Source organism: Streptomyces incarnatus, assembly GCF_001027185.1.
GTDB lineage: Bacteria > Actinomycetota > Actinomycetes > Streptomycetales > Streptomycetaceae > Streptomyces > Streptomyces puniciscabiei.
This window is the reverse complement of the sequence record NZ_CP011497.1, coordinates 6,285,172-6,341,834: the sequence shown is the minus strand read 5'-3', so window position 1 is coordinate 6,341,834 and position 56,663 is coordinate 6,285,172. Positions and strand designations below refer to the sequence as shown.

Sequence of the window (56,663 nt, the reverse complement as noted above, 5' to 3'; positions counted from 1 at the left end):
GTCGGGGCGGAGAGGGAGGGCCGGTCGTGAAACCCCGCCGAATCGAGGGGCTGTTGCTCGGCCTCGCCGCAGGCGACGCCGCCGGCTGGCCCGCCGCCCGCCACCGAGCCGCCCGCATGCCGGAGTGGACCCGCCGGCTGACCCGGGAACTGGACACGTTCGCCGAGCACAACGCGACCACCACACTCCCCGTGCCGATCGCCCTCAACCAACCCCCCGAACCCCTCCGCCTCGGCCCCTCCGACGACGCCGAGTGGGCGGCCTTCGCCGCGGAGGCGGTGCTGCGGGCCGGCGACGACGCCGCCCTCGGCGACCTCAGCCGAGAGCGCCGTACCCGCGCCGCCATCGACCTCACCTGGACCGCCGTGGCCGCGGAAGTCGCCGCCGCTGCGGACCGGGCCCCGGAGGTCGAGTCCGCCGTACTGCCCCTGCGCGCCCGCATCTCCGTCCGCGCCGGCCTCGGCAACCTCGCCGCCGGCCTGCGCCCGCCCGCCACCGGCCACGACAACCCGCACTACTTCGACGACGCCGCCTGCGTACGCGCCTGTGTGCTCGCCGTCGCCCACCCCGGCGACCCCGAACGCGCCGCCGCCCTCGCCGAGTTCGACGCCCGCTACACCCAGGACGGCGACGGCGTGCACGGCGCCCGGGCCATGGCCGCCGCCCTCTCGCTCGCCCTCGCCGACGCCGGCCCGGACACCTGCGTGACCGCCGCGCTCGCCGAACTCCCGCCCGACACCGAGATCGGCCGCAACGCCCGCCACGCGCTCGCCCTCGCCGAGGACAGCGACTCCGCCTTCGCCCTGGTCCCGCTCCTCGAGCACCAGATCGTCGACCACGTCTACAGCTACGGCATCGCCGCCGCCGAGACCGTGCCGGTCGCCCTCGCCCTGGCCACCGCGGCCGGAGGCCGTATCGCCGAGGCCGTACCCGCCGCCGCGTGCCTGTCCCGGGTCGCCGACTCCGCCCCCGCCCTCGCCGGCGCCCTCACCGGAGCCCTCGGCGGCGGCGCGGCCGTCCCGCGGACCTGGCGGGACGCCTGCCGCACCCTGTCCGGCTGCGCCCTGCCCCGCCTCACCGGCACCGACCTGGTGGAACTCGCCGGACTCCTGGAAGCCGCGCAACCGGCCCGCCCAGGAGGATGATTCGGGGCATGACGCCCAAGGAGCCCAAAGGGCTCGAAGAAGAAGAAAGCGGCCGGCCATCCCTGCTCGGTCTCGAGGAGAGGATCACCGGTGCCCTCGTCGGAGCCGCCGTCGGCGACGCCCTCGGCGGCCCGGTCGAGGGGTACTCCCCCGACCAGATCGCCGAGCGCCACGGCGGCCGCGTCCACGGCGTCGTCGGCCCCTGGCACGGCGACGCCTGGCGCACCGCCCGCCCCCTCGCCCCGTACCACAAGGGCGACGGCCACGTCACCGACGACACCCTGATGACCCACGCGCTGATCCGCGTGTACGACCGCGTCCGCGACCACCTCGACGCCTACGCGATCGCCGACCACCTGGTCCCGGACCTGATGACGAACCCGCGCTGGATCCCGGAACTGGAGGCCGAGGCGCTGCCGCTGCACCGGCTGTTCCTCGCCGAGAAGTGGCTCGTGGCCCGGCTGGCCCACGGCCACGCCGACCCCCGGGAGGCGGGCGTCGGCAACATCGTCAACTGCGGCGCGGCCATGTACATGGCCCCCGTCGGCCTGGTCAACGCGGCCGACCCGGCCGCCGCCTACGCCGAGGCGCTGGACATCGCCGGCGCGCACCAGTCGTCGTACGGCCGAGAGGCGGCCGGTGTCCTCGCCGGGGCCGTCGCCGCCGCCGCGACCCCGGGCGCGACCCCGGACTCGGTCGTCACCGCGTGCCTGTCCCTGGCGAAGGACGGCACGCGCGAGGCGATCGAGAAGGTCTGCGAAGTGGCCGTACGGCACCGGGACTTCGAGTCGGCGCTGCGGCCCCTGCGCGCGGCGGTGGCCCCGTACGACACGGTCGGCCCGGACTACCGCGCGCCCTCTCTCGGCGCCCGCCGCCCGTCCCGGCTGCACGCGATCGAGGAGCTGCCCATCGCGTTCGGCATGCTGCTGGTGGCGGGCGGTGACTACCGGCACGCCGTGCTCGGCGCGGTCAACTACGGCCGCGACTGCGACTCGATCGCGACGATGGCCGGCGCGATCGCGGGCGCGCTCGGCTCGCCCGTCCCGGAGGACTGGGCGAAGACGGTGGCGGAGGCCAGCCGGCTGGACCTGTGGGCGCCGGCCCGCACCCTCACCGAGGTGGCGCGGGAGGTCTTCGGGCGGGACGTGCGCCGGCGGCGGGCCCACGAGCGGGCGTTCGCGGCCCTCGGAGGCACCGCATGCTCCGACTGACCTGGGTCCAGCCGGAGGACCTGCTCGGCCACGAACTCCGCCAGGCCCGCCTGGACGGGCGGGAGCCGTCGCGGATCGAGGCGCGATGGCGAGCGGCGGGCGGACTGGAAGCGCCGTCCCGCGCGGGCGCGTCCACCCATCGGGCGTCCCGCTATCTGCGTCTCCTCGCCGAAGACCTCCTGGACGAACTGGCCGACCTGCCCAGCGCGTTCTCCGAGGACGAGCCGACGGACCTGGCCCGCATCAAGACGCTGTGCCCGGACTGGCCGGACCCGCCGGCGCGGGCAGGCGAATCCCCCACCACGTCAACACCGACCCAGGAAGCCCTCGAAGCCGCCTGGCTCGGCCGGGCCATCGGCTGTCTGCTCGGCAAACCGGTCGAAAAGCTCCCCCTCGACGGCATCCGCGCCCTCGCTCGGGCAACCGGCAACTGGCCCCTGACCTCGTACTTCACGGCCCGCGGGGTTCCGGAGGAGCTGCTCGCCGAGCATCCCTGGAACCGCCGCTCCGGGCCCACCTCCCTCGCCGAGAACATCGACGGCATGCCGGAGGACGACGACCTCGACTACCCGATCCTCAACCTGGTCCTCCTGCGCCGGCACGGAAGAACGTTCAGCACCGCGGACGTGGCCCGGCTCTGGCTGGAAGAGCTCCCGGCCGGCCGCACGTTCACCGCCGAACGCGTCGCCTACCGCAACCTCCTCACCGGCATCGAACCCCCGCACACGGCCCGTCACCGCAACCCCTTCCGCGAGTGGATCGGCGCCCGGATCCGCGCCGACGTGCACGGCTGGACCAACCCCGGCGACCCGGCCGCCGCCGCCGGACAGGCGCACCGCGACGCGGTCCTCACCCACACCGCCAACGGCGTCTACGCGGCGATGTTCACGGCCGCCGTCATCGCCACCGCCGCCACCGGCACCGCGGACGTGCATTCCTGTCTGCGCACCGGCCGGAGGGTGATCCCGCCCCGCTCCCGGCTCGCGCGGGCGATCGACCACGCCCTCCGGCTGGCCGAGGCCCACGAGGACTTCGACGACGTCGTGGACGAGCTCCACGCCCGCTACTCCCCCGCCCACCACTGGGTGCACGCCATCCCCAACACCGCCCTGCTCGCCGCCGCCCTCACGCACGCGGACGGCGACTTCACCGGCTCCATCTGCCGTGCGGTGTCCGGCGGCCTGGACACCGACTCCAACGGCGCCACGGCCGGCAGCATCGCCGGACTGCTCGCCGGCGACCCCGCGGCCCTGCCCGACCGCTGGCGTGCCCCGCTGAAGAACCGGCTCGCCACCACCGTCGCCGACTTCGACGGCACCGGCTTCGACACCCTCGCCCATCTCACCCACCTGGAGGCGACCCGCCCATGACCCACATCGTCGTCCTCGGCAGCACGAACATGGACCTCGTCACCTATGTCGCCAAGGCCCCGCAGCGCGGCGAGACGGTGACGGGACGGGAGTTCCACACGATCCCCGGCGGCAAGGGGGCCAACCAGGCGATCGCCGCGGCCCGCGCGGGCGCCACCGTCTCGATGATCGGCGCGGTCGGCAACGACGCCTTCGGCCTGCGGCTGCGCGACACCCTGGAACACTCGGGTGTCGACACCGACTTCCTGCGGACGGTCGAGGGCCCGTCCGGCACCGCGCACATCGTGGTGGACGACGAGGGCGCCAACTCCATCGTCGTCATCCCCGGCGCGAACGGCACCGTCGACCACCTCTCCCCCGGCGACGAGGGGGTGATCGCCTCCGCCGACGCCCTGCTGCTGCAACTGGAGATCCCGCTGCGCGCGGTCGTGCTGGGCGCTCAGGCGGCGCGCCGGCACGGGATCCGTACGGTCCTCACCCCGTCGCCCGCCCAGCCGCTGCCGCCCGAACTCCTCGACACCACCGACCTGTTGGTGGCCAACGAGTACGAGGCGATCACCCTCACCGGCCGCGCCGACCCGCGGGAGGCCGCCGCCGCCCTGCTGGAGGCGGTGCCGGAGGTCGTCGTCACCCTGGGCGCCACGGGCTGCCTCTGTCTGACCCGCGGCACCGAGCCGCTGGTGATCCCGGCGCCGAAGGTGACCGCCGTCGACTCCACGGGCGCCGGTGACACCTTCGTCGGCACGCTCGCGGTGGCCCTCGCCGAGGAGAAACCGGTGCGGGAGGCCCTGTCCTGGGCGGCGGCCGCCGCGGCGATCTCCGTCCAGCGGGCGGGGGCGTCGGCGTCGATGCCGTACCGCCCGGAGATCGACGCGCAGTTCACCGCATGAGGTACGCCATGACGTACTCCGTGAGGTACTCCGCATGAGTACGACGACCGCGCCCCTGACCGGTCTGCGGGTGCTGGACCTCGCGACCCTCTTCGCCGGCCCGCTGGCCGCCACCCTGCTCGGCGACTTCGGCGCCGAGGTGATCAAGGTCGAGCATCCGCAGCGGCCCGACCCCTGTCGTGGGCACGGCCCGGCCAAGGACGGTGTCGGCCTGTGGTGGAAGGTGCTCGGCCGCAACAAACGGACCGTCACCCTGGACCTGTCCAGGCCCGGCGGCCGGGCCGTCCTGCTCCGGCTCGCCGCCACCGCCGACGTCGTGATCGAGAACTTCCGCCCGGGCACCCTGGAGCGGTGGGAGCTGGGCTGGGCGGAACTGGCGGCCGCCAACCCCCGGCTGGTCCTCGCCCGGGTGACGGCCTTCGGGCAGTTCGGGCCGTACGCGCAACGCCCCGGCTTCGGCACCCTCGCCGAGGCGATGAGCGGCTTCGCCGCGATCACCGGCGAACCGGACGCGCCGCCCACGCTCCCGCCCTTCGGGCTCGCCGACTCGGTCGCGGGCCTGGCGACCGCCTACGCCGTGCTCACCGCGCTGGCCGCGCGGGCGCGCACCGGCGCCGGGCAGGTCGTCGACATGGCGATCATCGAGCCGATCCTGGCGGTCCTCGGCCCGCATCCCACCTGGTACGACCAGCTCGGCCACGTGCAGGAACGCACCGGCAACCGCTCCTCGAACAACGCCCCGCGCAACACCTACCGCACCGCCGACGGCCACTGGGTCGCGGTCTCCACTTCCGCGCAGTCGGTCGCGGAGCGGGTGCTGCGCCTGGTGGGCCGCCCGGAGCTGACCGAGGAGCCGTGGTTCGCGACCGGCGCGGACCGCGCCGCCCACGCCGACGTCCTGGACGAGGCGGTCGGCTCGTGGATCGCCGCCCGCACCCGCGCCGAGGTCCTCGCGGCCTTCGAGAAGGCGGAGGCGGCGGTGGCCCCGGTCCAGGACGTCCGGGACGTGCTGGCCGACCCGCAGTACCAGGCGCTGCACACGGTCACCACCGTCGACGACCCGGAGCTGGGCCCGCTGCGCATGCAGAACGTCCTCTTCCGGCTCTCCGCGACGCCCGGCGCGATCCGCTGGGCCGGGCGCCCGCACGGCGCCGACACCGAGGCCGTGCTCACCGAGCTGGGCCTCACCCCCGCCGAACTGCGCGTCCTGCGCGAGGAGGGCGCCCTGTGACCCCGTACCCGCTCACCTGGCTCTACGTCCCCGGCGACCGGCCGCCCGTGGTGGCCAAGGCGCTCGCCGCGGGCGCCGACGTGGTGGTGATCGACCTGGAGGACGCCGTCGCCCCGGACCGCAAGGAGTACGCCCGCGCGGCCACGGCCGAGCTCCTCACCGACCCCCCGCCGGTCCCGGTCCACGTCCGCGTCAACGCGCTGGACAGCCCCTGGTCCGCCGGGGACCTGGCCGCCCTGGCGGCACGCCCCGGCCTGGCCGGCCTGCGGCTGCCCAAGGTGACCGCCCCGGGCGAGATCAGGCAGGTCGCCACGGCCACCCCCGTGCCGCTGTACGCCCTGCTGGAGACGGCCCTCGGCATCGAGCAGGCCTACGCCGTCGCCACCGCCCACCCGGCCCTGCGGGGCATCGCCCTCGGCGAGGCGGACCTGCGGGCCGACCTGGGGGTACGGGCCGACGCGGGCCTGGACTGGGCGCGGTCCCGGGTGATCGTCGCCGCCCGCGCGGCCGGCCTCGCGCCACCGCCCCAGTCGGTCCATCCCGACATCCGCGACCTGGACGGCCTCGCCGCCTCCTGCGCCCACGGCCGCTCCCTGGGCTTCCTCGGCCGCGCCGCCCTCCACCCCCGGCAGCTGCCGGTGATCGAACGCGCCTACCTGCCCACCCCGGCGGAGCTCGAACACGCGGAGACGGTCCTGAAGGCAGCGGCCGCACAAGAGGGCGCCCAGGCCCTCCCCGACGGCCGCTTCATCGACGCGGCAGCGGTGACGCTGGCCCGGCGCACCATGTCGCTGGCACGCAGGAACTAGTGCCCCGACAGGCAACCCACATACGCCGAGGGCGCCCGGAACCGATTCCGGGCGCCCTCGGGGCCGTAAAACTGCCGTCAGCTCTTCTTGGTCGCCGACCCGGCCTCGTCCTTGGCCTCCGCGGCCTCCGTGACCTCGACGGCTTCCGCGGCCTCCGGCTCAGCCCTGCCCTCAGCCTTGCCCTCGACCTCGTCGGCGCCTTCGGTACCGTCGGCCGAACCGTCGGAGACACCCGGCTCGACCACGGCTTCCCTGCCGGGCCGCTTCTTGGCCGACACCACGATGTACGTCACCGCCAGCAGGAAGACGATCAGCGCGGTCCAGTCGTTCAGGCGGAGGCCCAGGATGTGGTGCGCGTCGTCCACGCGCATGTACTCGATCCACCCGCGGCCCACGCAGTACGCGGCGACGTACAGGGCGAACGCCCGGCCGTGGCCCAGCGTGAAGCGGCGGTCGGCCCAGATGACCAGGAAGGCCACGCCCACGCACCACAGCGACTCGTACAGGAAGGTCGGGTGGTAGTAGCCCGGCACCCGGCCGCCCTCGGAGGAGGTGATGTGCAGCGCCCAGGGAACATGCGTCTCACGGCCGTACAGCTCCTGGTTGAACCAGTTGCCCCAGCGGCCGATGGCCTGAGCGAGCGCGATGCCGGGCGCGACGGCGTCGGCGTACGCCGGCATCGGGACGCCCCGGCGGCGCGCGCCGATCCACGCGCCGAGCGCGCCGAGCGCGATCGCGCCCCAGATGCCCAGGCCGCCCTGCCACACCTTGAAGGCGTCCACCCAGTCACGGCCCGGACTGAAGTACAGCTCGTAGTCCGTGATCACGTGGTACAGCCGGCCGCCGACCAGACCGAACGGCACCGCCCAGACCGCGATGTCGGCGACCGTGCCGGCCCGCCCGCCACGGGCGATCCAGCGCTTGTTGCCGAGCCAGACGGCGACGAAGACGCCGATGATGATGCAGAAGGCGTAGCCGCGCAGCGGGATCGGGCCGAGATACAGCACCCCGCGCGACGGGCTGGGAATGTAGGCAAGTTCCATGGCAAGTCCGACGCTACCCTGCCGGGCCGTGGTGACGGCAAGCAGCCCGGCTACGGGTGCATAACGGGGGCGTGAGAAAAACGGACGGCGGGGGAAGCTCCTTACCCGTGGCCGGCCGCCTCCACCATCTGCTTGAGCTTGGCCGGGGTCAGGGTCTGGTCCTGGTAGATGTTCTTCCCGCCGAGCAGGACCGTGGGTGTGGAGCTGAAGCCGCCGGTCTGGAAGGCCTTGTTGGACTTGTTCACCCAGCTGTCGTGGGTGCCGTCCTTGACGCACTTCTGGAAGGCGGGGGTGTCGAGGCCCTTCACCTTGCCGGCCAGCTGGATCAGCTTGTCGTTGTTCGCGAAGGCGTCGTCGGTCTCCTTGGGCTGGTTCGCGTACAGCACGTCGTGGTAGTCGCGGAACTTTCCGGCGTCCTGGGCGCAGGCGCCGGCGTTGCCCGCGCGCAGGGAGCCGGTGCCGCCGAGGTTGCCGTCGATCAGCCGGACCAGGTGGTACTCAATTCTGAGCTTGCCGGCGTCGGTCAGCTGATGCAGCGTGGGCCGGTACACCGTCTCGAACATCTGGCAGGCCGGGCAGCGGAAGTCCTCCCAGATGGTGAGCGTCGACCTGGCGCCGTCCTTGCCGACCGGGACCGCCAGACTGTCCTTGCCCTGCGCGCCCGAGGGCGCCACGACCGGGCCCGAGCTGCTTGCCTTCTTGCCCGAGTTCGCGGCGACCACGCCGATCACCGCCGCCAGGCCCAGGACACAGACGACGCTCGCACTCACGATCAGCGTGCGCCGTCGCCTGTCAGCGGCCTTCTGCTTCTCGCGCTCGACCGCCAGCCGCTCCCGTGCGGTGCGCTTTCCGTCATGGTTCTTCTCGCTCACACCCCCAGAACGAACCGGGGAGGCGCAGCGCGCCTCCCCGGCCGGAGGTCCACTCGTTCGAGTGACCGAATACTCTGAGCGAATTGTCTGACAGGGCGCGTGACCTGCGGTTACGCCTGCCCGCGCACGCCCTTCGCCAGCTCCTCGGCGAGCTCGCGGACCGCCGCCACGCCGGCCGTGTGGTCCGGGGCGTCCAGCATCCGCTTCACGAAGGCCGAGCCGACGATGACGCCGTCGGCGAAGCCGGCGACCTCGGCGGCCTGAGCGCCGTTGGAGACCCCGAGACCGACGCAGACGGGCAGCTCGGTGCCGGTGGCGCGGGTGCGCTCGACCAGGTCCTGGGCCTGCGCGCCGACGGATTCGCGGGTGCCGGTGACGCCCATCAGCGAGGCCGCGTAGACGAAGCCGCTGCCCGCCGCGGTGATCTTCGCGAGCCGCTCGTCCTTGCTGCTCGGCGCCACCACGAAGACGGTCGCGAGGCCGTGCTTCTCGGCGTGCTCCCGCCACAGCGCCGACTCCTGGACGGGCAGGTCGGGCAGGATGCAGCCCGCGCCGCCCGCCTCGGCCAGTTCGGCGGTGAACCGCTCGACCCCGTAGCGGTCGATGGGGTTCCAGTACGTCATGACGAGCACGGGCTTGCCGGTCGCGGCACAGGCCTCGCGGACCGTGCGCATCACATCGGCGATCCGGACGCCGCCGCGCAGGGCGATGTCATCGGCGGTCTGGATGACCGGGCCGTCGAGGACCGGGTCGCTGTGCGGCAGGCCCACCTCGACGACGTCGGCCCCGCCGTCGAAGGCGGCCTTGATCGCCTCGATGCCGCCGTCCACGGTCGGGAACCCGGCCGGGAGGTAGGCAATGAGCGCGGACCGGCCCTCGGCCTTGGCGGCGGCGAGGGTGTCCGACAGCAGCCGAATGTTCCCGCTCACTTGGCGTCCCCCTCGATCTCGGCGGTGTCGGCTTCGTCGGCGGCCACCTCGGCGTCGGTGTCGTACAGGCCGAAGTAGCGGGCGGCGGTGTCCATGTCCTTGTCGCCGCGGCCGGACAGGTTGACGACGATCAGGCCGTCCCTACCCAGCTCCTTGCCGACCTCCAGGGCGCCGGCGAGGGCGTGGGCGCTCTCGATGGCCGGGATGATGCCCTCGGTGCGGGACAGCAGGCGCAGTGCCTGCATGGCCGCGTCGTCGGTGACCGCGCGGTACTCACCGCGGCCGGAGTCCTTCAGGTAGGAGTGCTCGGGGCCGATGCCCGGGTAGTCCAGACCCGCCGAGATCGAGTACGGCTCGGTGATCTGGCCCTCGTCGTCCTGCAGGACGTAGGAGCGGGAGCCGTGCAGGATGCCGGGCTCGCCCGCGGTCAGGGTGGCCGCGTGCTCTCCCGTCTCGATGCCGTGTCCGGCCGGCTCGCAGCCGATCAGGCGGACGCCCTCGTCGGGGATGAAGGCGTGGAAGAGGCCGATGGCGTTGGAGCCGCCGCCGACGCAGGCGATCGCCGCGTCCGGGAGCCGTCCGGCGCGTTCCAGCAGCTGGCGGCGGGCCTCGACGCCGATGACCCGGTGGAAGTCGCGGACCATGGCCGGGAAGGGGTGCGGGCCGGCGACCGTACCGAACAGGTAGTGGGTGTGGTCGACGTTCGCGACCCAGTCGCGGAACGCCTCGTTGATGGCGTCCTTCAGGGTGCGGCTGCCGGACTTCACGGCGACGACCTCGGCGCCGAGCATGCGCATGCGGGCCACGTTCAGGGCCTGGCGCTTGGTGTCGACCTCGCCCATGTAGATGGTGCAGTCGAGGCCGAACAGGGCGCAGGCGGTCGCGGTCGCGACGCCGTGCTGGCCGGCGCCGGTCTCCGCGATCACCCGCGTCTTGCCCATCCGCTTGGTGAGCAGCGCCTGGCCGAGGACGTTGTTGATCTTGTGGGAGCCGGTGTGGTTGAGGTCTTCCCGCTTCAGGAACACGCGAGCGCCTCCGGCGTGTTCGGCGAAACGGGGTACCTCGGTGAGCGCCGACGGGCGGCCGGTGTAGTTGACCATCAGGTCGTCGAGCTCCCGGGCGAACTCGGGGTCCTGCTTGGCCTTGTCGTACTCGACGGCGACCTCGTCCACGGCGGCGACGAGGGCCTCCGGGATGAACTTGCCGCCGAACACCCCGAAGTAGCCTTCGGGGCTTGGGACTTGACCCTCCGGGTCGGGGTAGAAGAAGTTGCTGGGCATGCCGAAACCTCACGGTGAGTGCGTGTGAAAAGACACTATTCGCCGTGGGGGCGGAGTTCGTCGTACGACCTCAGGCCGTATGTGGCTGGTCGCGCAGTTCCCCGCGCCCCTTTGGGGCGCGCTGCCATCGACGTCCGTTTACCTGCCCGGGCTCGTCACCGATGACGTACCGCACCCGGCGGCCGTGGACACGCCTCGCCGGGGCGCGGCAGCCCCTCGGGCGGCAGCCGCGGGCGAGGCGGGCGTACCGGTCCACGGTCGTCATGGTGGGAGTCATCGGGGTCAGCTTAGCGGGTGATCAGCTCCGGCCGTGGCGCAGAGCGGGGTGTTCGCCCGCGGCGACCAGGTCGGCGACGGCGGTCTTGGGGTCGCGCCCGGTGACCAGGGACTCGCCGACCAGGACCGCGTCGGCGCCGGCGTTGGCGTAGGCGATCAGGTCGTGCGGGCCACGGACGCCGGACTCGGCGACCTTGACGATGTGGTCCGGGATCTCCGGCGCGACCCGCTCGAACGTGCCGCGGTCGACCTCCAGCGTCTTCAGGTTGCGCGCGTTGACGCCGATGACCTTGGCACCCGCGTCCACGGCCCGCTCGACCTCGTCCTCGTCGTGCACCTCGACGAGCGGGGTGAGCCCGATCGACACCGCGCGCTCGATCAGCGACTCCAGGGCCGGCTGGTCCAGGGCGGCCACGATCAGCAGCGCGAGGTCGGCGCCGTACGCCCGGGCCTCCCACAGCTGGTACGACGTGACGATGAAGTCCTTGCGGAGCACCGGGATGTCCACGCGCGCGCGGACGGCCTCCAGGTCGGCCAGCGAGCCGCCGAAGCGGCGCTGTTCGGTGAGGACGGAGATGACGGCCGCACCGCCCGCCTCGTAGTCCGCGGCGAGCCCGGCCGGGTCGGCGATCGCCGCCAGCGCGCCCTTGGAGGGGCTGGAGCGCTTGACCTCGCAGATCACCTTCACGCCGTCGCCCTTGAGCGCGGCCACCCCGTCCTTGGCGGCGGGGGCCTTGGCCGCGCGCTCCTTGAGCTCGTCGAGGCTGACGCGTGCCTGCCGCTCCGCGAGGTCGGCACGGACTCCGTCGATGATCTCGTCGAGCACACTCACGCGAGCGGCCCCCTTTCAGACGGTGGTTCCTTCAGGTTTTGAAAACCCAGGTTTTGAAAACCCGTGGTCACTGCGATGGTATCCGCAGGAGCCCGGAGCCCTCGCATCCGGTGGACGCCGGTCCCATCAGCTGGACGTTCACGAAGTGATCACGGGTGCAGCCAGCCTCCTGACGGAAGGTTGCGGACAACGGTGAACACCAGCAGCACCGCGCCGATGCCCCACAGGTACGCCGGCCGCGGCTCCAGCCGCATCGGCCGGCCGCGTACGACCTGGACCGTCCACGCGGTCCACAGCACCGCGAAGCCCAGGTAGAGGGCCACGCCCAGCGCGTTGTCCCGCAGCGCGGTGAGCAGGTCGCCGTGGACGAAGGCGTGCGCGCTGCGCAGTCCGCCGCAGCCGGGGCAGTACAGACCGGTGAGCCGGTACAGCGGGCAGGCGGGGTAGTGACCGGGCTGGTTCGGGTCGACGGCGCCCACGTACGCGAAGGCCCCGGCGACGGCCGCGAACAGCCCGGCGGGGACGGCGAGCCGCCGCCAGGCCGGGCCGGACGGAACGGCCGGGTAGGGGACCGATGGCACGGCCGGGTACGGGACCGACTGCACGGCCGGGTACGGGACGGTCGGCGCGGCCGTGCGGCTCTCTGCGTTCACCCGACCATTGTCCCCGGCGCGTCGGCGCCCCGCGCGCCCAGGGCCACCGGGATCCTCCCCCGGACGCGCCGAGGGGCGGCCCGGACCCTCCGCGGGTGCCGGGCCGCCCCTCGGGGAAGCGGTGGGTGCGCTCAGCTCTCGACGCCGGCCGGCTCGCGGGTCGCGGCGGCGGGCGCGCCGGCCACCTTGAGCGGCTTGGGGTCCTGGCCGAGGCCCATGGCGCGCATGATGCCGCCGACCACGGCACCGCCGAGGATCAGCACCATGCCGGCCCAGAAGCCGACCGGCTGGGCCATCACCATGAAGGCGCCCGCGACGCAGAAACCGATGAAGGAAATGATGACACCGGTCCAGGCGGCCGGGGTGTGACCGTGGCCGTGGCTGCTGCCCGCCATGTCTGTGCTCCTCGTTGCTGTGTACGTGTCCCAGGAGAGCGGCGTACGTGTCGTACGGCTCCGAGCCCGCCCGTCACTGTCCGAGCCGGACGCTCGTCGTCCATTGTCCCGTACCGGCGCACGTGCCGGACGCGGGGGTGGCGTCTGTTTCGCCACACCTGCGGGGGCCGTCAGGCTCCCGTCGGGTCCTCGCCCCGGTCCAGGGCCTTCCAGATCTCCTCGGGCCGCTCCGGGTCGACCGGCCGGGCCGTGCGGCGCGGCCGTTCGGTGCCGCGCTCGTAGCGGCCGGACATGGCGGGCCAGCGGCTGCCGTAGCGCAGGGCGAGCAGGCCGGCCAGCAGGATCAGCAGGCCGCCGGCGGCCGCGACATAGGGCCAGCCGGTGTGGCTGAGCGCGGCGACGGTGGCGGAGGTGTCGCCGCTCGCCTGGGCGGCCTTCTCGTCCAGCGCGGAGCTGTCGGAGGCGGCCACGAGCGCGGCGGCCATGATGCCGGCGCCGGAGAGCGCGAGCAGACCGGCGACGACGAGCCGGCCGGCCCTGCGGACGGCGAAGACGGCGACGAGCGCGGCGAGGCCCACTATGGCGAGGGCCGCGGGGACGCCCGTGACGTCGCTGCCCTTGACGGTGAGCGGGAACGCGCCGCCGGCCACCGTCGCGGTGCCCTCCGCCCAGCGCTGCCGGGTCGCGAGCAGCGCCACGGCCGCGCCGAGCGCACCGCACAGGAGAGCCACGGCGAGGCTCCGCCGGCCGGAGCGGGCGGGTCCGGTCGCCTCCGGGCGGGGGTGAGGTACAGCAGCAGTCATGCACCCCACTATCGCCTGAACCCCGGGCGAACCGACACCCGGGTGTCCGTCAACCCAAGGGGGTCTCAGATTTCCGCCACGCCGTGTCCAGGAACGGCACATGGATCACCCAGGAAAGGCAAAGCAACGTTCCGCCTTCAACATCCATCTTGTTGACGTGGTCCCGCCATCCGTACGTTCTGCGCGACCCCGGCGCGTCACCCCGCGCCGTGGTGGCACCGCGCACCCCCCACAGCCCTTCCCGGTTCACCCACCTCGTGGAGGACGTACGTTGCGCAGAACCGTTTCCCTCACCGCCGTGGCCACGCTCGCCACGGCCGCCCTCGCCCTGGCCGCCCCGGTCGGCCAGGCCGCCTCCTCGTCCCACGGCGTCTCCGTCGCCCACGCCTGCGCCACCCCGACGAAGAAGGACCAGATGGCCTGCAACGCCCTGCAGGTCACCGCCGGCACCCCGGCCTCGGCGCACGCCGAGAGCGCCCTGACGGCCGCCGCCGCCCCCTCCGGCTACGGCCCCGCCTCGCTGCAGGCGGCGTACAACCTGCCCTCCGCGAGCGGCGGTTCGGGCCAGACGGTGGCGATCGTCGACGCCTACGACGACCCGAACGCGGAGTCCGACCTCGCCGCCTACCGCGCCCAGTACGGCCTGTCCGCCTGCACCACGGCGAGCGGCTGCTTCAAGAAGGTCGACCAGAACGGGGGCACCAAGTACCCGCGCGGCAACTCCGGCTGGGCCGAGGAGATCTCCCTCGACCTCGACATGGTCAGCGCGGCCTGCCCCAACTGCAAGATCCTGCTGGTGGAGGCCAGTTCGGCGAGCATGACCAACCTGGGCACGGCCGTGAACACCGCCGTGAACCTCGGCGCGAAGTTCGTCTCCAACAGCTACGGCGGCTCCGAGTCCGCCAGCGACGCGACGTACGACTCCACCTACTTCAACCACCCGGGCGTCGCCATCACCGTCTCCTCCGGTGACAACGGCTACGGCGTCGAGTACCCGGCGGCGTCGAAGTACGTGACGGCGGTGGGCGGTACGTCCCTGAAGACGGCCTCCAACTCCCGCGGCTGGACCGACACGGTGTGGAGCGGGGCCGGCTCCGGCTGCTCCGCCTACGACGCCAAGCCCAGCTGGCAGAAGGACTCCGGCTGTGCGAAGCGCACGGTCGCGGACGTCTCGGCGGTGGCCGACCCGAACACCGGTGTCGCGGTGTACGACACCTACGGCCAGGGCAGCGGCTGGATGGTCTTCGGCGGCACCAGCGCCTCCTCGCCGCTGATCGCGGCGACCTACGCGCTGGCCGGCGCCCCGTCCGCCGGCTCCTACCCGGCGTCCTTCCCCTACGCGCACACCTCGTCGCTGAACGACGTCACCAGCGGCTCCAACGGCAGCTGCTCCGGCTCGTACCTGTGCACCGGCACCACCGGGTACGACGGGCCGTCCGGGCTCGGCACCCCGAACGGCACCGCCGCGTTCACCGGCTGAACCCGCCTATGAGCTGAGCCTGTTGGCCGTGTGCACCGCGCGGAGGACCGCCGCCGCCTTGTTGCGGCACTCCTGGTCCTCCGCGACCGGGTCGGAGTCGGCGACGATGCCGGCTCCGGCCTGCACATAGGCCGTGCCGTCCCGGAGCAGGGCCGTACGGATGGCGATCGCGGTGTCGGAGTCGCCCGCGAAGTCCAGGTAGCCGACACAGCCGCCGTACAGGCCGCGCCGGGACGGCTCCAGCTCGTCGATGATCTGCATCGCGCGGGGCTTGGGCGCGCCGGAGAGGGTGCCCGCCGGGAAGCAGGCGGTGAGCACGTCGAAGGCGGTGCGGCCCTCGGCGACCCGGCCGGTGACGGTCGAGACGATGTGCATCACGTGCGAGTAGCGCTCGATGGACATGAAGTCGACCACCTCGACCGAGCCGGGCTCGCAGACCCGTCCCAGGTCGTTGCGGCCGAGGTCGACCAGCATGAGGTGCTCGGCGCGCTCCTTGGGGTCGGCCATCAGCTCCTCGGCGAGGGCCTGGTCCTCCTGCGGGGTGGTCCCGCGGGGCCGGGTGCCGGCGATCGGGTGGACCATCGCGCGGCCGTCCTCCACCTTCACCAGGGCCTCGGGGGACGAGCCGACGACGTCGAAGCCGTCGAAGCGGAACAGGTACATGTACGGGGACGGGTTCGTGGCCCGCAGCACCCGGTAGACGTCCAGCGCGCTCGCCGTGCACGGGGTCTCGAAGCGCTGCGAGGGCACGACCTGGAAGGCCTCGCCCGCGCGGATGCGCTCCTTGATGTCCTCGACGGCCACCTGGAAGTCGGGGCCGCCCCACAGCGCCGTGTACTCGGGCAGCTCGGACGGCGGCAGCACGGCCGGGGGCTGGGCCACCGCGCGCGTGAGGTCGGCCTCCATGGCGTCGAGGCGGGACACGGCGTCGGCGTAGGCCTCGTCCACACCCGTGTCGAGGTCGTTGTGGTTGATCGCGTTGGCGATCAGCAGGACCGAGCCCTCCCAGTGGTCCATCACGGCGAGGTCGCTGGTCAGGAGCATGGTCAGCTCGGGGAGCCGCAGGTCGTCGCGCTCGCCGGGGCCGATCTTCTCCAGGCGGCGGACGATGTCGTAGCCCAGATAGCCGACCATGCCGCCGGTGAAGGGCGGCAGGCCGTCCTGGTGGTGGGGGGTGTGCAGGGCCTGGATGGTGGCGCGCAGGGCCGCGAGGGGGTCGCCGTCCACGGGGACGCCGACCGGCGGGGTGCCGAGCCAGTGGGCCTGTCCGTCGCGTTCCGTCAGCGTCCCGGCGGAGCGGACGCCGACGAAGGAGTACCGGGACCAGGAGCGGCCGTTCTCCGCGGACTCCAGCAGGAAGGTGCCGGGGCGCTCGGCGGCCAGTTTGCGGTACAGCGCGACCGGGGTGTCGCCGTCGGCGAGGAGCTTGCGGGTCACCGGGATGACGCGCCGGTCGGTGGCGAGCTTGCGGAAGGTCTCGAGGTCCATGGCGGCCGACCTTACTGATCAGATGCCGGAGCGGCGGAATCGGCGTGCTGGGCGGCGTCCGCGAGGAGCACGTCCTCGTCGAAGCAGGTGCGCGCGCCGGTGTGGCAGGCGGCGCCCACCTGGTCGACCTTGACCAGGACGGTGTCGGCGTCGCAGTCCAGCGCGACCGACCTCACCCGCTGGACGTGGCCCGAGGTGTCGCCCTTGACCCAGTACTCCTGGCGGCTGCGCGACCAGTAGGTGCAGCGGCCGGTGGTCAGCGTGCGGTGCAGCGCCTCGTCGTCCATCCAGCCGAGCATGAGCACCTCACCGGTGTCGTACTGCTGGGCGATGGCGGGCAGGAGACCGTCCGCGCTGCGCTTGAGGCGGGCGGCGATCTCCGGGTCGAGGCCGCTGGGCCTCCCGGTCGTACTGGTCATGGGTGCCATTGTGCCGCGCGGGTACGACAACGCCGGTGCCGTGTCCACTGCGCGGACTCGGCGCGGGGTCGTAGGCTGACTGCATGTCGACCTTCGCCAAGCGTGAACGGCTGCTGCTCGCCGACCTCTTGGAAACCGTCGGTCCGGACGCCGACACCCTCTGCGAGGGCTGGCGGACCCGGGACCTGGCCGCGCACGTGATCGTGCGCGAACGCCGCCCGGACGCGGCCGGGGGCACGCTCATCAAGCAGCTCGTGCCGCGCCTGGAGAAGGTGATGGCCGAGTACACCGCGAAGCCGTACGAGGAGCTCATCCAGCTGATCCGTACCGGCCCGCCGCGCTTCTCGCCGTTCCAGCTCAAGCAGATCGACGAGGCGGCCAACATCGTCGAGTTCTACGTCCACACCGAGGACGTCCGCCGCGCCCAGCCGGACTGGAGCCCGCGCGAACTGGACTCCGTCTTCCAGGACGCCCTGTGGTCCCGCCTGGAGCGCACCGCGCGGCTGGTGGCCCGGGGTGTGCCGACCGGGCTGGTGCTGCGCCGCCCGGACGGGCAGACGGCGGTGGCACACCGGGGCGCGCCGGTGGTGACGGTGACCGGCGAACCGTCGGAGCTGCTGATGTTCGCGTTCGGGCGGCAGAACGCGGCCCAGGTGGAGGTCGAGGGCGAGGCCGACGCGATCGCCAAGTTGCACGAGTCAAGGCAGCTGGGGATCTGAGCCGGGAACCCGGCAGCCGAGGGGCGCGGTGAAGGGCGCGGAGTCGGTTCCCGGAACCGCTGCCGGAGCCCCGGAGTCGGTTCCGGGAACCGCTGCCGGAGCCCGGCCACAGCCCCGTCACCGAGCCGGATCGCCGGGCCCTGATCCACGGCCGCGTGGCAGACGGCAGAAGTACGAGCGGCTGAGGGGCCCGGTGTCCGGTTCACGCACGAGCCGCAGGGTCCGTGCCGGCTGGGTCCGTGCCAGCTGGGTCCGTGCCGGCTGGGTCCGTGTCGGCTGGGTGTTCGACCGGCATCCGCGGCAACCCGGTGCGGCCGGTCCCGCCGAAGGCGGCCACCCGCGCTCAGCCCGGGAGTTCCGCGCGCCGCAGGGCCGGTACGGCGAGGGCGACGACCCCGCCGAGGCCGCAGACGGCGGCGCTGACGGCGTAGACCGGCCCGGGTCCGAAGGCCCCGATCGCGGCGGCCGCCAGCGGCATGCTGAGCGGGGTCAGACCGAGGCTGACCAGGCTGGAGACGGCGGTGACACGGCCCAGGTACGCGGGGTCGGACCGGGTCTGCAGCAGGGCCCCGCACAGTGCGCCGCTGAGCCCGGTGAGCAGGCCCACGGCCAGGGCCGTGCCGACGGCCGCCGGAAGGGTGGGGACGTAGGCGAGGGCACCGACCGCCACCGAGCCGGCGAGGATCGTCCACCCGGCGACGAGCCCGGCGCGGGGCAACCGCCCCCGCACGGCCAGCAGCAGCGAGGCGGCGCCCGCCCCGGCCCCGAACCCTGCGAGCACCCAGCCCATGCCGGAGGCGCCCCAGCCGCGCCGGTCCGCCAGCAGGGTCAGCCCGACGTTCAGCGGGCCGACGAAGCCCAGGTCGCCGAGGGCGATGACCAGCATCAGCGGGGCGAGGACGCGGTGGCGGCGGATGTGGCGCAGTCCGGCGCCGAGGTCGCTCCAGGCGGTGCTGCCGTTCGCCGGTCCGGGCAGTTCCCGGACCCGCACCGAGAGCAGCAGCGGCACCGAGACGGCGATGAGCAGTCCGGCGAGCGCGAACGCCGCGGCCGCGCCGTCGAGGGCCACGGCCAGCCCGCCCAGCGGGGCGCCGACCACGCTGGAGAACCGGATGGCGAGTCCGCGCATCCCCTGGACCCTGGCGAGCTGGTCCTTCTCGGTGAGGCGGGCCGGAAGAGCCCCCACGGCGGGCATGAACACGGCGTCCACCGTCCCGAAGACCAGCGCCAGCAGGGCCAGCGGCCACAGCCCCGGGCTGGTGAGGAACAGCACGGCGGCCACGGCGAGGACGGCGGCACAGCGCACCGCGTCGCTGCAGATGACGACCCGGCGGGGCCCGAAGCGGTCGGCGATCACTCCGCCGCCCAGCATCAGCACCGCTCTGGGCAATGCGCTGGCCGACATCACCAGACCGGCCTGAGCCGGGGTGCCGGCCCGGACGGCGGCCCAGGACAGGGCGAGGTAGTAGACGCTGTCGCCGAGCATCGAGGAGGTGTAGGCGGCGAGCCAGCGCCGGACGTTGGGGTCGCGGTGGGCCTGCGGCGCGGTCGCCGGCGGTATGAGCGTGGCGGTCACGAAAGGGGTGTCCTCTCAGGTCCGGAACGGGAAGCCGTACGTGTGCACCGCGACGTTCTCGCGGCCCTCGGTGTCACCGGCGGCGTCGGCGGCCCGGCCCTGCTCCTCGTACCTGCGCACGAGGGCGAGCAACTCCTGGTTCAGCTCGGCCAGTTCGCCCGCCGTCAGCCGCAGTACCGACTCGGCGGACCCGGCGGCGTCGTTCCACTCCTCGCCCCAGTGGGTCCGCTCGTCGAGGAAGCGCCGGTACATGTCGGCCCGCTGCTCGAAGAACAGCCGGCTGGCCGCGGTGTGCGCGGCCGCCTTCTCCGGAGCGTCCCGGAAGTCCTCGTCGCGGATGCTGACGCCGTCGGAGGCGGGCTGCCACCAGCGCTCCCGGCCGTCCCCGCTGCGCGGCTCGGCCTCCTCGATCAGCCCGTGCTCGGCCAGCTTGCGCACGTGGTAGCTGACCAGCGAGACGGCCTCGTCCACCTGCTCGGCGAGCTGTGACGCGGTTGCGGCACGGTTGATGACGAGCAGGCGGTAGAGCTGCGCCCGCAGCGGATGCGCGAGCGCCTTCAGCGTGCCCACGTCCTTGATCCGGCGGTCTCTCTCCCTGTCTGCCATGCCCCCACGCTAGATACGAAAGAAAAGTTGCACAACAGATTTTGCGCAACGTCTCTTTCGCATCCGCCCATGAGAAAGCCCCGGCTGCCCGCAGAGGCGACCGGGGCCCAGCGCGGCGTCAGCGCGGCGTCAGCGCACGGGATGCCCCGCCGCCCGCAGCGTCTCCTTCACCTCGCCGATCCGCAGATCCCCGAAGTGGAACACCGACGCGGCCAGCACGGCGTCCGCGCCCGCCTCGATCGCCGGCGGGAAGTCGGCCAGCTTGCCGGCACCGCCCGAGGCGATCACCGGCACGGTGACGTGCTTGCGGACGGCGGCGATCATCTCCAGGTCGTAGCCGTCCTTGGTGCCGTCCGCGTCCATGGAGTTCAGCAGGATCTCGCCGGCGCCCAGCTCGGCCGCCCGGTGGGCCCACTCGACCGCGTCGATCCCGGTGCCGCGCCGGCCGCCGTGCGTCGTGACCTCGAAGGAGCCCGACTCGGTGCGGCGCGCGTCCACCGACAGCACCAGCACCTGCCGGCCGAAGCGCTCGGCGATCTCGCGGATCAGGTCGGGGCGGGCGATCGCGGCGGTGTTCACGCCCACCTTGTCGGCGCCCGCCCGCAGCAGCTTGTCCACGTCCTCGGCCGTACGGACGCCACCACCGACCGTCAGCGGGATGAACACCTGCTCCGCGGTGCGCCGCACCACGTCGTACGTCGTCTCCCGGTTGCCCGAGGACGCGGTGATGTCCAGGAACGTCAGCTCGTCGGCGCCCTCGGCGTCGTACACCTTGGCCATCTCGACGGGGTCGCCCGCGTCGCGCAGGTTCTGGAAGTTGACGCCCTTGACGACCCGGCCGTTGTCCACGTCCAGGCAGGGGATGACTCGGACCGCCAGGGTCATGACTGCTCAGGCTCCTCTGAATGCTTCGAGTTCTACTTCGACCAGGATGCGGGGATCGACGAACCCCTCCACGACCAGCAGGGTCGAGACCGGGCGTACGGAGTCGAAGATCTCCTTGTGCGCCCGGCCGACGGCGTCCACGTCCCGCACATGGGTCAGGAACATCCGCGTACGGATGACGGAGTCGATGCCGAGTCCGAACTCGCCGATCGCCTCGAGGGCGCTGGTGAAGGCCACCTTGGCCTGTTCGTACGGGTCGCCCTCGCCGTACAGCACATCGCCCCGGAAGGACGTCGTGCCCGCCACCAGCACCCGGTCCCCCGCCGCGACGGCGCGTGCGAAACCGAAACTCTCTTCCCAGGGACTTCCGCTCTGCACCCGCCGCACGGCTTCGGACGTCATGACGACACAGCCTCCAAGGCCTCTTCCAGGGTGAACGCCTTCGCGTACAGGGCCTTCCCGACGATGGAGCCCTCGACACCGAGGGGTACCAGCTCGGCGATGGCGCGCAGGTCGTTCAGGGACGACACGCCGCCGGAGGCCACGACCGGGCGGTCGGTGGCCGCGCAGACGTTCCTCAGCAGCTCCAGGTTCGGGCCCTGCAGCGTGCCGTCCTTGGCGATGTCCGTCACCACGTACCGCGCGCAGCCCTCCTTGTTGAGGCGCTCCAGCGTCTCGTAGAGGTCGCCGCCGTCCCGGGTCCAGCCGCGGCCGCGCAGGGTCGTGCCGCGCACGTCCAGGCCGACCGCGATCTTGTCACCGTGCTCGGCGATCACCTTGGCGACCCACTCCGGGGTCTCCAGGGCCGCCGTACCGAGGTTCACGCGGGTGCAGCCGGTGGCCAGGGCGGCGGCCAGCGAGGCGTCGTCGCGGATGCCGCCGGACAGCTCCACCTTGATGTCCATCGCCCTGGCGACCTCGGCGATCAGCTCACGGTTGTCGCCGGTGCCGAAGGCCGCGTCCAGGTCGACCAGGTGCAGCCACTCGGCGCCGGAGCGCTGCCAGGCGAGGGCGGCCTCCAGCGGGGAGCCGTAGGAGGTCTCCGTGCCGGACTCGCCGTGCACGAGGCGGACGGCCTGGCCGTCGCGGACGTCGACGGCGGGGAGGAGTTCGAGCTTGGCCATGTCTCTACAGGGTTCCGATCCAGTTGGTGAGGAGCTGGGCGCCGGCGTCGCCGGACTTCTCGGGGTGGAACTGGGTGGCCCACAGGGCGCCGTTCTCCACGGCGGCCACGAACGGCTTGCCGTGCGTCGACCAGGTCACCCTGGGGGCCGCGATCACCGGGTTGTGCGACTCCAGCTGCCAGTCGTGGACGGCGTAGGAGTGCACGAAGTAGAAGCGGGCGCCGGCGTCCAGGCCGGCGAACAGCTGCGAGTCGGCGGGGGCGTCGACGGTGTTCCAGCCCATGTGGGGCACGACGTCGGCCTCGAGCGGAGCGACCGTGCCGGGCCACTCGTCCAGGCCCTCGGCCTCCACACCGTGCTCGATGCCGCGCGCGAACAGGATCTGCATGCCGACGCAGATGCCCATCACGGGCCGGCCTCCGGACAGCCGGCGGTCCACCACCCAGTCACCACGGGCGGCGCGCAGACCCTGCATGCACGCGGCGAACGCGCCGACGCCGGGCACCAGCAGCCCGTCGGCGTTCATGGCCTTGTCGAAGTCGCGCGTGATCTCGACGTCGGCTCCCACGCGCGCGAGGGCGCGCTCGGCGGAACGGACGTTTCCGAAGCCGTAGTCGAAGACGACGACCTTCTTCGCGACCGCGGTCAATTCCACACCCCCAGCCGCATGACACCCGCCACCAGGCACAGGCCCGCGCCGATCGAGAGCAGCACGATCAGGCTCGCGGGCATCTTCTGCTTGACGAAGGAGATGATGCCGCCGACCAGGAAGAGACCGACGACGATCAGCAGGGTGGAGAGGCTGTTCATGGCTTTACAGCGCGCCCTTCGTCGAGGGGAGGATGCCGGCCGCGCGCGGGTCGCGCTCGGAGGCGTACCGCAGCGCCCGGGCGAGGGCCTTGAACTGGCACTCCACGATGTGGTGCGCGTTGCGCCCGTACGGCACGTGCACGTGCAGCGCGATCTGCGCCTGGGCGACGAAGGACTCCAGGATGTGCCGGGTCATCGTGGTGTCGTACTCGCCGATCATCGGCGCCATGTTCTCGGGCTCGGTGTGCACCAGGTACGGGCGGCCGGACAGGTCGACGGTGACCTGGGCGAGGGACTCGTCCAGCGGGACCGTGCAGTTGCCGAAGCGGTAGATGCCCACCTTGTCGCCGAGGGCCTGCTTGAAGGCGGCGCCGAGCGCGAGGGCGGTGTCCTCGATGGTGTGGTGGGAGTCGATGTGCAGGTCGCCGTCGGTCTTCACGGTCAGGTCGAACAGACCGTGCCGGCCGAGCTGGTCGAGCATGTGGTCGTAGAAGCCGACGCCGGTGGCGATGTCGGTCCGGCCGGTGCCGTCGAGATCGATCTCGACGAGCACCGAGGTCTCCTTCGTGGTGCGCTCTATGCGTCCAACGCGGCTCATGCCTTACAGCTCCTTCTTCACTTCACGGACCGCGTCGAGGAACGCGTCGTTCTCCTGCGGGGTGCCGGCGGACACCCGCAGCCACCCCGGTACGCCGTTGTCCCGGACCAGCACGCCCCGGTCGAGGATCTTCTGCCAGGCGGTGTGGGCGTCCGTGAACCGGCCGAACTGCACGAAGTTCGCGTCGGACTCAGTGACCTCGTAGCCGATCGCGCGCAGCTCGGCGACCAGCCGGTCCCGCTCCGCCTTCAGCTGCTCGACGTACCCCAGCAGCGTGTCGGTGTGCTCCAGGGCGGCCAGCGCGGTCGCCTGGGTGATCGCCGACAGGTGGTACGGCAGCCGGACGAGCTGGACGGCGTCCACGACGGCCGGGTCGGCGGCGAGGTAGCCGAGGCGCAGGCCCGCCGCCCCGAACGCCTTGGACATCGTGCGGGAGACGACCAGGTTCGGGCGGCCTGCCAGCAGCGGCAGCAGCGAGTGGCCGTGGCTGAACTCGATGTACGCCTCGTCCACGATCACCATCGACGGCTTGGCGGCCTGCGCCGCCTCGAACAGCGCGAGGACCGTCTCGGGCGGGACCGCGTTGCCCGTGGGGTTGTTGGGGGTGGTGATGAAGACGACGTCCGGCTTGTGCTCGGCGATCGCCCGCTCGGCCGCCGCGAGGTCGATGGTGAAGTCCTCGTTGCGGGGGCCGGAGATCCAGCCCGTGCCGGTGCCGCGCGCGATGAGCGCGTGCATCGAGTACGACGGCTCGAAGCCGATCGCCGTACGGCCCGGCCCGCCGAAGGTCTGCAGCAGCTGCTGGATGACCTCGTTGGAGCCGTTGGCGGCCCACACGTTCTCGGTGCCGAGCGGGTGCCCGCCCGTCTTCGTCAGGTACTTGGCCAGCTCGGTGCGCAGCTGGACCGCGTCCCGGTCGGGGTAGCGGTTCAGGTCGCGGGCGGCTTCCCGCACCCGCTCCGTGATCCGCTCGACCAGCGGCTCGGGCAGCGGGTAGGGGTTCTCGTTGGTGTTCAGCCGTACGGGGACGTCCAACTGGGGCGCGCCATAAGGGGACTTGCCACGCAGCTCGTCCCGTACGGGAAGATCGTCGATCCTGGTCACTTGCCCTCTGGAACCTTCCACCCGAAACGTGCCTTGACCGCAGCGCCGTGCGCCGGCAGGTCCTCCGCCTCCGCCAGCGTCACCACGTGATGGGCGACCTCAGCGAGCGCGTCCTTCGTGTAGTCCACGATGTGGATGCCGCGCAGGAAGGACTGCACGGACAGGCCCGAGGAGTGGCAGGCGCAGCCGCCGGTGGGCAGGACGTGGTTGGACCCGGCCGCGTAGTCGCCCAGCGAGACCGGCGCCCAGGGGCCGATGAAGATCGCGCCCGCGTTCTTCACCCGGTCGGCCACCGCGGCGGCGTCCGCGGTCTGGATCTCCAGGTGCTCGGCGCCGTACGCGTCGACCACCCTCAGGCCCTCCTCGATGCCGTCGACCAGGACGATCGCGGACTGCCGGCCCTTCAGGGCGGGCACGATCCGGTCGTCGACGTGCTTGGTGGCGGCGACCTGCGGCTGCAGCTCCTTCTCCACCGCCTCCGCGAGCTCGACGGAGTCGGTGACCAGGACGGCCGCCGCGAGCGGGTCGTGCTCGGCCTGGCTGATCAGGTCCGAGGCCACGTGCACCGGGTCGGCCGTGTCGTCCGCGAGGATCGCGATCTCCGTCGGGCCGGCCTCGGCGTCGATGCCGATCCTGCCGGTGAAGAAGCGCTTGGCGGCGGCGACCCAGATGTTGCCGGGGCCGGTGACCATGTTGGCGGGCGGGCAGGACTCGGTGCCGTAGGCGAACATCGCGACGGCGGTGGCGCCGCCGACCGCGTAGACCTCGTCCACGCCGAGCAGCGCGCAGGCGGCGAGGATCGTCGGGTGCGGCAGCCCGCCGGCTGGATCATTTTCAAAAGCGGGGGCCTGGGGCGGGGAGGCGAGCGCGATCGAACCGACACCGGCCTCCTGGGCCGGTACGGCGTTCATGATCACGGAGGACGGGTAGACGGACCTGCCGCCCGGCGCGTACAGCCCGACGCGCTCGACCGGCACCCACTTCTCGGTCACCGAGCCGCCGGGCACCACCTGCGTGGTGTGGGTGCCGCGGCGCTGCTCGCGGTGGACCAGGCGGGCGCGGCGGATGGACTCCTCCAGCGCGGCGCGCACGGCCGGGTCGAGGTCCGCGAGGGCGTCGGTGAGCGCCTGGGCGGGGACGCGGACGGATTCCAGCCGTACTCCGTCGAACCGCTCGGCGAAGTCGATCAGCGCCGCGTCGCCACGATGATGCACGGCCTCGCAGATCGGCCGCACCTTCTCCAGGGCGGCCGCTACGTCGAAGTCGGCTCGGGGCAGCAGGTCGCGCAGGGCGGGGCCCTCGGGAAGGGCGTCGCCGCGCAGATCGATTCGGGAGATCACAGTCCCAATTCTCTCAGACCGCACTCCCGAGCCGTGGGCGCGTATCAATGGCTGATACAGAACGTGGCGGAACTCGGAAGATCTCCTTCACATCTTGTGTTCCCGCAGTCACTCAGCGGGCATGAACGGTTGTACCAGGGCGCTGGACCGGGAGAGGAGAAAGGTGACCGAGGGGGCCGGCTTCGCCGCCGGGGACCTGCCGGACGAGCTGACCGCGGCCGAGGCGGGCATGTGGCAGGCCTTCCGCAACGGCAGTGTGTACGACCTGAGCAGCGGGGACGCCGTGGTGGACGATCCGCACGGCAGCCACCCCTGGGGCCCGGAGCGCGCCGTGCGGGCGCGGACCGTGGCCTGGCTGCTGCTGGACGGCCCGCCGGCGCTCGCGGGCCGGGTGTCCGCGCTGAAGCTGACCGGCGTGCGGATCACCGGCACGCTGGACCTCTCGGGCGGCACGGTACGGCCGTACGTCGAGCTGCGCGGCTGCCGCTTCGACGAGGAGGTCCTGCTGCCGGAGGCCCGGTTCACCACCCTGCGCATGGTGGACTGCGCGGTGCCCCGGCTGGAGGCGGCCCGGGTGCACACCGAGGGCGACCTGCATCTGCCGCGCTGCCGGTTCCGGTACGGGGCCCGGCTGACGGACGCCCACATCGGCACCGATCTGATGCTCAACGAGGCGGTGGCGTACCGCGACCGCAGCGGGCGGTCGATCTCGGCGGACGGCATGACCGTCGGCCAGGACCTCCAGGCGGAGATGCTCCAGTCGCACGGCGAGCTGCGGCTGCGCGGCGCCAAGGTCGGCGTGTCGCTCAGCCTGCGCGGCGCGCACCTGGACAACCCCTACGCCCGCTACGCCCTGAACGCCCCCCAGCTGACCGTCGAGCGCACCCTGTACCTGACCCCGGCCGGCGTGGGCAGCCCGCTGCTGAGCGGCACGACACCGGCGCGCGGGACGCGGATCCAGCGCTTCGAGTGCCGGGGCGGGATACGCCTGGACGACGGGCGCTTCGGGGACGCCGTCGACTTCGAGCGGGCCCGGTACACCCTCACCGACGACCAGGAGCTGTCGCTGCGCCGGGTGCACGCGTCGGAGCTGCGCTTCCTCGGGGACGGGCCGCAGCGCGGCAAGGTGGTGCTGTCCGGCGCGCGGATCGTCAGCCTGGTGGACCGGGCGGCGAGCTGGCCGGGCCCCGGCAACCTGCACATGGGCGGGTTCGTGTACGAGAACCTCGTCCCGCGCGGCCCGTTCCCGCTGACCGGCCGGCTGGAGTGGGTGGCGGCGGCCACCGCGGAGTACGCCCCGGAGCCGTACGAGCGGCTGGCGGCGGTGCTGCGGGCCGCCGGGGAGGACGAGGACGCGAGGGAGGTGCTGCTGGCCAAGCAGCGCCGGCGCCGCGAGACACTGCCGCTCGCCGGGAAGTTCTGGGGGTACGTCCAGGACTGGACGGTCGCCTACGGCTACCGGCCCGGCCGGGCCGCGGTGTGGATGGCGGTGCTGTGGGCGGCGGGCACGCTGGCGTTCGCCCACGCGGGCCATCCGCCGACCAACCACGACAGCCACCCGTACTGGAGTCCCGCCCTGTTCACCCTGGACCTGCTGCTGCCGGTGATCGACCTGGGCCAGGTCGGCCAGTGGCAGCTGCGCGGCGGCTGGCAGTGGCTGGCGGCCGTGATGATCCTGCTCGGCTGGATCCTGGCGACGACGGTGGCGGCGGGGGCGACCCGGCTGCTGCGGCGCAGCTGACGCGGACTTCGGCGGACTCGGGACATTCGGGGCAAAAGTTGAACAGTCACCCTTTACCGGTCCTTGACCCTTGACCGTACAACTTTCCGCGACTTCCGCGCACCCTCTGGCGCGGCGCCGACCTGCGGTCTTTCAATGGTCGTCACCATGGCTCTGCTCCCCTCGTTCATCCGCCCCACTCGGATGACCAGACGCTCCCTCCGCCCGGCCGGCCGACCGCCGACCGGGGACGAGGTCGTGCTCGACGCGCCCGACGACCGCCTCTCGCCCGCGCTGGTCGCGGCCGGCCGGGGCGAGTACCGGGCGGCGGCCGAGCTGCTCGCGGCCACCCGCGCCGGGGCCGAGTGGGAGAACCACGACCGGTACGCCCGGCGCCTGGCCGCCTTCGCCCGCTCGCGCCCGGAGTGGTTCGAGGCCTGGCGCGCGAACGCCCCGGAGGACCCCGCCCCGCTGCTGGTCGGGGCCCAGCTGGCGGTGGACCGCGCCTGGCCCTCGCCGGCCCGCGCCGAGCTGCTGCGCGAGGTGAGCCCGCTGATCACCGCCGCCGCCCGCGCCGACGACCGCGACCCGGTGCCCTGGCGGATCGCCCTGGACCACGCGCGCGGCTCACGGGCCGGGCACCGGTACTTCGAGGAGCTGTGGGAGGCGGCCGTCCGCCGCGCCCCGCACCACTACGGCTGCCACGTGGCCGCCCTGCGCTACCTGGCCACCTTCCGGCACGGCTCGCACGGCGCCTGCTTCGACTTCGCCGAGCGGGCCGCGCAGGACGCCCCGGCCGACTCGCCCGTCCAGGCCCTGCCGGCCCGGGCCGCCTTCGGCTACCTGACCGACGGCCGCGGCCCCGAGGTGCCGCGCGCCCGGCTGCACGCGGCCGCCGACCGCGCGCTCGCGCTCTCCGCGCGCTTCCCGGCGGCCGACCCGTGGCCCGCCGAGATCCGCAACAAGCTCCTGTACGTCCTGCTGCGCCTGGACCGCTGGGCGGACGCCCGCGCCGAGCTCGGCCGGATCGGCCCGTACGCCACGTCCTTCCCCTGGGAACGGTTCGCCGAGGACCCGCTCGGCCACTTCCTGCGGCTGCGCGAGCACCTGCTGGCGGCGGCTCCCGCGCCTGCCCCGGCCGGGCTGATCCCGGTGTCCGCGGACCGCGTCGGCGAACACGGCGGACACGCCGGTTCCGGTGACCACTAGGCTGGGGCGTCGTGACCACCGTCCGTCTCCCGCTCTTCCCCCTGAACACGGTGCTGTTCCCGGGGCTCGTGCTGCCGCTGAACGTCTTCGAGGAGCGCTATCGCGCCATGATGCGCGAGTTGCTCAAGACACCGGAGGACGAGCCGCGCCGGTTCGCCGTCGTGGCCATCCGCGACGGCTACGAGGTGGCGCCGAGCGCCCCCGGCATGCCGGACCCCACCGCACAGCCCGACCGCGGCCCGGCCGCGGGCTTCGGCCCCGACCCCCTCAAGGCCTTCCACGGGGTGGGCTGTGTGGCGGACGCGGCGACCATCCGGGAGCGCGCCGACGGCACGTACGAGGTGCTGGCGACGGGCACGACCCGGGTGCGGCTGCTCTCCGTCGACGCGTCGGGCCCGTACCTGACCGCGGAGCTGGAGGAACTGCCGGAGGAACCGGGCGACGAGGCGGGCGCGCTGGCCGAGGGGGTGCTGCGCTCCTTCCGCCAGTACCAGAAGCGGCTGGCGGGCGCCCGCGAGCGCTCCCTGTCGACGGGCGCCGACCTGCCCGACGACCCCTCGGTCGTGTCGTACCTGGTGGCGGCGGCCATGGTGCACGACACGCCGACGAAACAGCGGCTCCTCCAGGCCCCCGACACCGCGTCCCGCCTGCGCGACGAGCTGAAACTCCTTCGCGCCGAGACGTCCATCATCCGTAGCCTTCCGTCGCTGCCCGCGTTCGAGCTGACCCGGGCGCCGACGAGCCTGAACTGACGAGCCTGAACTGAGGAAGACGGCTGAGGAAGACGCATGGCGAAGAAGGCAAAGAAACAGCAGCAGTCCGGCGGCACTCCCGCGACGGTCGCCCTCTCCTCGGCCGGCGTGGCCTTCACGGTCCACTCCTACGACCACGACCCCTCCCACCCCTCCTACGGTGAGGAGGCGGCGGAGGCGATGGGCGTCTCCCCCGACCGCGTCTTCAAGACCCTGGTGGCCGACGTCGACGGCACCCTGACCGTGGCGGTCGTCCCGGTGTCCGGCTCCCTCGACCTGAAGGCCCTCGCGGCCGCGGTGGGCGGCAAACGGGCGACGATGGCCGACCCGGCGCTCGCCGAGCGCACGACGGGCTATGTGCGGGGCGGCATCTCGCCCCTGGGCCAGCGCAAGAGGCTGCCGACGGTCCTGGACGACTCGGCCGAGGCCCACGAGACGATCTGCGTCTCGGCGGGCCGACGGGGCCTGGAGGTCGAACTCGCGCCGGAGGACCTGGCGAAGCTGACGCAGGCGGTGCTGGCACCGATCGGGCGGGGCTGACGGACGCCTTACGGGCGGGAGCCACCGGGCGCCGATCAGGCGGGGCCACCGGGCGCCCGTCGGGCGGGGCTGACGGACGCCTTACGGGCGGGGGCCACCGGGCGCCGATCAGGCGGGGCCACCGGGCGCCTGTCAGGCGGGGCTGACGGACGTCTTATGGGCGGGGGCGCGGGCGCCTGTCGGGCGGGGCTGACGGACGCCTTTCCCGTGGGCGACAGCGGGCGCCCGAGGGAGCGAGCTCGGCCGGGCGGGTGCGCTCTCGGCCGACCGAGTCGGGTGGGCGGGTGGGAAACGGGGGGTCCAGGGGGGCGGAGCCCCCCTGGTTACGGCTGCTGCGGATACGGCAGCTCGGGATCCCGCGGCCCGAACAACGCCGTGAGCCCGAGGTGGACCAACAGCGCCCCCAACGGCCAGGCCAGCAGCGCACCCTTCGCCCCCAGCTTCAGCGGCGCCGAGAAGGTGACGCCCTTGCCCGCCTGCTTGGCATGCGCCAGCACGTCGGAGGTGGGCCCCAGCCATATCCCGAGCCGCCACGCCAGCAGCGACCCGAGCAGCGCGCCGACCCCGAGTGCCACCACGACCGGCACACCCCCGCGCCGCCGCGCCAGAAAGACGACCACCGCGCTGACCAGCCCGAACCCCAGCGCCAGCAGGGTGAACGTGCCGTCCACCCCCACCGCCTGCTCGCCCTCGCTGTCCTTGAGGTAGACGACCCAGCTCTTGTCGACCACGTCGCCGACCAGCGGCACATGCGGCGCCAGCCACCACCACAGCAGCCCGAGCAGCACCCCGCCCAGGGCCACGGCCACCGTGATCACGGCGGCCTCCCGCAGTTCGGTCTTCATCCCGGGGCCGTCCTGTTCGTACACGCCCCCGGACATCCCGGCGGGCGGCGGCGCCTGCCAGACGTCGTTCGGGGACTGGTTGTGCGGCGGCGGAGGCGGAGTCAGCGGTGCGGTCACCCTGACATCGTGCCAGGCCGTCCCGTGCGCCGCGTCACCGGACGGCGGCCCTGCGGTACGCCCGCGCCGCCACGGCCAGCGAGACGACTCCGACACCCGCGCACACCCCCAGGTCGGCCAGGACGACGGCCCAGTCCGGATGGGCCCCGAAGGTCCGGGCGTACGCCTCCACGCCGTACGTCGACGGCAGCAGATCCCGCGCCAGCCGTACGATCTCCGGCATCCGGTCGGCCGGCAGCACCCCCAGCAGCAGCGCCGCCGACATGCCCAGCTGCCCGAGCAGCGTGGCCAGCTCGGGCCGCGGCGCGAGCAGCCCGCAGGCGGCGCCGAGGCCGGACAGCGCGGCCCCGGCGAGCGGGATCACCGCCACCAGGATCCACAGATTGCCCAGCGGCAGCCCGAACAGGACGCACCCGAAGACGGCGGTCACCAGCGTCCCCGGCACGGTGAAGGAGGCGTACGCCGCCGCCGCGCCCAGCACCACGGCCGCCGGCGGCACCGGCAGGGTGGCGTAGTGATCGAGCCCGCCGCTGGCCCGCAGCTGCCCGAAGTACTGCGACAGCAGATTCAGCGCCACATAGGCGACGACCAGCACCGACGAACCCGCCACCACGGACTGGGCCTCACTGCCGCTGTCGACGACACCCCGCATCATCACGGTGATGCCGACGGACTGGAAGGTGGCCACGAACAGCAGCGGGATCCGCGCCACCCGGGCCCGCGACAGCTGCGCCCGGTAGACGGCCACGAGCGACGGCCACAGCCGCGCGGCCGGCCCGAGCTCGGCCGCGCCCGGCGCCGTCTCCGGCACGGCCCGGGCACCGCCCGGCAGAACCTCGGCGGGTACGACACTCACGACGAGCTGCTCCTCTTCCCCACGGCGGTCGCGCTGACCGACGTACAGACCCATACGCACCGCACGGCCGCCGCGCTCACGCCTTCACCAACCCCTGCCGGGCCGCCCCGCCGAGCGCCAGGTAGACGTCCTCCAGGCTGGGCGTGGCGAGGGTGAAGTCGTCCAGGGCGGCGAAGGCGGCCCCGCCGGTGACGGTGGCGACGGCGGCGCGGGCCTCCTCGGGCGCGAGCCGCAGCGTCCAGCGCCGGCCGGACTCCACGGCGCGCTCGCGCAGCGCGGCGACCTCCGGCACCTGAAGCGGCGCCCGGTCGCGCCACACCAGCTCGACCCGCACCTCGCCGGCGACCCGCTCCTTCAGCCCGGCCGGGGTGTCGCAGGCGATCACCCGGCCCTGGTCGATGACGGCGACCCGGTCCAGTACGGTCTCGGCCTCGATGACGTTGTGGGTGACCAGCAGCACGGTCGTACCGCGCTCGGCGCGCCGCCGGTCCACGGCCGCCCAGACCGCGCGCCGGGCCACCGGGTCCATGCCGGTGGTCGGCTCGTCCAGCACGAGCAGCGGCCGTTCGCCGACGAGGGCGGCGGCGAAGCAGGCGAGCCTGCGCTGCCCGCCGGACAGCTTCTTCAGCGCCCGCCCGGCGATCGGGGTGAGCCCCAGCTCCTCCAGTACGGCGTCCCGCTCGGCGCGGGCCCGCGTCACGTCCAGGCCGCGCAGGCGTCCGGTGGTCTCGGCGGCGAGGGAGACGGTCAGCTCGTCCAGGGCCGAGGACTCCTGCCCCAGGTAGGCGAGGAGGCGCGCGGCCCGCTCGGGGTGCCGGACGATGTCGTGCCCGAGGATCTCGACGCTGCCGGTGTCGGGCCGGAGCAGCCCGGTGAGCTGCCGTACGAGCGTGGACTTGCCGGCGCCGTTCGGCCCGAGCAGCCCGAAGACCTCGCCGCGCCGCACGTCCAGCTCGACCCCGTCGGTGGCCCGCACCTCGGGGGTGCCGGGCGCACCGCGCCGCCCCTTCACGGCCGGATAGGTCTTGCCGAGCCCGCGCACGCGTACGACCTCGTCCTGCCGAGGTGCCTGTGCCGCGCGCGTACTCACAAGGGACGAGAGTACGGGGTCGTAGCCCTTTACTCGCCTTTGGGGGCACTTCCGTACTCGGCCGGTAATGATTGCCCGGCGTCACTCCCCCGTCGCGCTCTCCGCAGCCGCCGGCACGTCGATCTCCCGCCAGAACCCCGCCCGAATGGCGTAGCGGTCGTGCTCGTCGATCTGGTCGTCCTTGTGGGCGAGCAGCCCGAACCGCGCGGCGTACCGCAGCAGCTCCCCGTCGATGCGGTGCGGGATGCGCGGGTACAGCTGCGAGAGCCGCTGCAGATGGACCTGGTCGCCGAGCCGGGAGATCCAGCGGCGGGCGAAGACCTGTCCCACCTCGTACGGGTCGCCGCCGACCGTGGTGATGTCCTCCTCGCGGTCGGCCCACCGCTGCTCCGCCGTGGTCAGCTGGGCCAGCGTCGGCATGGAGGCGACCTCGGGCGGCTCGGCGACCACGCCCGGCCGGTCCACCCAGCCCTTGTCGGAGGACCAGCGCAGGGTCGCGGTCGCCGGGTGCTGGACGGGCTGGGCGCCGGGGGCGCGCAGCGCGGCGAGGTCCTTGGGGGTGGGGACGCCCTTGTGGGCGGCGGCCCGTTCCTGGGTGCCGTTCTCCGTCACCGCGGCGGCCGGCTGGGGCGCGCCGTCCTCGGGCGGGCGCTCGGCCGCCGCCGCGAGCGCGGACTCCGGCAGCGGCGCGGAGAGGATCGCGGCGATCTCGGGGCGGGGCGCGGGCGGCGGGGCGCAGACGCCGGTCAGTTCCTTGGCGCGGACGGCCTGGGTGATCCAGGCGCGGTCCAGCACGCGCCGCTCGTCGGCCTCGGCGACCAGGTCCTCGGACTGGTTGTAGTCGCCGTCGGCGGCCTGTACGGCCCACAGGTGGACGGCGACGCCGTGCTCCTTGGCGGCCATCATGCCGGGCAGCAGATCGCCGTCGCCGGTGACGAGGACGACGTCGGAGCAGGCGCGGTTGCGGGCCAGCTCGGTCAGCTCGGCGTGCATGGCGGCGTCCACGCCCTTCTGCGCCCAGCGTCCGTCGCTTCGGGTGAGGGCGCCGAGCCGGACGGTGACCCGGGGCATCACGCGCAGCCGGCGATGCTCCGGTTGGGGGACGCGGTCGGGCGCGCCGTCGAACCAGTAGATACGCAGCAGCGGGCGCTCGGTCTCGGACTCCGCGCGTACCCGCAACGCCTGGATCAGCGCGGTGTGGTCGACGGTGATCCGGGACCGCGAGGGCTCACCGGCGAGGAGGCTGGCGGCGGCTCCCAGCAGGTACCCGGCGTCCACCAGGACGATGCAGCGGTCCACGCGACTCACCCTCTTCCCGGGAGGTTTTGCTTCGGACTTCCTTCGAGTCTGCCCGACGGCGCGGGGGTTAACGGCCCGAACTCGATCTTCGGCGTGGCGTTTCCGGATCCGTCGCTCCCACCTCCCCTGTCACACACGGTAATTATCCGACATGCGCTTGATGTCAGCGTATGTGAATCTGGTCCCGGCCCTGGCCCCTAGATCCCCCACAGGAGGCAGATCACCATGGCCAAGAACAAGAACCGCAAGCAGGCCGGCCCGCAGAACCGCGCGTCGCACGCCGAGCAGACCCACGAGCACGCGCAGCGGCAGACGGAGGCGCACGAGTCGCCGATGTCGCACGCCCAGGGCAGCCCGGCGGATGTTGCCGGCAAGAAGCGGAAGAGCTTCGGCCACAACTAAAGGGCAGTTGAAGCCCAGGCACACAGGAGGGGCGCACCCCTGGCGGGTGCGCCCCTTCGTGTGTGCCGCGGCCTGCTGGGCCTTCGTGCGTGCCGCGCTTCGTGTGTGCCGCGGCCTGGTGGGGTGTCAGCCGGCCAGGCAGGACGGGCCGAGCAGCACCTTCAGGTCACCGAAGAGCGCCGGGTCGGGCTTGACCCGGTGCCGGTCCAGGCGCAGCACGGTGGTCTTGCGCGGGCCCTGGAGTTTGATGCGGACCTCGCTGTCGCCCTTGTGGTGGCTGAGGATCTCACCGAGGCGGCTGACCATGGGCGGAGTGACCTTCACGGCCGGGATGGTGAGGATCACCGGCGCGTTGGTGCCCGCGTTGGACAGGTCCGGGACCATCAGCTCCATGGCGACGAGCCGGGGGATGTCCTCGCGCTTGTCGAGGCGGCCCTTGACGAACACCACGGCGTCCTCGACGAGTTGGGTCGAGATCAGCTGGTAGGTCGCCGGGAAGAACATGCACTCGATGGAGCCGGCGAGGTCCTCGACGGTGGCGATGGCCCAGGCGTTGCCCTGCTTGGTCATCTTGCGCTGCAGGCCGGAGATGATGCCGCCGATGGTGACGACCGCGCCGTCCGCGTGTTCGCCTCCGGTGAGCTGGGCGATGCCCGCGTCGGCCTTGTCGGCGAGGACGTGTTCCAGGCCGAAGAGCGGGTGGTCGGAGACGTACAGACCGAGCATCTCCCGCTCCTGGGCGAGCAGATAGGTCTTGTCCCACTCGTCGGTGGAGAACTCCACGTCGAGTCCGAAGCCGGGTTCGCTGCCGGTGTCCTCGCCCATGCCGCCGAAGAGGTCGAACTGCCCCTCGGCCTCCTTGCGTTTGACCGCGACCACGTTGTCGATCATCGGCTCGTACTGGGCCATGAGCCCCTTGCGGGTGTGGCCCATGGAGTCGAACGCGCCCGCCTTGATCAGCGATTCGGTGGTGCGCTTGTTGCAGACCACGGCCTCGACCTTGTCGAGGTAGTCGGGGAAGGAGGCGTACTTCCCCTTCGCCTTGCGGCACTTGATGATCGACTCGACCACGTTGGTGCCGACGTTGCGCACGGCGGAGAGGCCGAAGAGGATCACGTCGTCGCCCTGGGCGGCGAAGTTGGACTCCGACTCGTTGACGTTCGGCGGGAGGACGCGGATGCCCATGCGGCGGCACTCGTTGAGGTAGACCGCCGACTTGTCCTTGTCGTCCTTGACGGAGGTCAGGAGCGCGGCCATGTACTCGGCCGGGTGGTTCGCCTTGAGGAAGGCGGTCCAGTACGACACCAGGCCGTACGCGGCGGAGTGCGCCTTGTTGAACGCGTAGCCGGCGAACGGGACCAGCACGTCCCACAGGGCCTGGATCGCTTCGTCGCTGTAGCCGTTCTTGCGGGCGCCGGCCTGGAAGATGGTGAAGTTCTTCGCCAGTTCCTCGGGCTTCTTCTTGCCCATCACACGGCGGAGGATGTCGGCCTCGCCGAGCGAGTAGCCCGCGATGATCTGGGCGGCCTTCTGCACCTGCTCCTGGTAGACGATCAGGCCGTAGGTGACGTCCAGGACCTCCTTGAGCGGCGCCTCCAGCTCGGGATGGATGGGCGTGATCTCCTGCTGGCCGTTCTTGCGCAGCGCGTAGTTCGTATGGGAGTTCATGCCCATCGGGCCCGGGCGGTACAGGGCCGACACGGCGGAGATGTCTTCGAAGTTGTCCGGCTTCATCAGCCGCAGCAGCGAGCGCATGGGGCCGCCGTCGAACTGGAAGACGCCGAGGGTGTCGCCGCGCTGGAGCAGCTCGAAGGTCTTGGGGTCGTCCAGCGGGAGCGACAGCAGGTCGATGTCGAGGCCCTTGTTGGCCTTCACCATCTTGACCGCGTCGTCCATGATCGTGAGGTTGCGCAGGCCCAGGAAGTCCATCTTCAGCAGGCCGAGCGACTCACAGCTCGGGTAGTCCCACTGGGTGATGGTCACGCCGTCGGTGTGCCGGACCCAGACCGGGACGTGCTCGGTGATGGTCTCGCTGGACATGATCACGCCGGCCGCGTGCACACCCATCTGCCGCACCAGGCCCTCCACACCGCGCGCGGTGTCGATGACCTTCTTCACGTCCGGCTCGTTCTCGTACATCCCGCGGACCTCGCCCGCCTCGCTGTAGCGGGGGTGGGAGGGGTCGGTGATGCCGGACAGCGGGATGCCCTTGCCGAGGACGTCGGCGGGCATGGCCTTGGTGATGCGGTCGCCCATCGCGTACGGGTAGCCCAGCACGCGCGCGGAGTCCTTGATCGCGTTCTTGGCCTTGATGGTGCCGTAGGTGCCGATCATGGCGACCTTGTCGGCGCCGTACTTCTCGGTCACGTACCGGATCACCTCGACGCGCCGGCGCTCGTCGAAGTCGATGTCGACATCGGGCATCGAGATGCGCTCGGGGTTGAGGAACCGCTCGAAGATCAGGCCGTGCGGGATCGGGTCGAGGTCGGTGATGCCCATGGCGTAGGCGACGATCGAGCCGGCCGCGGAGCCCCGGCCGGGACCGACGGCGATGCCGTTGTTCTTGGCCCACATGATGAAGTCGGCGACGACGAGGAAGTAGCCGGGGAAGCCCATCGAGATGATGACGTCCATCTCGTAGTCGGCCTGCTTCTGGCGGTCCTCGGGGATGCCGCCGGGGTAGCGGCGCTCCATGCCGCGGCGGACCTCCTCCTTGAACCAGGTGACCTCGGTGTAGCCCTCCGGGATGTCGAACTTCGGCATGAGGTCGCGCTTCTCGAACATGCCGTCCGTGTCGACCATCTCGGCGACGAGCAGCGTGTTGGCGCAGCCCTCCTGCCAGGCGTCCGAGGAGTCGATGGCGTACATCTCGTCCGTGGACTTCAGGTAGTAGCCGGTGCCGTCGAACTTGAAGCGGTCCGGGTCGGAGAGGTTCTTGCCGGTCTGGATGCACAGCAGGGCGTCGTGCGCCCCCGCCTCGTGCGCGTAGGTGTAGTGCGAGTCGTTGGTGACCAGCGGCGGGATGCCGAGCTTCCGGCCGATCTCCAGCAGGCCGTCACGGACCCGGCGCTCGATCTCGATGCCGTGGTCCATCAGCTCCAGGAAGTAGCGGTCCTTGCCGAAGATGTCCTGGTAGTCGGCGGCGGCCTTCAGGGCCTCGTCGAAGTGGCCGAGGCGCAGCCGGGTCTGCACCTCGCCCGAGGGGCAGCCGGTGGAGGCGACGATGCCCTCGGACCACTGGGCGATGGTCTCCTTGTCCATCCGGGGCCACTTCTGCAGCCAGCCCTCGGCGTAGGCGTCCGAGGAGAGGCGGAAGAGGTTGTGCAGGCCGGTCTTGTTCACGGCCCACATCGTCTTGTGGGTGTAGCCACCGGAACCGGAGACGTCGTCCCGCTTCTGGTGCGGCTGGCCCCAGAGGATCTTGCGCTTGTTGCGCCGGGACTCGGGGGCGACATACGCCTCGATCCCGATGATCGGGGTGACTCCGGCCTTCTTCGCGGAGTGGAAGAAGTCGTACGCCCCGTGGAGGTTGCCGTGGTCGGACATGGCGATGTGCGTCATGCCCATCTCGTTGCAGGCGTTGAACATGTCCTTGAGCCGCGCGGCACCGTCCAGCAGCGAGTACTGGGTGTGGACGTGCAGGTGCGTGAAGGGCGGCTTTGACACGGTATGGCCTCCAACGGAAACACTCGGCGACGGGGCGGCGGACAGTTCTGGGGTCAGCGTCGAAGTCTATGCCTCGGCACTGACACTGGAAGCAGTTCCGTGGCGCGAAGCGCCTCGATGAGGGGTGGCGGTCGGGAGACGGGCGGGACTCATCCGCGTACCTTCGTGCGGGAACCGGGCACTCCCGCGTGGCGTCGCCCGTTGGAGACGGCAGAAACGCCGTCGTACAGGTCATGCACGTCAATGCACCAGTAAACGCACCAGGAGGCACCCAGCGATGTCGGTCCCCCAGCTCAAGGACGAGCAGCGCGGCGAGGAGATCCTCGCCGTCTTCGACACCGCCTTCGGCCGGCTCCTGGCCGCCGACCCGGCCGCGTTCCGGGTGAAGTTCCGGAAGATGGCGGCCTCGGCCTTCGCGTTCTACCGGGGCACGGCGTGCCTCTTCTACCACGACCTCGACGCGGAGAGGCGCGGTGGTCCATTTCTGGACGACCGCACCTCGCGCGTGTGGATCCACGGCGATCTCCACGCGGAGAACTTCGGCACCTACATGGACGCGGGCGGCCGCCTGGTCTTCAACGTCAACGACTTCGACGAGGCCTACGTCGGCCCCTTCACCTGGGACCTGAAGCGCTTCGCGGCCTCCATCGCGCTCATCGGGTACGCGAAGGCGCTCAGCGACGAGCAGATCACCGAGCTGGTGCGGACCTACGCGGGCGCCTACCGCGAGCGCATCCACGCCCTGGCCACGGGCGCGAAGAGCGACGAGGTGCCGCCGTTCACCCTGGACACCGCCGAGGGCCCGCTGCTGGGCGCCCTGCGCGCCGCCCGTTCGCTGACCCGCTTCGAGCTGCTGGACTCGATGACGGAGATCCGTGACTTCGAGCGCCGCTTCGCGCCGGGCGGCGGCTCCATCGAGCTGGACGCGGCCACCCGTTACAAGGTCCTCGCGGCCTTCGACGGCTATCTGGAGACCCTGCCGGACTCCTCCCTGGCCCGCCCGGACTCCTACCGCGTGAAGGACGTCGTGGGCCGCCGCGGCATCGGCATCGGCTCGGCCGGCCTGCCGTCGTACAACATCCTCCTGGAGGGTCACAGCGACGCCCTGGAGAACGACGTCGTGATCTACATCAAGCAGGCCCAGACCCCGGCCGTCTCCCGGCACATCACGGACCCGGCCATCGCCGGGTACTTCCAGCACGAGGGCCACCGCACGGTGATCTCCCAGCGCGCCCTGCAGGCGCACGCCGACCCGTGGCTGGGCTGGACCGAGCTGGACGGCGCCGGCCAGCTGGTGGCCGAGGTCTCGCCGTACGCCGTCGACCTGGACTGGGGCGACATCGACGACCCGGAGGAGATCGCGCGGGTCGTCGCCGACCTGGGCCGGGCCACGGCGACGATGCACGCGGCGGCGGACGACACCTCCGGGGAGTCCCTGGTGCCGTTCTCCACCGAGCGGGCCATCGACGCGGCCATCGCCGCCGACGAGGAGGGCTTCGCGCCCCTCCTGGTGGACTTCGCGCACGGCTACGGCGCACGCGCGCGTGCCGACCACCAGATCTTCGTCGATCTGTTCCGCAACGGCCGGATCCCGGGGCTGTAACCTTCACGCACTCACAGGCGCCCTTTAGGGGTCCCTTAACCGCGTACGTGTCACACTCTTCTCTCGCTATGGACATATCCGGGACCCAGCTCAGAGCCGTGCGCGCGGCGCTCTTCACGGCTGTCGTCGTGACGCTCAGCACCGCGTCGCACGTGCTGCTGTCCCGGGCACCGCTGCCGGTGGCGACCGTGTTCGCGGTCGCCACCGGGGTGTTCGCCACCGCCTATGCGCTGGCGGGCCGCGAGCGCGGCTTCGGCCGGATCGCGGCCCTGCTGATCCCGCTGGAACTGGCCGCCGACACGCTGTTCACCACCGGCCAGAACACCTGTTACGGCCGGGCGGGCGGCCCGGTCGCCGGGCCCCTGCACGCGTTCGGCTTCGACGTGCTGTGCCGGGGCGGCGCCGTCGGCTCCCCGCTGGCCCAGATGACCGGGGCCCACGGCCGCCCGGGAGCACTGCTCGCGCACGCCAGCCCGGCGGCCGCCTGGCTGCTGCTCGCCGCGCACGTCGGCGTGGGCCTGCTCGCCGCCGCCTGGCTGCGCCGGGGCGAGCGGGCGCTGGTGCAGCTGCTGCGCGCGGTCGCCGCCACCACCTTCCGGCCCCTGCTCCTCGCGGTCGCCGCGGCGACCGTCCGGCCGGCCCCGGTCCGCCGGCTGCCGCGCCCGGCCCCGCGCCGGGCCGCCGCCCGCGACCGGCTTCTCGTGCACTCCCTGGGACGGCGTGGACCGCCGTGCTCGCCGGCCCTTGCCGCCGCCTGAGCGGCGAGACCTGAGCACACCCAGTCCCCCACACGTATCCCGCGTACGGCATGTGCGCGTCCCACACGGAGATCACCAACATGAGCAAGCGGAACAGCCAGACGGCGAAGACGGCGGCCCGGGAGCGGCTGCGGCAGGAGCGCGAGCGGCAGGCCAAGCGCGACAAGGCCAAGCGGCAGGTCATCGTGGCCGCCTCGGTCGTGGCGGTGCTGGCCGCGGCCGGCGGCATAGGCTACGCCGTCGTCCAGGCGAACAAGCCCACCGGATGGGACGCCGCAAGGAACAAGCCGCTGGTCAAGCCGGGCAACACCACCGGCGCCGACGGCACGACCGTCGTCATCGGCAAGAGCACCGCCCAGAAGACCCTCACCATCTACGAGGACCCGCGCTGCCCGATCTGCGCCGACTTCGAGCAGAAGGTCGGACCGACGGTGAAGAAGGACGTCGACGACGGCAAGTTCAAGCTCCACTACGTCGGCGCCACCTTCCTCGACAAGAACCTGCCCGGGGTGGGCTCCAAGAACGCGCTCAGCGCCCTCGGCGCCGCGCTCAACGTCAGCCCGGAGGCGTTCCTCGAGTACAAGGCCGCGATGTACTCGACGAAGTGGCACCCGAACGAGACCGACGACAAGTTCAAGGACGACTCCTATCTGATCCAGATCGCCGACACGGTGCCCGCGCTGAAGGGCAACGCGGCCTTCCAGAAGGACGTCAAGAACGGCACCTACGACCGGTGGGCGCTGGAGGAGGCCAAGATCTTCGACAAGGACGGCATCAAGGGCACCCCGACCCTGAAGATGGACGGCAAGACGCTGACCGGCGCCGACGGCCAGAACCCGCCGTTGAGCACGGCCGAGTTCGACAAGGCCCTCGACGCGGCGCTCAAGGGCTGAGCCCGCCGGAATCCGGCCTTCCCGTGAAGAGCGGGCGAACATTGAGGGTTCGCCCGCTCTTCGCTGCGTACCGATCAGTAACCTGATCGGCCGTGACCAGTCGAAAAAGATCACTTCCGGCCACCGAAGGCCGCACTTCGTTCTCACCTCGCCGCCGTACGGTCGTCAAGGCCGCGGCGGCGACGGCTGTACTGGGCGGCCCGCTCGCCGCCTCCCTTCCGGCGCGCGCCGCCGACCAGGCCCCCGCCTTCCTGCACGGGGTCGCCTCCGGTGACCCGCTGCCCGACGGCGTCCTGCTGTGGACCCGGGTGACCCCGACCCCGGACGCGGCACCCGGCTCGGGCGTCGGCCCGGACACCGAGGTGAGCTGGGTCGTCGCCAGGGACAAGGCGTTCACCAGCATCGTCGCCAAGGGCTCGGTCACCGCGACGGCGGCCTCCGACCACACCGTGAAGGCCGACGTCCGCGGCCTCGCGCCGGCGACCGACTACTGGTTCCGGTTCTCGGCCGGCGGCACCGACTCGCCGGTGGCCCGCACCCGTACCGCCCCGGCGGCGGACGCGAACGTGCCGGGACTGCGCTTCGGCGTGGTCACCTGCGCCAACTGGGAGGCCGGCTACTTCGCCGCCTACCGCCATCTCGCGGCCCGCGGCGACCTGGACGCCTGGCTGCACCTCGGTGACTACATCTACGAGTACAAGTCCGGCGAGTACGCGGCGCGCGGCACGGTCGTCCGCCCGCACGCGCCGGCCAACGAGATCCTCACGCTCGCCGACTACCGGATCCGGCACGCGAAGTACAAGACCGACCCCGACCTCCAGGCCCTGCACCTGAAGGCGCCGGTCATCGCGATCTGGGACGACCACGAGTTCGCCGACAACGCCTGGTCGGGCGGCGCGGTCAACCACACCGATGGCGCCGAGGGCACCTGGACCGCCCGCAAGGCCGCCGCCAAGCAGGCTTACTTCGAATGGATGCCGGTGCGCCCCGCGATCGAGGGCACCACCTACCGGCGGCTGCGCTTCGGCAAGCTCGCCGACCTGTCCCTGCTGGACCTGCGCTCCTTCCGCTCCCAGCAGGCGTCCGCGGGCAGCGGCTCGGTGGACGACCCGAACCGGACCCTCACCGGCAGGGCCCAACTCGACTGGCTGAAGGCGGGGTTGACGGCCTCCGACACCAGGTGGCGGCTGGTCGGCAACTCCGTGATGATCGCGCCGTTCGTCATCGGCTCCCTCACCGTCGACCTGCTGGCGCCGCTCGCCAGGATGCTCGACCTGCCCCAGGGCGGCATCGGCGTCAACACCGACCAGTGGGACGGCTACACCCACGACCGCCGGGAACTCCTCGGCCACCTGCGCTCGAACGGCATCGGCAACACCGTCTTCCTGACCGGTGACATCCACATGTCCTGGGCCAACGACGTGCCGGTGGACGCGGGCACCTACCCGCTGTCGCCGTCGGCGGCCACCGAGTTCGTGATCACCTCGGTGACCTCCGACAACCTCGACGACATCGTCAAGGTGCCCGAGGGCACCGTCTCCGCCGTCGCCGCGCCGCTCATCGAGGCCGCCAACCGGCACGTCCACTGGGTGGACACCGACCGGCACGGCTACGGCGTGCTGGACATCACCGCCGACCGCGCGCAGATGGACTACTACGTGCTGTCCGACCGCACCGACCCGAACGCCACCTCGAAGTGGGTGCGCTCCTACCGCACCCGCAGCGGCACGCAGAGGGTCGAGCGGACCTACGACCCGGTGTAGCCGGCGGCTACCCGGACCGCAGGCTGTCGAGGAAGCCGAGCGCCACGCGCCAGGTGGCCTCGGCGGCCTCGGCGTCGTAGTCCGGGAGTTCCGGGTCGGTGTACAGGTGCCCGGCGCCGGCGTAGCGGTAGACCTCCACGTCGGCTCCGGCCCGGCCCATCTGCAGATACCAGGCGGTCAGCCAGTCGTCCGTCTCGAACGGGTCCGGCTCGGCCACATGCAGCTGCACCGGCAGCTCGTCCACCTGAGCGGTCGGCGCGATGTCCGACGTGCCGTGCAGAAGCAGCAGACCGCGCGCCTTGTCGTCGCCGAGGGCGAGGGTCTGGGCGATGGAGGCGCCGAGCGAGAACCCGGCGTACACCAGCCCGCGGTCCGAGTAGGGGGCCGCCGCCAGCACGGCCCGCTTCAGCAGCTCCTCCTTGCCGATCGACTCGTTGAACTCCATGCCCTCCTCGACGGTGTCGAACGTGCGCCCCTCGAAGAGGTCCGGCGTCCACACCTCGTGGCCGGCCGCGCGCAGCCGGTCCGCGGCCTCGCGCACCGCGGGCCTGAGCCCGTAGGTCGAGTGAAAAAGCATGATGTTCATGAGGCCATGGTGCCAGCCGGTGCGACACCGCCGGAGCCGCCGTACCCCGGAACACGCCGAACTCACATGTTCATGCCCGCACCGCACCGGTTAGGAGCGCAGGCATGGAGAACCTAGTCCGCCCTGTGATCGTGATCGGTGGCGCGGTGCTGCTCACGCTGGCGATCGGCTGGGCCACCGACCGGCTGCTGCGCAAGGCCGACGAACGCGACCACGACTCACCGCTGTGGGAGCTGCTGCGCCGCGGCCGCATCCCCTATCAGCTCGTGCTGTGCGCCGCCCTGCTCCGCGGGTCGTACGACCAGGCGAAAGTGCTGGAGCGGCACCAGGTCGGCATCGGCCGGGCGCTGACGCTGGTACTGATCGGGTCCGCCGCCTGGCTGGTGATCCGGATCGCCGCGGCGATCGTCGAGACCACCTACAGCCGTTACGCCCGCGCGCACCGGGACCCGGCCCGGGTGCGCAGGGTGCGCACCCAGGTGGAGCTGATCATGCGGGTGGTGTCCGCGATCGTCAGCGTCGTGGCCATCGCCGCCATGCTGCTGACGTTCCCGGCGATGCGCGCGGCGGGTGCCTCACTGCTGGCTTCCGCGGGCATCATCGCCGCCATCGCCGGTGTCGCCGCCCAGTCGACCCTGTCCAACATGTTCGCCGGGCTGCAGATCGCCTTCGGCGACATGGTGCGCATCGGCGACACGGTGGTGGTGGACGGCGAGTGGGGCACGGTCGAGGAGATCACCCTGACCTTTCTGACGGTGCGGACCTGGGACGAGCGCCGGATCACCATGCCGGTGTCGTACTTCACCTCCAAACCCTTCGAGAACTGGTCGCGGGGCACCCCGCAGATGACCGGCACCGTCTTCTGGCACCTCGACCACAGCGCGCCCATCGAGGCGATGCGCGAGAAGCTGCGCGACCTCCTGCGCGAGTGCCCCGCCTGGGACGGCCGCGCCTACGGCCTGGTGGTGACCGACAGCACGCCGAACACCCTCCAGGCGCGCGCGCTGGTGACCGCGAAGGACGCCGACGACATCTGGACGGTCCGGGTCACGGTCCGCGAGCAGATGATCGCCTGGCTGGCGAGGGAACACCCCTACGCCCTCCCGCGCGTCAACACCTCCGAGGCGGTGCCGCCTCCCCCGGAGCGAGTCAGTGTCCCCGCTCAGCACCGCCGTTCACCTGGACGACCTGAGAGGTGACATGCGCGGCGCCGGGCGAGGCGAGCCAGTGCAGGGTCGCGGCCACGTCTCCCGGTATCCCGGCGCGGCCGGTCGAGGTCTCGGCGATGAGCTGCGCCCGCCGCTCCGGCGCCGGGCCGTCGCCGAAGAACTCGGTGTCCTCGATGTAACCGGGCGCGACCACGTTCACGGTGATGCCGTGCGGTCCCAGCTGCCGGGCCAGATCGTGGGCGTACGGGTGCAGCGCGGCCTTGGACGCCGCGTAGGCGCCGCTGCCCGAACCGCGGTAGGCGGCGATGGACGAGAGGAACAGCACCCGCCCGCCCGGTTCGGCGAGCCGGTCCTTCAGGGCTTCGGTGAGGAGAGCGGCGGTCAGGGTGTTGAGCCGGAAGGCGTCGGTCCAGGCGTGGGCGACCTGTTCCAGGGGGTCGTCACCGCCGGCCGGCGGACGCCGGCCCCCGGCACCTCCCGCGCTGTGCACGAGCACGTCGACCGTGCCGAGTTCCCGGGCGACGAACTCGGCCACGCCCCGTACCTCCGCCGGCTCCGTCAGGTCCGCCGGGTAGGTGAGGCAGCCGGGCACCGCCGCCTTCTCCAGCACCTCCGCGCGCCGCCCCAGCAACAGCACCCGGTCGCCGTCCGCCGCGAACGCCTGGGCCGTCGCCAGCCCGATGCCCGTACCGCCCCCACTGATCACGATGTTGCGCGTCATGATCCGAGAGTAGGAGTGACAAGCAGATGATGCCAGGATTTATCCACAGGTCCGTCATTTTCATATGACTTTTCATGCACAGGGCTCAGTTCACCGCAGACTGCGCACGTCGAGATGCCTGAGCACCCGGTCCACGATCTCCGGATCCGCCCCCGGCTCGCTCCGCGCCGCCAGCACCTCGTGCCGCGCCGCGCTCAGCATCTCGTTCTGGATGTTGCGGATCCGCTTCAGCCGCTTGGCCCGCTGGTGCTGCGCGTCCCGCCGCTCCTTCTCCCCCATGTCCGGACTGATCCGGATCCCGATGTCGAAGGCACGCCGCAGCATCTGCTCGGACAGGTCCTCGGGCAGGTCCTCCACCTGTTCGATCTCCCGCAGCCTGCGCTTGGCCGCCTTCGCGGCCCGCACCGCCAGCTCCTTCTCGAACTCCTTCTCCCGCTCCGAGTCGGCCCGCACCCCGAGCCACCGCACGAGAGACGGCAGCGTGAGCCCCTGCAGGACCAGGGTGACGATGATGACCCCGAAGGCGATGAAGATGATCTCGTCCCGGTCGGGGAAGGGGGAGCCGTCGCCGGTCCTCAGCGGGATGGCCAGCGCCAGCGCCACCGAGGCCACCCCGCGCATCCCGGACCACCACATCACGACGGTCTCCCGCCAGCTGACCGGGATCTCCTCGTCGGAGTCCCGCCGCGCGTGCAGCCGCTTGGTCAGCCAGGTCGCGGGCAGCAGCCACAGCAGCCGTACGACGATCACCACGCCCACGACGGTGGCCGCCCAGCCGAGCAGTTCGCCCCACCGGCCCTGGGCCGTGCGGATGGCGTTGTGCAGTTCGAGGCCGATCAGCCCGAAGGCGACACCCGTGACGAGGGTGTCGATGATGTCCCAGAAGGTGTGCCCGGCCAGCCGGGTCATCACGTCGTCGGCGTCGGTGGCGTACTCGGCGAGGAACAGGGCCGTGGTGAGCACCGCGAGCACCCCGGAGCCGTGCAGCTTCTCCGCGAGCACGTAGGAGGCGTACGGCACCAGCAGGGTCATGCCGATCTGCAGGGTCGGATCGCCCAGCAGGTCCATGAGCCTGTTCGCGCCCCAGCCGAGCACCAGGCCCACGGCCACGGCGACGACGGCGGACAGCACGAGGTCCAGGCCGGCCCGCCACGCCGAGAACGAGCCGCTCACGGCCGCGGCGATCGCCACGTGGTACAGCACGATGGCGGTGACGTCGTTGAACAGCCCCTCGCCCTCCAGGATCGACACCAGGCGGCGCGGCAGCCCGAGCTGCCCGGCGACGCTGGTCGCGGCCACCGGGTCGGGCGGGGCGATCAGGGCGCCGAGCGCGACGGCGGCGGCGATCGGCAGCCCCGGCACGATGGCGCCGGCGACGAACGCCACGCACACCGTCGTCACGAACACCAGCGCGACGGCCAGCAGGAGGATCGGGCGGACGTTGGCCGTGAACTGCCGCCAGGAGGTGCGCCGTACGGCGGCGTAGAGCAGCGGCGGAAGCAGCCCGGGCAGGATCAGCTCCGGCGGGATGTCCACGTTGGGCACGAAGTCGGCCACCGCGAGAACGCCGCCGAACAGGGTCATCAGCACCGGTGCCGGCACCCTCAGCCGGTCCCCCACCGGGACGCTCACCAGCGCCCCGAGCAGCAGGACGAACAGCAGAGCCAACTGATCCACGGCCGGCGCTCCGGGGGTCGACGATCACACGGCAGGCCTCAAGCCTGCCATCCGACCGGCGCCGCCGCCCACCACCGAGGAGGCGCGGCGGCGCGGGTCCGCCGGGCGCTCGACAAGGCCTGCGGGGCGCTCGACAGCACCTCCGGAAGGCCTCCAGGGGTGCGGCTCGAAAAGCTACAGGGTGCGGCGCATCGCCCGGTGCGGGATGCCGGCGTCCGGGAACTCCGGACCGTACGCCGCATAGCCGAGGCGCTCGTAGAAGCCCAGCGCGTGGGTCTGGGCGTGCAGGTCCACCGCCGTGAGCCCACGCGCGCGTGCCGCGTCCTCGATGGCCCGCACCAGGGCCACCCCGACGCCCAGCCCACGGGCCGCGCGGGCGACGGCGAGCCGCCCCAGGGAGCCCACGGAGGGGTCCGCGCCGGTCTTCGCGACCGCGGCCTCGCCGTGCAGCAGGCGCCCGGTGCCGAGCGGCGCACCGTCCTCGCGGACCGCCAGCACATGCACGGCGACCGCGTCGTAGGCGTCGTACTCGATGCTCTCGTCGACGCCCTGCTCCACGACGAAGACCTCCTTGCGGACCGCGAAGCAGGCCTCGCGGTCGGCGGGGTCCTCGGCCACGCGGACGGTGTACGGCAGGCTCACGCGTACGTCTCCTCCCGGACCTGGTCGAGGGCCTTCTGCAGGTCCTCGGGGTAGGCGCTCTCGAACTCCACCCACTGGCCGTCCCCGGGGTGCTCGAAGCCGAGGCGCACGGCGTGCAGCCACTGGCGGGTCAGGCGCAGCCGCTTGGCGAGGGTGGGGTCGGCGCCGTAGGTGAGGTCGCCGACGCAGGGGTGGCGGTGGGCGGACATGTGGACGCGGATCTGGTGGGTGCGGCCGGTCTCCAGCTTCACGTCCAGCAGGGAGGCGGCGCGGAACGCCTCGATGAGGTCGTAGTGCGTCACCGAGGGCTTGCCGTCGGCGGTGACCGCCCACTTGTAGTCGTGGTTCGGGTGGCGGCCGATCGGCGCGTCGATCGTGCCGCTCGTGGGGTCCGGGTGGCCCTGGACCAGGGTGTGGTAGCGCTTGTCGACCGTGCGCTCCTTGAACTGGCGCTTGAGCGAGGTGTACGCCCGCTCCGACTTGGCCACCACCATCAGGCCCGAGGTGCCGACGTCCAGGCGGTGCACGATGCCCTGGCGCTCGGCGGCGCCGGAGGTGGAGATCCGGTACCCGGCGGCGGCGAGACCGCCGATGACGGTGGGGCCGCTCCAGCCCGGCGACGGATGCGCGGCCACGCCGACCGGCTTGACGATGACGACCACGTCCTCGTCGTCGTGCACGATCTCCATGCCCTCGACCGGCTCGGCGACCACCTGCACGGGCGCGGGCGCCTGCGGCATCTCGACCTCGAGCCAGGCACCGCCGGTCACCCGCTCGGACTTGCCGACCACGGCGCCGTCGACCTGGACCTTGCCGGCCGCGGCCAGCTCCGCCGCCTTGGTGCGGGAGAAGCCGAACATCCGGGAGATGGCGGCGTCGACGCGCTCACCCTCCAGGCCGTCGGGCACGGGCAGGGTACGGATCTCGGGAATCGTGCTCACCCGTCGAGTATGCCGGACGGGTGGAACCGGCCCGCACGAGCCTGTGGAAAACCGCCTGTGGACGCGCCGTCGGACGGCGCCGGCCTCAGTCCTTGTGGACGGTGCCGTCCGGGTCCAGGCCCCGGAAGGACAGCAGGACGATCAGTATCCCGCCGCACACGATCGCCGAGTCGGCCAGGTTGAACACGGCGAAGCCCTTGGGCGCGATGAAGTCCACGACCTTGCCCTCGAAGACACCGGGCGACCGGAAGATCCGGTCGGTGAGGTTGCCGAGGGCGCCGCCGAGCAGCAGGCCGAGCGCGATGGCCCAGGGGTAGCTGTACAGCTTGCGGGCCAGGCGGATGATCACCACGATCACGGCCGCGGCGATCAGGGTGAAGATCACCGTGAAGGCCGCGCCGAATCCGAACGCCGCGCCCGGGTTGCGGGTGGCGTTCAGCTCCAGCCAGTCCCCGACGAGCCTGATCGGCTCGCGGCCCTCCAGCTTGGCGACCACGAGCAGCTTGCTGATCAGGTCGAGGGAGTACGCGAACGCGGCCACCGCGAACAGCAGGGCGATCCGGCGGGCACGGTTGCCCCGCGCCTGTGCCCGGTCCCGCTGCTGGCCGCTGTCGTCCGGGGTGTCCGGCGTACCGATGACGCGCTCCGCCTCTGCCACGTGAGTCCCTCAACCTAGGTGCCTGACTGAGGACGAGACTACGGCACGGCCCCGCACACTCAGGAGCGGCGTTCCTGCTTCTGCTTGCACTCGACGCACAGCGTCGCCCTGGGAAAAGCCTGCATCCGGGCCTTGCCGATGGGGTTGCCGCAGTTCTCGCACAGGCCGTAGGTGCCGGCGTCCAGCCGCTCCAGCGCGTGCTCGTTCTGGACCAGCATCTCGCGCGCGTTGGCGGCGAGCGCCAGTTCGTGCTCACGGGTGATGTTCTTGGTGCCGGTGTCGGCCTGGTCGTCACCCGCGCCGTCCCCGGAGTCCCGCATCAGGCCCACGAGGGACGCCTCGGACGAGCTGATCTCGGCGCGCAGCCGCTCCACCTCGGACAGCAGTTCGGCACGGGCCTCGGCGACCTCCTCCGGGGTCCAGGGATCCTCGCCGGGGCGCACCGCCAGTTCGCCGGGCTCCGCCGCGGCGACCCGCGCCTTGGGAACGGCGGTCTCCGCCGTGGCCGTGCCAGGAGTCTTCTTCGCAACCACTGTCGTGGCTCCCGTCTGCTTCGCGGCCCGCGCCGCGCCCGCCTTCTTGGCCCTGCTCGTGCCGGCCGCCTCCGGGGAGACGCCCGCCGCGGCCGCCTTCCGGCCGCCGGCCTTCCTGGCCGGCGTCTTCCTGACGGCCGTGTCCTCCACCGCTCCCTTCGCCGCCGGCGTCTTTCCGCCGGTCTTCCCGGCCGCCGCCTTCGTCTCGCCCGCCGCCTTCTTCGGGACCAGCGTCCCGTCGCCGGCCGCGTCCTGGGCGAGGGCCTTCCCGACCTGGGCTTCCTCGGTCGCTGTCCGCTTGGCCGGGGCGTCCTTGGCGGCGGCCTTCCCGGCAACCGCCTTCTTGCCTGCCACCGGCACTCCGTCCGCCTTCCTGGCAGCTCCAGCCCGCTTCTTTCCGGCCGCCTTCTCGACGACCGTTCGCTCAACCGCCTCCCTCGCCGGAGCCTTCTCGGCAGCCGTCCGCTTGGCCGAGGCCTTCTTGGCAGCCGTCTTCTTGGCGGCCGTCGTCCTGACGGCTGTCTGCTTGGCGGCTGCCTGCTTGGCAGCCGTCTCCCTGGCAGCCGTCTCCTTGGCCGAGGTCTTCTTTGCGGCCGTTCTCCCGGCGGCGGCCGGCTGCCGCGTGGCCGCATCCTTCGCGGCCGCATCCTTCGTGGTCGCCTCTTTCTCCGCCGTCGTCCCGGCGGCCGGCTCCGTGCCCTTTCCCCCGGTGCCCTTCCCCCCGGGCACCCTCTTCTTCCCGGCCATCCCCTTGGCCGCACCGCCGGAGGCAGCCGCGCCGGAGGCGGTCGCACCCCCGCGCCGGCCGGTCGCCGGCTGCTGTACGGCGGTCCTTTTCGCCACCATGGCCGCGACCCCTTCACATATTGTGATGTTGCTCGCGAATCGTGCTGGGACGATAAATCGACTTGAGTCCCGCGGCAACGGGGCACACCGCCCGATTCGCCCGCCCGCACCCCCGCTCAGCGGGCCTGCATCCGTTGTGCCCAGCTCCCTGCTGGGTAATCCGCCCGGCCCGGCCTGCCTGGACCCGAGCGCCCGCCCCCTGGCCATTCGGGTCATCCGGGAGCGTCCCGCGGCCGGCGGACGCACCGCACGGAAATCCGGTCGGCCGCTGTCCGCGCGGCGCCGTACACTGGGCGGAGCGAAAAGCGTGGATGGGGACGAGTAGCGGCGTACGCAGCCCAGAGCGACCCGGGGACGGTGTGAGCCCGGGGGTGAGCGCGACGTGAAGATCACCCCGGAGCCGCCGGAAGAAAGCCGCAGCCGCAAGGCCAGGGCGAGTAGAACCGGCTTCGCGACCCCAATGAGGGGGCTCACCGGCGCGTACGGCGCGACGGCGGGCCAAGGAGGGTGGTACCGCGGGAGCGCGCCGCACACGGCGTAGACAGGATCGAAGGCTCTCGTCCCTCCGACGGAAGGCAGCAAGTCCGTTGGAGGATGCTCGCAGATGACAGCGCCGACGTACCGCCAGGTGCCCGCACAGGTCGACCTGCCCGCTCTTGAGCACGCCGTGCTCGACTTCTGGCGCGAGCAGAAGATCTTCGCCAAGAGCCTGGAGCAGTCCGAGGGCCGCCCGGAGTGGGTGTTCTACGAGGGCCCGCCCACCGCCAACGGCATGCCCGGCGCCCACCACATCGAGGCGCGCGTCTTCAAGGACGTCTTCCCGCGCTTCCGCACCATGCGCGGCTACCACGTGGCCCGCAAGGCCGGCTGGGACTGCCACGGCCTGCCCGTGGAGCTCGCCGTCGAGAAGGAGCTGGGCTTCTCCGGCAAGCAGGACATCGAGGCGTACGGCATCGCCGAGTTCAACGCCAAGTGCCGCGAGTCCGTGACCCGGCACACCGACGCCTTCGCCGAGCTGACGACCCGCATGGGCTACTGGGTCGACCTGGACGACGCCTACCGGACCATGGACCCCGAGTACGTGGAGTCGGTCTGGTGGTCGCTGAAGGAGATCTTCACCAAGGGCCTGCTGGTCCAGGACCACCGCGTCGCCCCCTGGTGCCCGCGCTGCGGCACCGGCCTGTCCGACCACGAGCTGGCGCAGGGCTACGAGACGGTCGTCGACCCCTCCGTGTACGTCCGTTTCCCGCTCACCTCCGGTCCGCTGGCCGGCGAGGCCGCGCTCCTGGTGTGGACGACGACCCCCTGGACCCTGGTGTCCAACACGGCGGTCGCCGCGCACCCCGAGGTCACCTACGTCGTCGCGACCGACGGCGAGGAGAAGCTCGTCGTCGCCGAGCCGCTGCTCGCCAAGGCGCTCGGCGAGGGCTGGGAGGCCACGGGCCAGACCTTCACCGGCGCCGAGATGGAGCGCTGGAACTACCAACGTCCGTTCGAGCTCGTCGAGTTCCCGGAGCCGGCCCACTACGTGGTGAACGCCGACTACGTGACGACCGAGGACGGTACGGGTCTGGTCCACCAGTCCCCCGCCTTCGGTGAGGACGACCTCAAGGTCTGCCGTGCCTACGGCCTTCCCGTCGTGAACCCGGTCCGCCCCGACGGCACCTTCGAGGAGGACGTCCCGCTGGTCGGCGGCGTCTTCTTCAAGAAGGCGGACGAAAAGCTCACCGAGGACCTCCAGCAGCGCGGCCTCCTCTTCAAGCACGTCGCGTACGAGCACAGCTACCCGCACTGCTGGCGCTGCCACACCGCGCTGCTCTACTACGCACAGCCCTCCTGGTACATCCGCACGACGGCCGTCAAGGACCGCCTGATCCAGGAGAACGAGAAGACCAACTGGTTCCCGGAGACGGTCAAGCACGGCCGGTACGGCGACTGGCTGAACAACAACATCGACTGGGCGCTGTCCCGCAACCGCTACTGGGGCACCCCGCTGCCGATCTGGCGCTGCGAGGACGACCACCTCACCTGTGTGGGCTCCCGCGCGGAGCTGACCGAGCTGACCGGCACCGACCAGTCGGGCCTCGACCCGCACCGCCCGTACATCGACGAGGTCACCTTCGCCTGCCGTCACGACGGCTGCGGCAAGACCGCCACGCGCGTGCCCGAGGTGATCGACGCCTGGTACGACTCGGGTTCCATGCCGTTCGCGCAGTGGGGCTACCCGTACAAGAACAAGGAGCTGTTCGAGAGCCGGTACCCGGCTCAGTTCATCTCCGAGGCGATCGACCAGACCCGCGGCTGGTTCTACACGCTGATGGCCGTCGGCACGCTGGTCTTCGACAAGTCGTCGTACGAGAACGTCGTCTGCCTGGGCCACATCCTGGCCGAGGACGGCCGCAAGATGTCCAAGCACCTCGGCAACATCCTCCAGCCGATCCCACTCATGGACCAGCACGGCGCGGACGCGGTCCGCTGGTTCATGGCGGCCGGCGGTTCCCCGTGGGCGGCCCGCCGGGTCGGCCACGGCACCATCCAGGAGGTCGTCCGCAAGACCCTGCTGACCTACTGGAACACGGTGGCCTTCCAGGCGCTGTACGCCCGTACGTCCCAGTGGGCGCCCAGCGCGGCGGACCCGGCGCCGGCCGAGCGCCCGGTGCTGGACCGCTGGCTGCTGTCCGAGCTGCACGCGCTCACCGACCAGGTGACGCAGTCCCTCGAGGCGTACGACACCCAGCGCGCCGGCAAGCTGCTGTCCGCGTTCGTCGACGACCTGTCCAACTGGTACGTCCGCCGTTCGCGCCGCCGCTTCTGGCAGGGCGACAAGGCCGCGCTGCGCACGCTGCACGAGGTGCTGGAGACGGTCACCAAGCTGATGGCGCCGATCACCCCGTTCATCGCCGAGCGGGTGTGGCAGGACCTGGTCGTGCCGGTGACCCCGGGCGCGCCCGAGTCCGTGCACCTGGCCGCCTGGCCGGAGGCGGATCTCGCCGCGATCGACCCGGAGCTGTCGAAGCAGATGGTGCTGGTGCGCCGGCTGGTGGAGCTGGGCCGGGCCACGCGCGCGGAGTCCGGCGTCAAGACGCGTCAGCCGCTGTCCCGCGCGCTGATCGCGGCGACCGGCTTCGAGTCCCTGGACACCGAGCTGCACACCCAGATCACCGAGGAGCTGAACGTCTCCTCGCTGGCCTCGCTGTCCGAGGTGGGCGGCAGCCTGGTGGACACGACGGCCAAGGCCAACTTCCGTGCGCTCGGCAAGCGGTTCGGCAAGCGGGTGCAGGACGTGGCCAAGGCGATCGCCGCCGCCGACGCTGCCGCGCTGTCCCTGGCGCTGCGGGCGGGCACGGCCTCCGTGGAGGTCGACGGTGAGACGGTCACCCTCGCCCCGGACGAGGTGATCATCACGGAGACCCCGCGCGAGGGCTGGTCGGTGGCCTCCGACTCCGGTGCCACGGTGGCGCTGGACCTGGAGATCACCGAGGAGCTCCGGCAGGCGGGCCTGGCGCGTGACGCGATCCGGCTGATCCAGGAGGCCCGCAAGAACAGCGGCCTGGATGTGGCCGACCGGATCGCTCTGCGCTGGGCGTCGACCGACCCCGCGGTGGTCGCCGCGCTGGCCGAGCACAGCGAGCTGATCGCCGAGGAGGTCCTGTCGACCGACTTCCAGCAGGGCGAGGGCGACGACGGCTTCGGTGAGCCGTTCACCGACGAGGGACTGTCTCTCACCTTCCGGCTGCGGAAGGCGTAGCGGAAGGCGTAAGCGCCGAGCGGTGCGAGAAGGGCCCGGTCTCCATCACGGAGGCCGGGCCCTTCTCGCACGGGCGAGTGACGCAACCCGCGTAAAAAGGACGGGCCCCCTGGACCGAAGTCCAAGGGGCCCGCCCTGTTGAGCGCTGCCGACGCCGTTGTCGTACTAGTGCCCGGTGCTCAGTTGTCGTCCTCGTCGATCAGGAACCCGCGCATCGGCGAGGGTGCCTGGCCCATCGGGGACGGGCCCTGCGGGCGGACCGGGGCCATGGGCTGGGTCATGGCCGGGGTCATCTGCTGCTGGCCGCCGTAGGACGGGGCGGACGGAGCGGGGTTGCCGCCCATCGTCTGGTTGCCGCCGTAGGACGGGGCGCTCGCGCCGGCCGGAGCCATGGAGGGCGCCGGGGACGGCGGCAGCGACGCGGTGGCCGGGGTGCGCGGCGGGGCCAGGGAGTCGTCGGCCTGGGTCTCCAGCTGGCGCAGCTGGGACTCGAGGTACGACTTCAGGCGCGTGCGGTACTCGCGCTCGAAGCCGCGCAGGTCCTCGACCTTGCGCTCCAGCGTGGCGCGGGCGGACTCCAGGGAGCCCATCGCGACGCGGTGCTTCTCCTGCGCGTCCCGCTCCAGGGCGTCGGCCTTGGCACGGGCGTCACGCTCCAGACCCTCGGCGCGGCTGCGGGCCTCGCCGACGATCTTGTTGGCCTCGGAGCGGGCCTCGGCGATCGCCTGGTCGGCGGTCTGCTGGGCCAGCGAGAGGACTCGGGCGGCGCTGTCGCCACCGGGGCCCTGACCGGGGCCGCCCATCGGACCGCCCATGGGGCCGCCCATCGGACCGCCCATCTGCTGCATGGGCGGCTGGCCGCCCATCGGGCCCTGACCCATCGGACCCTGGCCCATCGGGCCGGGACCCTGCGGGCCGCCCTGACCGCCGGGACCGGCGGGCAGCTGCGGGGCACCGCTCGGCAGCTGGGGCGGGCCTCCCATGGGGCCGCCCATCTGCTGCTGCGGCGGGCCCGATATGCCGGCGGGCACCGGGGCCCCGGGACCTCGCATGCCCTGCTGCTGCGGGTGCTGCTGCTGGTCCTGCTCCGGCGGGCCCTTGCGCATGTTCTGCTGGTTCTGCGCGGCCGCACGGGTCGCCGCGGCCAGCTTGGCGCGCAGGTCCTCGTTCTCGCGGAGCAGACGGGTCAGTTCGGCTTCGACCTCGTCGAGGAAGGCATCGACCTCGTCCTCGTCATAGCCTTCTCGGAGGCGGACGGTCGTGAACTGCTTGTTCCGCACGTCCTCGGGGGTCAACGGCATCTCTTCACCTCAACGTAGTCATCGGCAGTCGGCAAGACCGTATCGTCCACCCTCATCACATGAAGCTCCCCGTGATGGAGAGGAGGATGTAGACGATGATCATCAGTACGAAGAAGGACAGGTCGAGCGCCACGCCCCCGAGACGCAGCGGCGGGATGAACCGCCGCAGAAGCTTCAGCGGTGGATCGGTGACAGTGTAGGTGGCCTCCAGTACGACCACCATCGCCTTGCCGGGTTGCCACGAGCGGGCGAACTGGAACACATAATCCATGACCAGCCGGAAGATGAGCACGGCGAGGAACACCAGCAGCGCGGTGTGGACCACCGTGACGAACACGCTCATGGCCTGCGCTTCCCTCTCCCCTGCTCCATGCTCTTGCGAGCTCTTCCGAACTTCGATCCGGTTGTGCGTCTCAGCTCTGGTTGAAGAACCCGCCCTC

Annotated in this window: 55 protein-coding genes (1 of these 55 running past the window's edge); 19 read left to right on the top strand and 36 right to left on the bottom strand. The window is 72.2% G+C overall.

The genetic code is table 11. The features are described 5' to 3' along the window. The first annotated feature begins 26 nt into the window (after positions 1-26). From ABB07_RS28660 to ABB07_RS28635, 6 genes are read left to right on the top strand one after another with little or no spacing between them, the layout of a single operon-like run. Complete coding sequence (locus ABB07_RS28660; protein ID WP_208901421.1) at positions 27-1,145, top strand: ADP-ribosylglycohydrolase family protein; 1,119 nt, start codon at positions 27-29, stop codon at positions 1,143-1,145. A gap of 8 nt (positions 1,146-1,153) precedes the next feature. Then, entirely contained in the window at positions 1,154-2,356 is a 1,203-nt protein-coding gene (locus ABB07_RS28655) for an ADP-ribosylglycohydrolase family protein (RefSeq protein WP_208901420.1), read from the top strand. Further along, positions 2,344-3,726 (top strand): ADP-ribosylglycohydrolase family protein, encoded by a 1,383-nt coding sequence (locus ABB07_RS28650; RefSeq protein WP_208901419.1) that lies wholly within the window; start codon positions 2,344-2,346, stop codon positions 3,724-3,726. Before ABB07_RS28655 ends, ABB07_RS28650 begins: the two co-directional genes overlap by 13 nt. Further along, positions 3,723-4,616, top strand: a complete 894-nt coding sequence (gene rbsK / locus ABB07_RS28645; RefSeq protein ID WP_208901418.1) for a ribokinase — start codon at positions 3,723-3,725, stop codon at positions 4,614-4,616. The genes ABB07_RS28650 and rbsK overlap by 4 nt, the downstream gene beginning before the upstream one ends. 34 nt (positions 4,617-4,650) lie before the next feature. Beyond that, positions 4,651-5,847: a CaiB/BaiF CoA transferase family protein gene (locus ABB07_RS28640; RefSeq protein ID WP_208901417.1), complete on the top strand. Its 1,197-nt coding sequence runs from the start codon at positions 4,651-4,653 to the stop codon at positions 5,845-5,847. Then, the gene (locus tag ABB07_RS28635; protein WP_208901416.1) at positions 5,844-6,656 is read left to right on the top strand and encodes an HpcH/HpaI aldolase/citrate lyase family protein; all 813 of its coding nucleotides are present in this window, start codon (positions 5,844-5,846) and stop codon (positions 6,654-6,656) included. The genes ABB07_RS28640 and ABB07_RS28635 overlap by 4 nt, the downstream gene beginning before the upstream one ends. A 77-nt stretch (positions 6,657-6,733) precedes the next feature. On the opposite strand, the gene lgt is transcribed toward ABB07_RS28635, so the two are convergent. The 9 genes from lgt to ABB07_RS28595 form a co-directional block, all read right to left on the bottom strand. Next, on the bottom strand, positions 6,734-7,699 hold the full coding sequence (gene lgt / locus ABB07_RS28630; protein WP_208901415.1) for a prolipoprotein diacylglyceryl transferase: 966 nt from the start codon (positions 7,697-7,699) through the stop codon (positions 6,734-6,736). A 101-nt stretch (positions 7,700-7,800) separates the two neighbouring features. Next, entirely contained in the window at positions 7,801-8,571 is a 771-nt protein-coding gene (locus ABB07_RS28625; RefSeq protein ID WP_208901414.1) for a DsbA family protein, read from the bottom strand. A 110-nt stretch (positions 8,572-8,681) separates the two neighbouring features. Continuing rightward, a complete protein-coding gene (gene trpA, locus ABB07_RS28620) occupies positions 8,682-9,500 on the bottom strand; it encodes a tryptophan synthase subunit alpha (protein WP_208901413.1) in 819 nt (272 codons plus the stop codon). Further along, positions 9,497-10,780, bottom strand: coding sequence for a tryptophan synthase subunit beta (gene trpB / locus ABB07_RS28615; RefSeq protein WP_208901412.1), 1,284 nt, complete (start codon positions 10,778-10,780; stop codon positions 9,497-9,499). Before trpB ends, trpA begins: the two co-directional genes overlap by 4 nt. 70 nt (positions 10,781-10,850) lie before the next feature. Continuing rightward, positions 10,851-11,045 (bottom strand): tryptophan biosynthesis modulator TrpM, encoded by a 195-nt coding sequence (trpM, locus tag ABB07_RS42065; protein ID WP_425264827.1) that lies wholly within the window; start codon positions 11,043-11,045, stop codon positions 10,851-10,853. Between the two features lie 33 nt (positions 11,046-11,078). After that, entirely contained in the window at positions 11,079-11,888 is an 810-nt protein-coding gene (trpC, locus tag ABB07_RS28610; RefSeq protein WP_055708900.1) for an indole-3-glycerol phosphate synthase TrpC, read from the bottom strand. 149 nt (positions 11,889-12,037) lie between these two features. Continuing rightward, the gene (locus tag ABB07_RS28605) at positions 12,038-12,469 is read right to left on the bottom strand and encodes a DUF2752 domain-containing protein (protein ID WP_208903660.1); all 432 of its coding nucleotides are present in this window, start codon (positions 12,467-12,469) and stop codon (positions 12,038-12,040) included. A 203-nt stretch (positions 12,470-12,672) separates the two neighbouring features. Then, positions 12,673-12,936: an HGxxPAAW family protein gene (locus tag ABB07_RS28600; protein ID WP_055708899.1), complete on the bottom strand. Its 264-nt coding sequence runs from the start codon at positions 12,934-12,936 to the stop codon at positions 12,673-12,675. A 170-nt stretch (positions 12,937-13,106) separates the two neighbouring features. Further along, positions 13,107-13,739, bottom strand: a complete 633-nt coding sequence (locus ABB07_RS28595) for a TIGR02234 family membrane protein (RefSeq protein ID WP_208901411.1) — start codon at positions 13,737-13,739, stop codon at positions 13,107-13,109. A 271-nt stretch (positions 13,740-14,010) separates the two neighbouring features. Between ABB07_RS28595 and ABB07_RS28590 the strand changes: the two genes are divergently transcribed. Then, positions 14,011-15,219, top strand: coding sequence for a S53 family peptidase (locus ABB07_RS28590; protein WP_208901410.1), 1,209 nt, complete (start codon positions 14,011-14,013; stop codon positions 15,217-15,219). A 6-nt stretch (positions 15,220-15,225) separates the two neighbouring features. Here the strand turns inward: ABB07_RS28590 and ABB07_RS28585 are convergent, their stop codons facing one another. Next, positions 15,226-16,707: an anthranilate synthase component I gene (locus ABB07_RS28585; protein WP_208901409.1), complete on the bottom strand. Its 1,482-nt coding sequence runs from the start codon at positions 16,705-16,707 to the stop codon at positions 15,226-15,228. Positions 16,708-16,718: 11 nt separating this feature from the next. Continuing rightward, entirely contained in the window at positions 16,719-17,126 is a 408-nt protein-coding gene (hisI, locus tag ABB07_RS28580; RefSeq protein WP_208901408.1) for a phosphoribosyl-AMP cyclohydrolase, read from the bottom strand. Positions 17,127-17,209: 83 nt separating this feature from the next. On the opposite strand from hisI, the gene ABB07_RS28575 reads away from it, so the two are divergent. Beyond that, positions 17,210-17,845, top strand: coding sequence for a TIGR03085 family metal-binding protein (locus ABB07_RS28575; RefSeq protein WP_208901407.1), 636 nt, complete (start codon positions 17,210-17,212; stop codon positions 17,843-17,845). Between the two features lie 343 nt (positions 17,846-18,188). Here ABB07_RS28575 and ABB07_RS28570 read toward each other — a convergent pair whose 3' ends face one another. The 10 genes from ABB07_RS28570 to hisD all read right to left on the bottom strand — a co-directional run bounded on the left by ABB07_RS28570 (position 18,189) and on the right by hisD (position 25,888). Next, positions 18,189-19,421, bottom strand: coding sequence for an MFS transporter (locus tag ABB07_RS28570; protein WP_208901406.1), 1,233 nt, complete (start codon positions 19,419-19,421; stop codon positions 18,189-18,191). Between the two features lie 15 nt (positions 19,422-19,436). Next, positions 19,437-20,027, bottom strand: a complete 591-nt coding sequence (locus ABB07_RS28565; protein ID WP_208901405.1) for an ArsR/SmtB family transcription factor — start codon at positions 20,025-20,027, stop codon at positions 19,437-19,439. Between the two features lie 129 nt (positions 20,028-20,156). Next, positions 20,157-20,912 (bottom strand): imidazole glycerol phosphate synthase subunit HisF, encoded by a 756-nt coding sequence (gene hisF / locus ABB07_RS28560; RefSeq protein ID WP_208901404.1) that lies wholly within the window; start codon positions 20,910-20,912, stop codon positions 20,157-20,159. 6 nt (positions 20,913-20,918) lie between these two features. Further along, positions 20,919-21,314, bottom strand: a complete 396-nt coding sequence (locus tag ABB07_RS28555; protein ID WP_208901403.1) for a RidA family protein — start codon at positions 21,312-21,314, stop codon at positions 20,919-20,921. Next, on the bottom strand, positions 21,311-22,036 hold the full coding sequence (gene priA, locus ABB07_RS28550; RefSeq protein WP_208901402.1) for a bifunctional 1-(5-phosphoribosyl)-5-((5-phosphoribosylamino)methylideneamino)imidazole-4-carboxamide isomerase/phosphoribosylanthranilate isomerase PriA: 726 nt from the start codon (positions 22,034-22,036) through the stop codon (positions 21,311-21,313). Before priA ends, ABB07_RS28555 begins: the two co-directional genes overlap by 4 nt. A 4-nt stretch (positions 22,037-22,040) precedes the next feature. Further along, complete coding sequence (hisH, locus tag ABB07_RS28545) at positions 22,041-22,685, bottom strand: imidazole glycerol phosphate synthase subunit HisH (protein ID WP_208901401.1); 645 nt, start codon at positions 22,683-22,685, stop codon at positions 22,041-22,043. Next, positions 22,682-22,846, bottom strand: coding sequence for a hypothetical protein (locus tag ABB07_RS28540; RefSeq protein WP_055710050.1), 165 nt, complete (start codon positions 22,844-22,846; stop codon positions 22,682-22,684). Before ABB07_RS28540 ends, hisH begins: the two co-directional genes overlap by 4 nt. 4 nt (positions 22,847-22,850) lie before the next feature. Next, positions 22,851-23,444: an imidazoleglycerol-phosphate dehydratase HisB gene (gene hisB / locus ABB07_RS28535; protein WP_055710051.1), complete on the bottom strand. Its 594-nt coding sequence runs from the start codon at positions 23,442-23,444 to the stop codon at positions 22,851-22,853. A gap of 3 nt (positions 23,445-23,447) precedes the next feature. Next, positions 23,448-24,548 carry a histidinol-phosphate transaminase gene (locus ABB07_RS28530; protein WP_208901400.1) on the bottom strand — a complete coding sequence of 367 codons (1,101 nt, stop codon included), beginning with the start codon at positions 24,546-24,548 and terminating at the stop codon, positions 23,448-23,450. After that, positions 24,545-25,888, bottom strand: a complete 1,344-nt coding sequence (gene hisD / locus ABB07_RS28525) for a histidinol dehydrogenase (RefSeq protein ID WP_208901399.1) — start codon at positions 25,886-25,888, stop codon at positions 24,545-24,547. The genes ABB07_RS28530 and hisD overlap by 4 nt, the downstream gene beginning before the upstream one ends. A 163-nt stretch (positions 25,889-26,051) precedes the next feature. Between hisD and ABB07_RS28520 the strand changes: the two genes are divergently transcribed. The 4 genes from ABB07_RS28520 (at position 26,052) to ybaK (ending at position 30,109) form a co-directional block, all read left to right on the top strand. Beyond that, positions 26,052-27,629, top strand: a complete 1,578-nt coding sequence (locus ABB07_RS28520; protein WP_208901398.1) for an oxidoreductase — start codon at positions 26,052-26,054, stop codon at positions 27,627-27,629. 135 nt (positions 27,630-27,764) lie between these two features. Beyond that, positions 27,765-28,817: a serine/threonine-protein kinase gene (locus tag ABB07_RS28515; protein ID WP_208901397.1), complete on the top strand. Its 1,053-nt coding sequence runs from the start codon at positions 27,765-27,767 to the stop codon at positions 28,815-28,817. 11 nt (positions 28,818-28,828) lie between these two features. Next, positions 28,829-29,569 carry an LON peptidase substrate-binding domain-containing protein gene (locus tag ABB07_RS28510; RefSeq protein WP_208901396.1) on the top strand — a complete coding sequence of 247 codons (741 nt, stop codon included), beginning with the start codon at positions 28,829-28,831 and terminating at the stop codon, positions 29,567-29,569. Between the two features lie 36 nt (positions 29,570-29,605). Beyond that, a complete protein-coding gene (gene ybaK / locus ABB07_RS28505) occupies positions 29,606-30,109 on the top strand; it encodes a Cys-tRNA(Pro) deacylase (RefSeq protein WP_208901395.1) in 504 nt (167 codons plus the stop codon). 323 nt (positions 30,110-30,432) lie between these two features. Here ybaK and ABB07_RS28500 read toward each other — a convergent pair whose 3' ends face one another. From ABB07_RS28500 to ABB07_RS28485, 4 genes are all read right to left on the bottom strand, one after another. Next, positions 30,433-31,071: an AAA family ATPase gene (locus ABB07_RS28500; RefSeq protein ID WP_208901394.1), complete on the bottom strand. Its 639-nt coding sequence runs from the start codon at positions 31,069-31,071 to the stop codon at positions 30,433-30,435. 34 nt (positions 31,072-31,105) lie between these two features. Next, the gene (locus tag ABB07_RS28495; RefSeq protein ID WP_208901393.1) at positions 31,106-31,927 is read right to left on the bottom strand and encodes an ABC transporter permease; all 822 of its coding nucleotides are present in this window, start codon (positions 31,925-31,927) and stop codon (positions 31,106-31,108) included. A 76-nt stretch (positions 31,928-32,003) separates the two neighbouring features. Beyond that, positions 32,004-33,017 (bottom strand): ABC transporter ATP-binding protein, encoded by a 1,014-nt coding sequence (locus ABB07_RS28490; protein ID WP_208901392.1) that lies wholly within the window; start codon positions 33,015-33,017, stop codon positions 32,004-32,006. Positions 33,018-33,098: 81 nt separating this feature from the next. Then, entirely contained in the window at positions 33,099-34,316 is a 1,218-nt protein-coding gene (locus tag ABB07_RS28485) for an NYN domain-containing protein (RefSeq protein WP_208901391.1), read from the bottom strand. Between the two features lie 225 nt (positions 34,317-34,541). On the opposite strand from ABB07_RS28485, the gene ABB07_RS28480 reads away from it, so the two are divergent. Then, the gene (locus tag ABB07_RS28480; RefSeq protein ID WP_208901390.1) at positions 34,542-34,718 is read left to right on the top strand and encodes a hypothetical protein; all 177 of its coding nucleotides are present in this window, start codon (positions 34,542-34,544) and stop codon (positions 34,716-34,718) included. Between the two features lie 126 nt (positions 34,719-34,844). On the opposite strand, the gene dnaE is transcribed toward ABB07_RS28480, so the two are convergent. Next, positions 34,845-38,384, bottom strand: a complete 3,540-nt coding sequence (gene dnaE, locus ABB07_RS28475) for a DNA polymerase III subunit alpha (protein WP_208901389.1) — start codon at positions 38,382-38,384, stop codon at positions 34,845-34,847. Positions 38,385-38,661: 277 nt separating this feature from the next. Here dnaE and ABB07_RS28470 point away from each other — a divergent pair, with 277 nt between their 5' ends. The 4 genes from ABB07_RS28470 (at position 38,662) to ABB07_RS28455 (ending at position 43,401) form a co-directional block, all read left to right on the top strand. Next, positions 38,662-39,987: a DUF2252 domain-containing protein gene (locus tag ABB07_RS28470; RefSeq protein WP_208901388.1), complete on the top strand. Its 1,326-nt coding sequence runs from the start codon at positions 38,662-38,664 to the stop codon at positions 39,985-39,987. Between the two features lie 68 nt (positions 39,988-40,055). Further along, complete coding sequence (locus ABB07_RS28465; RefSeq protein WP_208901387.1) at positions 40,056-40,745, top strand: hypothetical protein; 690 nt, start codon at positions 40,056-40,058, stop codon at positions 40,743-40,745. A gap of 80 nt (positions 40,746-40,825) precedes the next feature. After that, on the top strand, positions 40,826-41,638 hold the full coding sequence (locus ABB07_RS28460; RefSeq protein WP_208901386.1) for a DsbA family protein: 813 nt from the start codon (positions 40,826-40,828) through the stop codon (positions 41,636-41,638). Positions 41,639-41,730: 92 nt separating this feature from the next. Continuing rightward, on the top strand, positions 41,731-43,401 hold the full coding sequence (locus ABB07_RS28455; RefSeq protein ID WP_208901385.1) for an alkaline phosphatase D family protein: 1,671 nt from the start codon (positions 41,731-41,733) through the stop codon (positions 43,399-43,401). A gap of 7 nt (positions 43,402-43,408) precedes the next feature. On the opposite strand, the gene ABB07_RS28450 is transcribed toward ABB07_RS28455, so the two are convergent. After that, the gene (locus ABB07_RS28450) at positions 43,409-43,987 is read right to left on the bottom strand and encodes a dienelactone hydrolase family protein (protein WP_208901384.1); all 579 of its coding nucleotides are present in this window, start codon (positions 43,985-43,987) and stop codon (positions 43,409-43,411) included. Between the two features lie 104 nt (positions 43,988-44,091). Here ABB07_RS28450 and ABB07_RS28445 point away from each other — a divergent pair, with 104 nt between their 5' ends. Next, the gene (locus ABB07_RS28445) at positions 44,092-45,186 is read left to right on the top strand and encodes a mechanosensitive ion channel family protein (protein WP_208901383.1); all 1,095 of its coding nucleotides are present in this window, start codon (positions 44,092-44,094) and stop codon (positions 45,184-45,186) included. Here the strand turns inward: ABB07_RS28445 and ABB07_RS28440 are convergent. From ABB07_RS28440 to ABB07_RS28415, 6 genes are all read right to left on the bottom strand, one after another. Then, a complete protein-coding gene (locus ABB07_RS28440; protein WP_208901382.1) occupies positions 45,137-45,877 on the bottom strand; it encodes an SDR family NAD(P)-dependent oxidoreductase in 741 nt (246 codons plus the stop codon). The genes ABB07_RS28445 and ABB07_RS28440 overlap by 50 nt on opposite strands. 90 nt (positions 45,878-45,967) lie before the next feature. Next, positions 45,968-47,554: a Na+/H+ antiporter gene (locus tag ABB07_RS28435; protein ID WP_208901381.1), complete on the bottom strand. Its 1,587-nt coding sequence runs from the start codon at positions 47,552-47,554 to the stop codon at positions 45,968-45,970. 174 nt (positions 47,555-47,728) lie between these two features. Beyond that, positions 47,729-48,196 carry a GNAT family N-acetyltransferase gene (locus tag ABB07_RS28430; RefSeq protein ID WP_208901380.1) on the bottom strand — a complete coding sequence of 156 codons (468 nt, stop codon included), beginning with the start codon at positions 48,194-48,196 and terminating at the stop codon, positions 47,729-47,731. Next, positions 48,193-49,137 (bottom strand): RluA family pseudouridine synthase, encoded by a 945-nt coding sequence (locus tag ABB07_RS28425; protein ID WP_208901379.1) that lies wholly within the window; start codon positions 49,135-49,137, stop codon positions 48,193-48,195. Before ABB07_RS28425 ends, ABB07_RS28430 begins: the two co-directional genes overlap by 4 nt. 85 nt (positions 49,138-49,222) lie before the next feature. Then, on the bottom strand, positions 49,223-49,795 hold the full coding sequence (lspA, locus tag ABB07_RS28420; RefSeq protein WP_208901378.1) for a signal peptidase II: 573 nt from the start codon (positions 49,793-49,795) through the stop codon (positions 49,223-49,225). Positions 49,796-49,854: 59 nt separating this feature from the next. Further along, the gene (locus ABB07_RS28415) at positions 49,855-51,174 is read right to left on the bottom strand and encodes a TraR/DksA family transcriptional regulator (protein WP_208901377.1); all 1,320 of its coding nucleotides are present in this window, start codon (positions 51,172-51,174) and stop codon (positions 49,855-49,857) included. A gap of 604 nt (positions 51,175-51,778) precedes the next feature. Here ABB07_RS28415 and ileS point away from each other — a divergent pair. Then, the gene (ileS, locus tag ABB07_RS28410; RefSeq protein WP_208901376.1) at positions 51,779-54,922 is read left to right on the top strand and encodes an isoleucine--tRNA ligase; all 3,144 of its coding nucleotides are present in this window, start codon (positions 51,779-51,781) and stop codon (positions 54,920-54,922) included. Positions 54,923-55,101: 179 nt separating this feature from the next. Here the strand turns inward: ileS and ABB07_RS28405 are convergent, their stop codons facing one another. The 3 genes from ABB07_RS28405 to ABB07_RS28395 form a co-directional block, all read right to left on the bottom strand. Continuing rightward, positions 55,102-56,223 (bottom strand): DivIVA domain-containing protein, encoded by a 1,122-nt coding sequence (locus tag ABB07_RS28405; RefSeq protein WP_208901375.1) that lies wholly within the window; start codon positions 56,221-56,223, stop codon positions 55,102-55,104. 55 nt (positions 56,224-56,278) lie between these two features. Next, positions 56,279-56,566 carry a YggT family protein gene (locus tag ABB07_RS28400; protein WP_055707297.1) on the bottom strand — a complete coding sequence of 96 codons (288 nt, stop codon included), beginning with the start codon at positions 56,564-56,566 and terminating at the stop codon, positions 56,279-56,281. A gap of 70 nt (positions 56,567-56,636) precedes the next feature. Next, positions 56,637-56,663, bottom strand: the 3' end of a protein-coding gene (locus ABB07_RS28395; RefSeq protein ID WP_055707298.1) for a cell division protein SepF. Its footprint extends 615 nt past the window's final position; only the last 27 of its 642 coding nucleotides appear in the window; the start codon falls outside the window, past its right edge — the gene reads right to left on this strand; its stop codon occupies positions 56,637-56,639.

Coding starts and splice junctions, on each gene's coding strand:
- ABB07_RS28480 (WP_208901390.1), top strand. CDS start 34,542: ATGGCCAAGAACAAGAACCGCAAGCAGGCCGGCCCGCAGAACCGCGCG.
- ABB07_RS28600 (WP_055708899.1), bottom strand. CDS start 12,936: ATGGCGGGCAGCAGCCACGGCCACGGTCACACCCCGGCCGCCTGGACC.
- ABB07_RS28460 (WP_208901386.1), top strand. CDS start 40,826: ATGAGCAAGCGGAACAGCCAGACGGCGAAGACGGCGGCCCGGGAGCGG.
- ABB07_RS28640 (WP_208901417.1), top strand. CDS start 4,651: ATGAGTACGACGACCGCGCCCCTGACCGGTCTGCGGGTGCTGGACCTC.
- ABB07_RS28400 (WP_055707297.1), bottom strand. CDS start 56,566: ATGAGCGTGTTCGTCACGGTGGTCCACACCGCGCTGCTGGTGTTCCTC.
- ABB07_RS28405 (WP_208901375.1), bottom strand. CDS start 56,223: ATGCCGTTGACCCCCGAGGACGTGCGGAACAAGCAGTTCACGACCGTC.
- ABB07_RS28515 (WP_208901397.1), top strand. CDS start 27,765: ATGGTCGTCACCATGGCTCTGCTCCCCTCGTTCATCCGCCCCACTCGG.
- ABB07_RS28540 (WP_055710050.1), bottom strand. CDS start 22,846: ATGAACAGCCTCTCCACCCTGCTGATCGTCGTCGGTCTCTTCCTGGTC.
- ABB07_RS28465 (WP_208901387.1), top strand. CDS start 40,056: ATGGACATATCCGGGACCCAGCTCAGAGCCGTGCGCGCGGCGCTCTTC.
- ileS (WP_208901376.1), top strand. CDS start 51,779: ATGACAGCGCCGACGTACCGCCAGGTGCCCGCACAGGTCGACCTGCCC.
- ABB07_RS28470 (WP_208901388.1), top strand. CDS start 38,662: ATGTCGGTCCCCCAGCTCAAGGACGAGCAGCGCGGCGAGGAGATCCTC.
- priA (WP_208901402.1), bottom strand. CDS start 22,036: ATGGCCAAGCTCGAACTCCTCCCCGCCGTCGACGTCCGCGACGGCCAG.
- ABB07_RS28415 (WP_208901377.1), bottom strand. CDS start 51,174: ATGGTGGCGAAAAGGACCGCCGTACAGCAGCCGGCGACCGGCCGGCGC.
- trpB (WP_208901412.1), bottom strand. CDS start 10,780: ATGCCCAGCAACTTCTTCTACCCCGACCCGGAGGGTCAAGTCCCAAGC.
- ybaK (WP_208901395.1), top strand. CDS start 29,606: ATGGCGAAGAAGGCAAAGAAACAGCAGCAGTCCGGCGGCACTCCCGCG.
- ABB07_RS28585 (WP_208901409.1), bottom strand. CDS start 16,707: ATGGACCTCGAGACCTTCCGCAAGCTCGCCACCGACCGGCGCGTCATC.
- hisI (WP_208901408.1), bottom strand. CDS start 17,126: ATGACCAGTACGACCGGGAGGCCCAGCGGCCTCGACCCGGAGATCGCC.
- ABB07_RS28575 (WP_208901407.1), top strand. CDS start 17,210: ATGTCGACCTTCGCCAAGCGTGAACGGCTGCTGCTCGCCGACCTCTTG.
- ABB07_RS28555 (WP_208901403.1), bottom strand. CDS start 21,314: ATGACGTCCGAAGCCGTGCGGCGGGTGCAGAGCGGAAGTCCCTGGGAA.
- ABB07_RS28655 (WP_208901420.1), top strand. CDS start 1,154: ATGACGCCCAAGGAGCCCAAAGGGCTCGAAGAAGAAGAAAGCGGCCGG.
- lgt (WP_208901415.1), bottom strand. CDS start 7,699: ATGGAACTTGCCTACATTCCCAGCCCGTCGCGCGGGGTGCTGTATCTC.
- ABB07_RS28650 (WP_208901419.1), top strand. CDS start 2,344: ATGCTCCGACTGACCTGGGTCCAGCCGGAGGACCTGCTCGGCCACGAA.
- hisB (WP_055710051.1), bottom strand. CDS start 23,444: ATGAGCCGCGTTGGACGCATAGAGCGCACCACGAAGGAGACCTCGGTG.
- ABB07_RS28440 (WP_208901382.1), bottom strand. CDS start 45,877: ATGACGCGCAACATCGTGATCAGTGGGGGCGGTACGGGCATCGGGCTG.
- ABB07_RS28450 (WP_208901384.1), bottom strand. CDS start 43,987: ATGAACATCATGCTTTTTCACTCGACCTACGGGCTCAGGCCCGCGGTG.
- ABB07_RS28565 (WP_208901405.1), bottom strand. CDS start 20,027: ATGGCAGACAGGGAGAGAGACCGCCGGATCAAGGACGTGGGCACGCTG.
- hisF (WP_208901404.1), bottom strand. CDS start 20,912: ATGACCCTGGCGGTCCGAGTCATCCCCTGCCTGGACGTGGACAACGGC.
- ABB07_RS28595 (WP_208901411.1), bottom strand. CDS start 13,739: ATGACTGCTGCTGTACCTCACCCCCGCCCGGAGGCGACCGGACCCGCC.
- rbsK (WP_208901418.1), top strand. CDS start 3,723: ATGACCCACATCGTCGTCCTCGGCAGCACGAACATGGACCTCGTCACC.
- trpM (WP_425264827.1), bottom strand. CDS start 11,045: ATGACGACCGTGGACCGGTACGCCCGCCTCGCCCGCGGCTGCCGCCCG.
- ABB07_RS28445 (WP_208901383.1), top strand. CDS start 44,092: ATGGAGAACCTAGTCCGCCCTGTGATCGTGATCGGTGGCGCGGTGCTG.